The organism is Streptomyces rubiginosohelvolus, assembly GCF_014649875.1.
Taxonomy (GTDB): Bacteria; Actinomycetota; Actinomycetes; order Streptomycetales; family Streptomycetaceae; genus Streptomyces; species Streptomyces rubiginosohelvolus.
In genome coordinates this window covers 1-57,260 of sequence record NZ_BMTW01000014.1, presented here as the reverse complement: position 1 = coordinate 57,260, position 57,260 = coordinate 1, and the positions used below count along the sequence as shown (strand labels likewise).

General features: G+C 71.3%; 51 protein-coding genes (1 of these 51 running past the window's edge). 27 read left to right on the top strand and 24 right to left on the bottom strand.

What is annotated here, in order from left to right; genetic code table 11:
- The 5 genes from trpD to ctaE all read right to left on the bottom strand — a co-directional run.
- Nucleotides 1-603, bottom strand: the 5' portion of a protein-coding gene (trpD, locus tag IE134_RS26190; RefSeq protein ID WP_030718814.1) for an anthranilate phosphoribosyltransferase. Its footprint begins 462 nt before the window's first position; only the first 603 of its 1,065 coding nucleotides appear in the window; its start codon is at nt 601-603; its stop codon lies off the left edge, out of view.
- 123 nt (nt 604-726) lie between these two features.
- The gene (gene qcrB / locus IE134_RS26185; RefSeq protein ID WP_030718811.1) at nt 727-2,376 is read right to left on the bottom strand and encodes a cytochrome bc1 complex cytochrome b subunit; all 1,650 of its coding nucleotides are present in this window, start codon (nt 2,374-2,376) and stop codon (nt 727-729) included.
- Entirely contained in the window at nt 2,373-3,425 is a 1,053-nt protein-coding gene (qcrA, locus tag IE134_RS26180; protein WP_029182027.1) for a cytochrome bc1 complex Rieske iron-sulfur subunit, read from the bottom strand. Before qcrA ends, qcrB begins: the two co-directional genes overlap by 4 nt.
- Nucleotides 3,422-4,231, bottom strand: a complete 810-nt coding sequence (qcrC, locus tag IE134_RS26175; protein ID WP_030718808.1) for a cytochrome bc1 complex diheme cytochrome c subunit — start codon at nt 4,229-4,231, stop codon at nt 3,422-3,424. The genes qcrA and qcrC overlap by 4 nt, the downstream gene beginning before the upstream one ends.
- Before the next feature lie 56 nt (nt 4,232-4,287).
- Entirely contained in the window at nt 4,288-4,908 is a 621-nt protein-coding gene (gene ctaE, locus IE134_RS26170) for an aa3-type cytochrome oxidase subunit III (RefSeq protein WP_003969635.1), read from the bottom strand.
- 199 nt (nt 4,909-5,107) lie between these two features.
- Between ctaE and IE134_RS26165 the strand changes: the two genes are divergently transcribed.
- Nucleotides 5,108-5,509, top strand: coding sequence for a DNA-binding transcriptional response regulator (locus tag IE134_RS26165; protein WP_030718803.1), 402 nt, complete (start codon nt 5,108-5,110; stop codon nt 5,507-5,509).
- An 81-nt stretch (nt 5,510-5,590) separates the two neighbouring features.
- On the opposite strand, the gene IE134_RS26160 is transcribed toward IE134_RS26165, so the two are convergent.
- From IE134_RS26160 to ctaC, 4 genes are all read right to left on the bottom strand, one after another.
- Nucleotides 5,591-6,844: a L,D-transpeptidase gene (locus tag IE134_RS26160; protein ID WP_030718800.1), complete on the bottom strand. Its 1,254-nt coding sequence runs from the start codon at nt 6,842-6,844 to the stop codon at nt 5,591-5,593.
- 141 nt (nt 6,845-6,985) lie between these two features.
- Nucleotides 6,986-7,384, bottom strand: coding sequence for a cytochrome c oxidase subunit 4 (locus tag IE134_RS26155; RefSeq protein ID WP_010057805.1), 399 nt, complete (start codon nt 7,382-7,384; stop codon nt 6,986-6,988).
- Nucleotides 7,381-9,117, bottom strand: coding sequence for an aa3-type cytochrome oxidase subunit I (gene ctaD, locus IE134_RS26150; RefSeq protein WP_032784633.1), 1,737 nt, complete (start codon nt 9,115-9,117; stop codon nt 7,381-7,383). The genes IE134_RS26155 and ctaD overlap by 4 nt, the downstream gene beginning before the upstream one ends.
- The gene (ctaC, locus tag IE134_RS26145) at nt 9,114-10,082 is read right to left on the bottom strand and encodes an aa3-type cytochrome oxidase subunit II (protein ID WP_006123921.1); all 969 of its coding nucleotides are present in this window, start codon (nt 10,080-10,082) and stop codon (nt 9,114-9,116) included. The genes ctaD and ctaC overlap by 4 nt, the downstream gene beginning before the upstream one ends.
- 273 nt (nt 10,083-10,355) lie before the next feature.
- On the opposite strand from ctaC, the gene IE134_RS26140 reads away from it, so the two are divergent.
- Nucleotides 10,356-11,738, top strand: a complete 1,383-nt coding sequence (locus IE134_RS26140) for a cysteine desulfurase/sulfurtransferase TusA family protein (protein WP_032784634.1) — start codon at nt 10,356-10,358, stop codon at nt 11,736-11,738.
- 17 nt (nt 11,739-11,755) lie between these two features.
- Here IE134_RS26140 and IE134_RS26135 read toward each other — a convergent pair whose 3' ends face one another.
- A complete protein-coding gene (locus IE134_RS26135; protein ID WP_189431923.1) occupies nt 11,756-12,730 on the bottom strand; it encodes a carbohydrate kinase family protein in 975 nt (324 codons plus the stop codon).
- Nucleotides 12,731-12,886: 156 nt separating this feature from the next.
- Between IE134_RS26135 and IE134_RS26130 the strand changes: the two genes are divergently transcribed.
- On the top strand, nt 12,887-13,084 hold the full coding sequence (locus IE134_RS26130; RefSeq protein WP_030718795.1) for a hypothetical protein: 198 nt from the start codon (nt 12,887-12,889) through the stop codon (nt 13,082-13,084).
- 208 nt (nt 13,085-13,292) lie between these two features.
- A complete protein-coding gene (locus IE134_RS26125) occupies nt 13,293-14,735 on the top strand; it encodes a hypothetical protein (protein ID WP_189431921.1) in 1,443 nt (480 codons plus the stop codon).
- A gap of 95 nt (nt 14,736-14,830) precedes the next feature.
- Here IE134_RS26125 and IE134_RS26120 read toward each other — a convergent pair whose 3' ends face one another.
- Nucleotides 14,831-15,187 carry a HesB/IscA family protein gene (locus IE134_RS26120; protein ID WP_010057795.1) on the bottom strand — a complete coding sequence of 119 codons (357 nt, stop codon included), beginning with the start codon at nt 15,185-15,187 and terminating at the stop codon, nt 14,831-14,833.
- A gap of 252 nt (nt 15,188-15,439) precedes the next feature.
- On the opposite strand from IE134_RS26120, the gene nadA reads away from it, so the two are divergent.
- Both nadA and IE134_RS26110 read left to right on the top strand, forming a co-directional pair.
- Entirely contained in the window at nt 15,440-16,618 is a 1,179-nt protein-coding gene (nadA, locus tag IE134_RS26115) for a quinolinate synthase NadA (protein ID WP_505513533.1), read from the top strand.
- Between the two features lie 232 nt (nt 16,619-16,850).
- Nucleotides 16,851-19,040 (top strand): tetratricopeptide repeat protein, encoded by a 2,190-nt coding sequence (locus IE134_RS26110; protein ID WP_189431917.1) that lies wholly within the window; start codon nt 16,851-16,853, stop codon nt 19,038-19,040.
- Between the two features lie 87 nt (nt 19,041-19,127).
- Here IE134_RS26110 and IE134_RS26105 read toward each other — a convergent pair whose 3' ends face one another.
- From IE134_RS26105 to IE134_RS26085, 5 genes are all read right to left on the bottom strand, one after another.
- Nucleotides 19,128-22,283, bottom strand: coding sequence for an efflux RND transporter permease subunit (locus IE134_RS26105; RefSeq protein WP_030718787.1), 3,156 nt, complete (start codon nt 22,281-22,283; stop codon nt 19,128-19,130).
- A 186-nt stretch (nt 22,284-22,469) separates the two neighbouring features.
- Nucleotides 22,470-23,198 (bottom strand): response regulator, encoded by a 729-nt coding sequence (locus IE134_RS26100; protein ID WP_030718785.1) that lies wholly within the window; start codon nt 23,196-23,198, stop codon nt 22,470-22,472.
- Nucleotides 23,195-24,499, bottom strand: coding sequence for a sensor histidine kinase (locus IE134_RS26095; RefSeq protein WP_030718778.1), 1,305 nt, complete (start codon nt 24,497-24,499; stop codon nt 23,195-23,197). Before IE134_RS26095 ends, IE134_RS26100 begins: the two co-directional genes overlap by 4 nt.
- Before the next feature lie 136 nt (nt 24,500-24,635).
- Nucleotides 24,636-24,914 (bottom strand): PspA-associated protein PspAA, encoded by a 279-nt coding sequence (pspAA, locus tag IE134_RS26090; protein ID WP_006123934.1) that lies wholly within the window; start codon nt 24,912-24,914, stop codon nt 24,636-24,638.
- 10 nt (nt 24,915-24,924) lie between these two features.
- Complete coding sequence (locus IE134_RS26085) at nt 24,925-25,710, bottom strand: PspA/IM30 family protein (RefSeq protein WP_024263376.1); 786 nt, start codon at nt 25,708-25,710, stop codon at nt 24,925-24,927.
- Between the two features lie 341 nt (nt 25,711-26,051).
- Here IE134_RS26085 and IE134_RS26080 point away from each other — a divergent pair, with 341 nt between their 5' ends.
- From IE134_RS26080 to IE134_RS26070, 3 genes are all read left to right on the top strand, one after another.
- On the top strand, nt 26,052-26,651 hold the full coding sequence (locus IE134_RS26080) for a DUF3043 domain-containing protein (RefSeq protein ID WP_030718770.1): 600 nt from the start codon (nt 26,052-26,054) through the stop codon (nt 26,649-26,651).
- Between the two features lie 128 nt (nt 26,652-26,779).
- Entirely contained in the window at nt 26,780-27,442 is a 663-nt protein-coding gene (locus tag IE134_RS26075; RefSeq protein ID WP_189431914.1) for a class I SAM-dependent methyltransferase, read from the top strand.
- A 70-nt stretch (nt 27,443-27,512) separates the two neighbouring features.
- Nucleotides 27,513-28,601 (top strand): S1C family serine protease, encoded by a 1,089-nt coding sequence (locus IE134_RS26070; protein ID WP_189431911.1) that lies wholly within the window; start codon nt 27,513-27,515, stop codon nt 28,599-28,601.
- A gap of 74 nt (nt 28,602-28,675) precedes the next feature.
- Here IE134_RS26070 and IE134_RS26065 read toward each other — a convergent pair whose 3' ends face one another.
- A complete protein-coding gene (locus tag IE134_RS26065; protein ID WP_010057779.1) occupies nt 28,676-28,885 on the bottom strand; it encodes a hypothetical protein in 210 nt (69 codons plus the stop codon).
- Between the two features lie 78 nt (nt 28,886-28,963).
- Between IE134_RS26065 and IE134_RS26060 the strand changes: the two genes are divergently transcribed.
- The 3 genes from IE134_RS26060 (at nt 28,964) to IE134_RS26050 (ending at nt 32,408) form a co-directional block, all read left to right on the top strand.
- Nucleotides 28,964-30,166 carry a bifunctional adenosylcobinamide kinase/adenosylcobinamide-phosphate guanylyltransferase gene (locus IE134_RS26060; RefSeq protein ID WP_030718759.1) on the top strand — a complete coding sequence of 401 codons (1,203 nt, stop codon included), beginning with the start codon at nt 28,964-28,966 and terminating at the stop codon, nt 30,164-30,166.
- Nucleotides 30,167-30,338: 172 nt separating this feature from the next.
- A complete protein-coding gene (gene cobT / locus IE134_RS26055) occupies nt 30,339-31,466 on the top strand; it encodes a nicotinate-nucleotide--dimethylbenzimidazole phosphoribosyltransferase (RefSeq protein WP_030718756.1) in 1,128 nt (375 codons plus the stop codon).
- Between the two features lie 159 nt (nt 31,467-31,625).
- On the top strand, nt 31,626-32,408 hold the full coding sequence (locus IE134_RS26050; protein ID WP_158634723.1) for a hypothetical protein: 783 nt from the start codon (nt 31,626-31,628) through the stop codon (nt 32,406-32,408).
- Here the strand turns inward: IE134_RS26050 and IE134_RS26045 are convergent.
- On the bottom strand, nt 32,306-33,070 hold the full coding sequence (locus IE134_RS26045) for a hypothetical protein (protein ID WP_030718750.1): 765 nt from the start codon (nt 33,068-33,070) through the stop codon (nt 32,306-32,308). The genes IE134_RS26050 and IE134_RS26045 overlap by 103 nt on opposite strands.
- An 88-nt stretch (nt 33,071-33,158) precedes the next feature.
- On the opposite strand from IE134_RS26045, the gene IE134_RS26040 reads away from it, so the two are divergent.
- The 8 genes from IE134_RS26040 (at nt 33,159) to IE134_RS26005 (ending at nt 44,629) form a co-directional block, all read left to right on the top strand.
- Complete coding sequence (locus tag IE134_RS26040) at nt 33,159-33,941, top strand: adenosylcobinamide-GDP ribazoletransferase (protein ID WP_189431909.1); 783 nt, start codon at nt 33,159-33,161, stop codon at nt 33,939-33,941.
- Nucleotides 33,942-34,146: 205 nt separating this feature from the next.
- The gene (locus tag IE134_RS26035) at nt 34,147-35,694 is read left to right on the top strand and encodes a leucyl aminopeptidase (protein ID WP_030718740.1); all 1,548 of its coding nucleotides are present in this window, start codon (nt 34,147-34,149) and stop codon (nt 35,692-35,694) included.
- A gap of 333 nt (nt 35,695-36,027) precedes the next feature.
- Nucleotides 36,028-37,416: a dihydrolipoyl dehydrogenase gene (lpdA, locus tag IE134_RS26030; protein ID WP_010057769.1), complete on the top strand. Its 1,389-nt coding sequence runs from the start codon at nt 36,028-36,030 to the stop codon at nt 37,414-37,416.
- A gap of 62 nt (nt 37,417-37,478) precedes the next feature.
- Nucleotides 37,479-39,260 carry a 2-oxoglutarate dehydrogenase, E2 component, dihydrolipoamide succinyltransferase gene (gene sucB, locus IE134_RS26025; RefSeq protein ID WP_189431907.1) on the top strand — a complete coding sequence of 594 codons (1,782 nt, stop codon included), beginning with the start codon at nt 37,479-37,481 and terminating at the stop codon, nt 39,258-39,260.
- Between the two features lie 148 nt (nt 39,261-39,408).
- Nucleotides 39,409-40,032 carry a GntR family transcriptional regulator gene (locus IE134_RS26020; RefSeq protein ID WP_006123949.1) on the top strand — a complete coding sequence of 208 codons (624 nt, stop codon included), beginning with the start codon at nt 39,409-39,411 and terminating at the stop codon, nt 40,030-40,032.
- A gap of 257 nt (nt 40,033-40,289) precedes the next feature.
- On the top strand, nt 40,290-42,962 hold the full coding sequence (gene aceE / locus IE134_RS26015) for a pyruvate dehydrogenase (acetyl-transferring), homodimeric type (protein ID WP_030718732.1): 2,673 nt from the start codon (nt 40,290-40,292) through the stop codon (nt 42,960-42,962).
- A gap of 99 nt (nt 42,963-43,061) precedes the next feature.
- Nucleotides 43,062-44,045 (top strand): helix-turn-helix transcriptional regulator, encoded by a 984-nt coding sequence (locus IE134_RS26010; protein ID WP_030718729.1) that lies wholly within the window; start codon nt 43,062-43,064, stop codon nt 44,043-44,045.
- Nucleotides 44,046-44,107: 62 nt separating this feature from the next.
- On the top strand, nt 44,108-44,629 hold the full coding sequence (locus IE134_RS26005) for a DUF4240 domain-containing protein (RefSeq protein WP_030718725.1): 522 nt from the start codon (nt 44,108-44,110) through the stop codon (nt 44,627-44,629).
- Between the two features lie 10 nt (nt 44,630-44,639).
- Here IE134_RS26005 and IE134_RS26000 read toward each other — a convergent pair whose 3' ends face one another.
- A complete protein-coding gene (locus IE134_RS26000) occupies nt 44,640-45,161 on the bottom strand; it encodes a GNAT family N-acetyltransferase (protein ID WP_030718722.1) in 522 nt (173 codons plus the stop codon).
- Between the two features lie 63 nt (nt 45,162-45,224).
- On the opposite strand from IE134_RS26000, the gene IE134_RS25995 reads away from it, so the two are divergent.
- Both IE134_RS25995 and IE134_RS25990 read left to right on the top strand, forming a co-directional pair.
- The gene (locus IE134_RS25995; protein WP_030718719.1) at nt 45,225-46,124 is read left to right on the top strand and encodes a TIGR01777 family oxidoreductase; all 900 of its coding nucleotides are present in this window, start codon (nt 45,225-45,227) and stop codon (nt 46,122-46,124) included.
- 160 nt (nt 46,125-46,284) lie between these two features.
- Nucleotides 46,285-47,727 carry an FAD-dependent oxidoreductase gene (locus IE134_RS25990; protein ID WP_098896070.1) on the top strand — a complete coding sequence of 481 codons (1,443 nt, stop codon included), beginning with the start codon at nt 46,285-46,287 and terminating at the stop codon, nt 47,725-47,727.
- 85 nt (nt 47,728-47,812) lie between these two features.
- Here IE134_RS25990 and IE134_RS25985 read toward each other — a convergent pair whose 3' ends face one another.
- A complete protein-coding gene (locus IE134_RS25985) occupies nt 47,813-49,429 on the bottom strand; it encodes an NsdA family TPR-like regulatory protein (protein WP_030718713.1) in 1,617 nt (538 codons plus the stop codon).
- Nucleotides 49,430-49,742: 313 nt separating this feature from the next.
- Here IE134_RS25985 and lipB point away from each other — a divergent pair, with 313 nt between their 5' ends.
- The 4 genes from lipB (at nt 49,743) to IE134_RS25965 (ending at nt 53,071) form a co-directional block, all read left to right on the top strand.
- The gene (lipB, locus tag IE134_RS25980; RefSeq protein ID WP_030718709.1) at nt 49,743-50,591 is read left to right on the top strand and encodes a lipoyl(octanoyl) transferase LipB; all 849 of its coding nucleotides are present in this window, start codon (nt 49,743-49,745) and stop codon (nt 50,589-50,591) included.
- A gap of 226 nt (nt 50,592-50,817) precedes the next feature.
- A complete protein-coding gene (gene lipA / locus IE134_RS25975) occupies nt 50,818-51,795 on the top strand; it encodes a lipoyl synthase (RefSeq protein ID WP_030718705.1) in 978 nt (325 codons plus the stop codon).
- Nucleotides 51,796-52,064: 269 nt separating this feature from the next.
- Nucleotides 52,065-52,265: an SCO2195 family GlnR-regulated protein gene (locus tag IE134_RS25970; RefSeq protein WP_010057752.1), complete on the top strand. Its 201-nt coding sequence runs from the start codon at nt 52,065-52,067 to the stop codon at nt 52,263-52,265.
- A gap of 98 nt (nt 52,266-52,363) precedes the next feature.
- Nucleotides 52,364-53,071 carry a DUF4191 domain-containing protein gene (locus tag IE134_RS25965; RefSeq protein ID WP_030718702.1) on the top strand — a complete coding sequence of 236 codons (708 nt, stop codon included), beginning with the start codon at nt 52,364-52,366 and terminating at the stop codon, nt 53,069-53,071.
- Nucleotides 53,072-53,202: 131 nt separating this feature from the next.
- Here IE134_RS25965 and IE134_RS25960 read toward each other — a convergent pair whose 3' ends face one another.
- Nucleotides 53,203-53,610 (bottom strand): RDD family protein, encoded by a 408-nt coding sequence (locus IE134_RS25960; RefSeq protein ID WP_030583696.1) that lies wholly within the window; start codon nt 53,608-53,610, stop codon nt 53,203-53,205.
- 297 nt (nt 53,611-53,907) lie between these two features.
- On the opposite strand from IE134_RS25960, the gene glnA reads away from it, so the two are divergent.
- On the top strand, nt 53,908-55,317 hold the full coding sequence (glnA, locus tag IE134_RS25955) for a type I glutamate--ammonia ligase (RefSeq protein ID WP_010057746.1): 1,410 nt from the start codon (nt 53,908-53,910) through the stop codon (nt 55,315-55,317).
- Between the two features lie 103 nt (nt 55,318-55,420).
- Here the strand turns inward: glnA and IE134_RS25950 are convergent, their stop codons facing one another.
- Genes IE134_RS25950 through cpt form a run of 3 tightly spaced genes read right to left on the bottom strand, consistent with a single transcriptional unit; the run spans nt 55,421 to nt 57,000 of the window.
- On the bottom strand, nt 55,421-55,798 hold the full coding sequence (locus IE134_RS25950) for a cupin domain-containing protein (protein WP_098018487.1): 378 nt from the start codon (nt 55,796-55,798) through the stop codon (nt 55,421-55,423).
- 49 nt (nt 55,799-55,847) lie between these two features.
- Nucleotides 55,848-56,414, bottom strand: a complete 567-nt coding sequence (locus IE134_RS25945) for a GNAT family N-acetyltransferase (RefSeq protein WP_030718680.1) — start codon at nt 56,412-56,414, stop codon at nt 55,848-55,850.
- 52 nt (nt 56,415-56,466) lie between these two features.
- A complete protein-coding gene (gene cpt, locus IE134_RS25940; protein ID WP_030718677.1) occupies nt 56,467-57,000 on the bottom strand; it encodes a chloramphenicol phosphotransferase CPT in 534 nt (177 codons plus the stop codon).
- Nucleotides 57,001-57,260: the final 260 nt, after the last annotated feature.

Below are 57,260 nucleotides of genomic sequence, written 5' to 3'. Positions count from 1 at the left end.
CACCTGGGCCGGGTTGGTGAGGGGGCCCAGGATGTTGAACGTGGTCTGCGCGCCGAGCTCCTTGCGGGCCTTGGCGGCGTACCGCAGGGCGGGGTGGAACTTCACGGCGAAGCAGAAGGTGATGCCCGCCTGCTCGGCGACCTCGACCACCCGCCGCGGGGTCAGCTCCAGGTTGACGCCGAGCTTCTCCAGGACGTCGGAGGAGCCGCTCGCCGAGGACGCGGCCCGGTTGCCGTGCTTGACGACCTTGGCTCCGGTGCCGGCGATGACGATCGCGGACATGGTGGAGATGTTGACGGTCTTGGCGAGGTCGCCGCCGGTGCCGACGATGTCGACGGTGCGGCCGGGCACCTCGATGGTGTTGGCGTGGGCGTACATCGCGCGGACCAGGCCGGTGACCTCGTCGACGGTCTCGCCCTTGGCCCGCAGCGCCACGGCGAACCCGGCGATCTGCGCGTCGGTGGCCTCGCCGCTCATGATGCGGTCCATGGCCCAGGCGGTCTCCTCGGAGCTGAGGTTCTCGCCGCGCAGCAGGGGGTTCAGGAGGCCGGGCCAGGAGTGGGCCGCCACGCTGTCGCCGCCGCTCGGGGTCACAACGTTCATGGTCCGCTCCAGGGTCCACAGCCGGTCAGAAGAGTCGGCTCCACCCTATCCAGCCCCGGGGACCGCGAAGAGCCCCGTCCATCGAATGGACGGGGCTCTCGCGGTGGCGATCAGGTCAGGCGATCAGTGGTGGCCGTGGCCCTCGCTGATCTCCTTGTACTCCTCGGCGCTCGCCTTGGGGATCTGGTTCCCGTCGGCGAAGTACCCCTTGCTGAGCTTGGCGCGCAGCTTCTGGACCGGGGAGATCTTGCGCTTGACGCCGTTCTCGTCGACCGCGGGGCCGAGTTCGAGCGGCTTGTACTGCTCGTGCGCCGTGAGCGTGTGCAGCTGCCCCTGGCTGAGCGGCTCGTGGATCTCCACGAACTCACCGTGCGGCAGGCGCTTGATGATGCCGGTCTCGCGGCCGTGCAGCACCTTCTCCTTGTCGCGGCGCTGGAGGCCGAGGCAGATCCGCTTGGTGACGATGAACGCGATGACCGGTCCGGCGAAGAAGAAGATCCGGACGAACCAGGTGATCGAGTTGATCGACAGGTGGAAGTGCGTGGCCCACAGGTCGTTTCCACCGCCGACGAGGCCGACGAAGTACGCCGTGATCCAGGCGACGCCGAACGCGGTCCGGGTCGGGGCGTTGCGCGGGCGGTCCAGGATGTGGTGCTCGCGCTTGTCGCCGGTGATCCAGGACTCGATGAACGGGTAGAGCGCGATGACACCGAGCACCAGGCCGAAGGCGACCAGCGGGATGAACACGCCCAGGACGAGCGTGTGGCCCCACAGGTTGATCTCCCAGCCCGGCATCACTCGGACCAGACCCTCGGCGAAGCCCATGTACCAGTCGGGCTGGGCGCCGGTGGACACCTGGTCGACCCGGTACGGGCCGAGGGCCCAGATCGGGTTGATCGTGGCGATGGCCGAGATGATCGCGATCACGCCGAAGACGAGGAAGAAGAACCCTCCGGCCTTCGCCATGTACACGGGCAGCAGCGGCATGCCGACGACGTTCTTGTTGGTCCGGCCGGGACCCGCGAACTGCGTGTGCTTGTGGTAGAAGACCAGGATCAGGTGGGCCACCAGCAGGCCGAGCATGATGCCCGGCAGCAGCAGGATGTGGATCGAGTAGAACCGGGCCACGAAGTCGTGGCCGGGGAACTCGCCGCCGAACAGGAACATCGAGATGTACGTACCGACGATCGGCACGGACAGGATCGCGCCCTGGGTGAAGCGGACACCCGTACCGGAGAGCAGGTCGTCCGGGAGGGAGTAGCCGGTGAACCCGGTGAACATGCCGAGCACGAACAGCAGGAAGCCGAAGAGCCAGTTGATCTCGCGCGGCTTGCGGAAGGCGCCCGTGAAGAAGACGCGCATCATGTGCACGAACATGCCGGCCAGGAAGATCAGCGCGGCCCAGTGGTGGATCTGCCGGACGAGCAGACCGCCGCGGACCTCGAAGCTGATCTTCAGGGTCGAGGCGTAGGCCTCGGACATCCGGATGCCCTGCATGGGCTCGTACGGACCGTGGTAGACGATCTCGCCCATGCTCGGCTGGAAGAACAGCGTCAGATACACACCCGTGAGGATGATGATGATGAAGCTGTAGAGGCAGACCTCACCGAGCATGAAGGACCAGTGGTCCGGGAAGATCTTGCGCATGTTGGCCTTGGCGAGGCCGTAGATGCCCAGCCGGCCGTCCGCCCAGTCGGCAACCCGCTCGCCGGCCGGAGCCTTGCGCCCGCTCGCCGGTTCGGCGGCGGAGGGGTTCTTTGTCGCAGTACTCATCCGCGCTCCCAGAAGGCAGCACCGACGGGCTCGTCGAAGTCGCCGAGCGCCTCGAGGTTGCCCTCGCTGTTGACACCGATCCGCAGCTGCGGAAGCGGGTGGCCGGCCGGACCGAAGATGACGCGAGCGCCGTCGGAGAGGTCGAAGGTGGACTGGTGGCACGGGCAGAGCACGTGATGCGTCTGCTGCTCGTACAGGCTGATCGGGCAGCCGACGTGGGTGCAGATCTTGGAGAACGCGACGATGCCCTCGTGGGCCCAGTCACGCTGGCGCTTGTCCTTGATGTCGTCCGGCTCGATGCGGACGATCATCAGGGCGGCCTTGCCCATCTGCGTCTGGAAGTCGTGCGACTCCGGGTCGAGCCCCTCGGGCATGGCGAAGGCCAGCGACCCGACGGTGATGTGCTCGGGGCGCAGCGGCTTCATCGTGTTCATGTTGATGAGCTGCTTGCCCTCCGCCCAGAGGGTGTTGCGGAGCTTCTTCTCCGGCAGCGGACCGAGGTCGCGCAGCAGGACCACGCCGGAGAGCGGCACCAGGGCCAGCGCACCGAACATGGTGTTGCGGATCAGCTTGCGGCGGCCGATCGCGGACTCCTCGGCACCGGCCGCGAAGTCGGCCATGACCTGGGCCTTGACCTCGGGCGTCGCCTCGATCGGGTGACGCTCGGCGGCGACCTCGACGTCGGACATCAGGGTGCGCGCCCAGTGGACGGCTCCCGCTCCGATGAAGAAGAGCGCCGCGCCCAGGGTGAGACCCAGGGAGAAGTTGAGCGCGCTCACATGGCCGAACGGCCAGATGTAGACGATCTTGTCCACCGGGAAGATGACGTAGGAGGCGATGAAGCCCACCGTCGCCAGCATCGAGAGGGTGAACATGAGCGCGACGGCCCGCTCGGAGCGGTTCGCGGCGCGTTCGTCCAGGTCCTGGATGCGCGGCTTGTGAGCCGGCAGCCCCGGGTCGGCGAACGGGTCGTCCGTACCCTCGACCGCGCCGTGCGCGGTCTCCTGCACAGCGGGCAGGCTGTCTTCTGGAATCTGTTGGCTACTCATGACTTCTTGGCCTTAGCGGTGTGGGCCGCGACCCAAACGGCGACTGCGACGAGCGCGCCGAGTCCGAAGATCCAGGCGAACAGACCTTCGCTGACCGGACCGAGACCGCCGAGGGCCAGACCGCCGGGGCTCTCCGTCTCGTCACCGTTCACGGACTCGATGTACGCGATGATGTCCTTCTTCTCCTGCTCCGGCATCGTCGTGTCGGGGAAGGAGGGCATGCTCTGCGGGCCGGTCTGCATGGCCTCGTAGATGTGCTTCGGGCTCACACCTTCGAGGTCCGGTGCGTACTTGCCCTCGGTGAGGGCTCCGCCCTTACCGGTGAAGTTGTGGCACTGGGCGCAGTTGGTACGGAACAGCTCGCCGCCGTTGGCGACGTCCGCACCCGCCGGGTCGACCTGCTTGTCGGTCGGGGTGACCGGACCGGCGCCGAGCGACGCGATGTACGCCGCGAGCTGGTCGATCTCAGCCTGGCTGTAGATGGCCTTCTTCTTCGGTACCTGGGCGCCCGGCTGCTGCGCGGGCATCCGGCCCGTAGCGACCTGGAAGTCGACGGCGGCGGAGCCCACGCCCACGAGGGACGGCCCGTCGGTGGTGCCCTGACCGCCGGTTCCGTGGCAGCTGGCGCAGCCTACGGCGTAGAGCTTCTTGCCCTCTTCGATGGCGAGGGACTGGGCGGTTTCATCGGCCTGCGCCTTGCCCGCAGGCGCAAACGCGGCGTACAGCCCCCCGGTAGCCGCCAGCGCGAGGAGTAGTACGACGACCGCCGCCAGCGGATGGCGTCGTCGTGCGGAGAGCTTTTTCACGGATTACCCCGGTGTCAGGATCTTCTGCGTCGATGGTGGGCGGGTGCGAGCCCGGGTTACTTGATCATGTAGATCGTTGCGAACAGGCCGATCCATACGACATCGACGAAGTGCCAGTAGTAGGACACGACGATGGCGGCGGTGGCCTGATCGTGGGTGAACCTCTTGGCCGCGTACGTTCTGCCGAGGACCAGCAGGAAGGCGATGAGACCGCCTGTCACGTGCAGACCGTGGAAGCCGGTGGTCAGGTAGAACACCGAGCCGTAGGGGTCGGACGAGAGGGAGAGCCCCGCGTCCTTGACCAGCTCGGTGTACTCCAGGACCTGGCCGCCGATGAAGATCGCACCCATCACGAACGTGATGATGAACCAGGTGCGGAGCTTCTTCACATCGCCCCGCTCGGCGGCGAAGACGCCGAGCTGGCAGGTGAGTGAGGAGAGCACCAGGATCGTGGTGTTCGTCGCCGAGAACGGGAAGTTCAGATGATCGGACATCTCCTTCCAGTAATCGGGTCCCATCACCGATCGCAGGGTGAAGTACATCGCGAAGAGGGCCGCGAAGAACATCAGCTCGGAACTCAACCAGATGATGGTTCCGACGCTGGTGAGGTTCGGCCGATTGACCGACGGGTGCGCGTGCCCGGTTTCTACTGTCGTTGCTGTCGCCACGACCGACATTATGTCGGTCGCTTATCCCGCCCTCACCCCGGGGGGTGCCGTTCGGTGTGTCCGTACCGTCCGCAGGGGTCCCACCCTGCGCCGAACGGCCCATCGCATCGTCGTCATTACCGGTGCTGACGGCCGGTCGGGCGGAGTACGATCCGCGCATCGGTGCATGCCCCGAGAGCCCCGACGACGTCGATGTCACGGAGGAACAATGCAGGCGACCGCCACGGTCCTGGTCTACAGCGACGACGCCAACATCCGCGAGCAGGTGAGGCTGGCAGCCGGTCGCAGGCCTGCCGCGGACGTCCCACCGGTGGAGTTCCTGGAGTGCGCGACGCTCCCGGCCGTCCTGAAGGCGCTGGAAGGCGGCGGCGTCGACGTCTGTGTGCTGGACGGGGAGACGGCTCCCGTCGGCGGCATGGGCGTCTGCCGCCAGATCAAGGACGAGATCTTCCACTGCCCGCCGGTCCTCCTGCTGATCGGCCGCCCGCAGGACGCGTGGCTGGCCACCTGGAGCCGCGCGGAGTCCGCCGTGACGCTGCCGGTGGACCCGGTGGAGTTTGCCGACGCCCTGGCGGCGCTGCTGCGGCAGCGGCTCGCCGTGGAGGCCTGAGAGCGGCCTGAGGTGCGGAGAAGCCCCCACGGCCCGTAGGAGGGCGGTGGGGGCTTCTCCGCAACGGCGGGGGCCTGGCTGTCAGACGTGGGGCCGCAGCCGGGCGGTCTGGAGCGTCTGCGGGCTGTCCGGCGCTCCTTCGTGCAGCGCGCTGCCCTGCTGCCACTTCTCCCAGGAGAGGTTCCAGTCGCCGAACCCGTTGCCGAACGGGTCCATGTCCTCGCCCTCGCTGCCGACGACCTTGACGATGTCGCCCTCGCGCACGGTGTCGAAGAACCACTCGGCGTTGCTCGTGCTCATGCCGGTGCAGCCGTGGCTGACGTTGGCGTTGCCCTGGGAGCCGGTGGACCAGGGGGCGGCGTGGACGTACTCGCCGCTCCAGGTCACCCGGGTGGCCCAGTAGACCGGCAGGTCGTACGACTCCGAGGAGCCGGCGGCGATGCCGATGGACTCGCCGCGCATGCGGACGAACTGCTCCTTGGCGAGCACCACCTTGACCCCGTTGCGGGTGGAGAAGCCGGGCTTGCCGGTGGTGACCGGAATGGTATTGATCACTTCTCCGTTGCGGAGCACCGTCATGGAGTGGTCCGAGGCGTCGGTGACGGCCTCGATCCGGTCGCCGGTGGTGAGCTTGAGGGGCTTGGCCTCGGCTCCGTAGAGCGCGTTGGTCACCTTGATGCCCGCCAGGTTGGAGCGCACCTCGACGGTGGCGTTCGCCGGCCAGTACTCCTTCGGGCGGTAGTGCAGCTTCTTGTCGTCGACCCAGTACCAGGAGCCGGTGGTGGCCGGGGTGGAGCGGACCTTGAGGGCGCGCTCGACGGTGGCCCTGGACGCCTTGTCGGTGATCGGAGCGCTGAGTTCCGCCGTGATGGGCTGTCCGACGCCGTAGGTGCCCGCCTCCGGGCCGAAGGCGACCTTCAGCAGCTTCTTGGGCGAGGAGGTGTCGAAGGAGAGCGTACGGACGCCTGGGGCGCCGTCGCCGTTCTCGGTGGAGACCCTGACGGTGTATCCGGTGCCGGCCGCGAGCGGGGCGGTGGAGCGCCAGCGCCTGCCGTCGGCGGAGAGTTCGCCGGCGAGGTGACGGCCGCCGGTGTCCACGGCGCTGACGTCGGTGATGCGCCCGTCGTCACCCTTGACGGTGACTTCCAGGGGCTTGTCGGGGTCGGCCTTCTCCTTGTCGGAGGGGCCGTTGAAGGAGACCTGGTCGCCCGCGTCGTAAGGCTTCGTCGAGAGCGGGTGGCCGTCGGGCGAGCCACATGCGGTCGCACCCGCGGCGAGGGTCACGACCAGGAGGGTGCAGCTCACTACGGTGCGGATGCGCGGCGTGTGGTTCATGCGCTCCACGCTAGGAAGGTTCCCCCGTTCCAGCGCGTTCAGTGACTGCAAACGGGCGAAAGGCCCGCGTCGCTTGCGGCGGCGCGGGCCCTTCGTGGTGTAGCGCGTGTCACCGGCGGTGCGGTGTCACTGGGTGCGGTGTCACTGGGTGCGGTTCTCGCCCCGGTAGTACTCGAAGACCCAGCCGAAGAGGCCGATCAGGAGCAGGGGGGCGGAGAAGTAGAGCAGCCACCAGCCGAAGACGACGCCCATGAAGGCGAAGGCTCCGCCGACCGCCAGGGAGAGCGGCTGCCAGCTGTGCGGGGAGAAGAACCCCAGCTCGCCCGCCTCGTCGGCGACATCGGCTTCCTTGTTGTCCTGGGCCATCGCGTCGACCCGGTTGGCCGTGAAGGCCAGGTAGAAGCCGATCATGATGGCCAGGCCGAAGGCCAGGAAGAGGGCCGTGGTGCCGACCGGCTCCTTCGACCACACGCCGTACACGACGGCCATGCCGAGGATGAAGACGCTCAGCCAGATGAACATCTGTCCCTGGATCTTCACTTGCCTGCCTCCTTGCCGCCGGCCAGAGCCTTGTCCGACTCGGAGTCATGGCCGAGTTGCTCCAGCGCGGTGATCTCCGGGTGGTGCAGGTCGAACGCCGGGGATTCGGAACGGATCCGCGGCAGCGTGAGGAAGTTGTGCCGCGGCGGCGGGCAGGAGGTCGCCCACTCCAGCGAACGGCCGTAACCCCACGGGTCGTCGACCTCGATCTTCTTGCCGTACTTCGCGGTCTTCCAGACGTTGTAGAAGAACGGGAGCATCGACAGGCCGAGCAGGAACGAGGAGATCGTCGAGATCGTGTTCAGCGCGGTGAAGCCGTCGGCGTCGAGGTAGTCCGCGTAACGACGCGGCATGCCCTCGGCACCGAGCCAGTGCTGCACCAGGAACGTGCCGTGGAAGCCCACGAACAGCGTCCAGAACGTGATCTTGCCGAGCCGCTCGTCCAGCATCTTGCCGGTGAACTTCGGCCACCAGAAGTGGAATCCGGAGAACATCGCGAAGACCACGGTGCCGAAGATGACGTAGTGGAAGTGCGCGACGACGAAGTACGAGTCGGAGACGTGGAAGTCCATCGGGGGCGAGGCGAGGATGACGCCGGTCAGACCACCGAAGGTGAAGGTGATCAGGAAGCCGACGGCCCAGAGCATCGGTGTCTCGAAGGACAACGACCCCTTCCACATCGTGCCGATCCAGTTGAAGAACTTCACGCCTGTTGGTACGGCGATGAGGAACGTCATGAAGGAGAAGAACGGCAACAGGACACCGCCGGTGACGTACATGTGGTGCGCCCACACCGTCACGGAAAGGCCGGCGATCGCGATCGTCGCGGCGATCAGACCGATGTAACCGAACATCGGCTTGCGGCTGAAGACCGGGATGACCTCGGAAATGATTCCGAAGAATGGCAACGCGATGATGTACACCTCTGGATGTCCGAAGAACCAGAAGAGGTGTTGCCAGAGCAATGCGCCGCCGTTGGCGGAATCGAAGATATGCGCACCGAATTTACGGTCCGCCTCCAGCGCGAAGAGCGCGGCGGCGAGAACCGGGAAGGCCAGCAGGACCAGAACACCGGTCAGCAGGACGTTCCAGGTGAAGATCGGCATGCGGAACATCGTCATGCCGGGGGCGCGCATGCAGATGATCGTGGTGATGAAGTTGACCGAGCCGAGGATCGTGCCGAAGCCGGAGAAGGCCAGACCCATGATCCACATGTCGGCGCCGACGCCCGGCGACCGGACGGCGTCCGAGAGCGGGGAGTAGGCGAACCAGCCGAAGTCGGCCGCACCCTGCGGGGTGAGGAACCCGGCCACCGCGATGAGCGAGCCGAAGAGGTACAGCCAGTACGCGAACATGTTCAGCCGCGGGAACGCCACGTCGGGCGCGCCGATCTGCAGCGGCATGATCCAGTTGGCGAATCCGGCGAACAGCGGCGTCGCGAACATCAGCAGCATGATCGTGCCGTGCATCGTGAACGCCTGGTTGAACTGCTCGTTCGACATGATCTGCGTGCCCGGACGGGCCAGCTCGGCGCGCATGAAGAGCGCCATGAGTCCGCCGATGCAGAAGAACACGAACGAGGTGACCAGGTAGAGCGTACCGATCGTCTTGTGGTCGGTGGTGGTCAGCCACTTCACGACGATGTTTCCCGGCTGCTTGCGCCGCACGGGCAGTTCGTCCTCGTACGAGTCGTCTGCCGGAGCGGCACCCTGAGGTTCGTTGAGGATGCTCACAGTTGGTTCTTCTCCGCATTCCTGGCCGGGTCCGTCTGCGCGATCCCCGCCGGCACGTAGCCCGTCTGGCCCTTCTCAGCCAGCTCCTTGAGGTGCTGCTGGTAACGCTCCGGGGAGACGACCTTGACGTTGAAGAGCATCCGGGAGTGGTCGACGCCGCAGAGCTCGGCGCACTTGCCCATGAAGGTGCCCTCGCGGTTGGGGGTCACCTCGAACACGTTGGTGTGGCCCGGGATGACGTCCTGCTTCATGAGGAACGGCACCACCCAGAAGGAGTGGATGACGTCACGCGAGGTGAGGACGAAGCGGACCTTCTCCCCCTTCGGCAGCCACAGGGTCGGACCCGGGTTGCCGTTCTGCGGGTTGCGGGTCCCGGGGATGCCCACGTCGTAGACGCCGCCGGCGCCCTCGGGGAAGTCCTTCTGGAACTTGTCGGGGATGGCGTTGAGCTCCTTGGGGACCTCGGGGCCCGCTGCGGGCTGGCCATCCACCTTCTCGATGTAGTTGAAGCCCCAGCTCCACTGGAAGCCGACCACGTTGATGGTGTGGGCCGGCTTGTCGGAGAGCTCGAGGAGCTTCGACTCATCACGCGCGGTGAAGTAGAAGAGCACCGAGACGATGATGAGGGGAACCACTGTGTACAACGCCTCGATGGGCATGTTGTACCTGGTCTGCGGAGGTACCTCCACCTTGGTCCGGCTACGCCGGTGGAAGAAGACGCTCCAGAGGATCAGCCCCCAGACAAGGACACCCGTGACGAGCGCTGCCGCCCACGAGCCTTGCCAGAGGGAGAGGATCCGAGGGGCCTCTTCCGTTACCGGGGTGGGCATACCGAGGCGGGGAAAATCCTCCCAGTTGTATGAACAACCGGAGGCCGTCGCCAGGACCAGGCCCGCAGTCAGCACCTGCGGCAGCTTCCGCCGCATCGGGCGCCGCGACGAGCGGTCGGAGCCGTTGGGACTCACGTAGCGCCTTCCCGAGAGTCTCGCCCGCACGGTCGGCGCGCCCGTATGTCTCTGGTCGGTCGCCGGCCCTGACGCGGGCAGGGGTTTGGATGTTTATGCGGACCAAACCCTACTGGACGCTATTTGGGGTCGCGCGGGGAGGGTGCCCAACGCGCCGCCCGACACCCCCTTGGGGTGGAATGCGGGCCTCCGGACCTCATCTGACGCCCACTCGCGCGTCCGGGAGGGGCGGCCCCCGGCCAGGTGGGGCCGGGTGCGGGCTAGCGTGGCGGGGTGCCCTACTTCGATGCCGCCTCCGCCGCCCCCCTGCACCCCGTCGCACGCCAGGCGCTGCTTGCCGCGCTCGACGAGGGCTGGGCCGATCCCGCCCGCCTGTACCGGGAGGGGCGGCGGGCCCGGCTGCTCCTGGACGCGGCCCGGGAGGCGGCCGCGGAGGCCGTCGGGTGCCGCCCGGACGAGCTGGTCTTCACCTCGTCCGGGACGACGGCGGTGCACGCGGGAATTGCCGGGGCTCTTTCGGGGCGTCGGCGTGTCGGCCGCCATCTGGCCCACTCGGCGGTCGAACACTCGTCGGTGCTCCATTCGGCGGCGGCCCACGAGGCGGCGGGCGGTTCGTGCACCGAGGTGCCGGTGGACCGGTTCGGGGCGGTGGACCCGGCGGCGTACGCGGCGGTGCTGCGGGCGGACACCGCGCTGGCCTGCCTCCAGTCGGCCAACCACGAGGTGGGCACCGAGCAGCCGGTGGCCGAGGTCGCCGCGCTCTGCGCCGAGGCCGGGGTGCCGCTGCTGGTGGACGCGGCCCAGTCGCTCGGCTGGGGCCCTGTCCCGGCGGGCTGGTCGTTGCTGACGGCGAGCGCGCACAAATGGGGCGGACCGGCCGGGGTCGGGCTGCTCGCGGTCCGCAAGGGGACCCGCTTCTCACCCCAAGGCCCGGCCGGGGAGCGGGAGTCGGGGCGGGCGCCGGGGTTCGAGAACCTGCCGGCGATCGTGGCGGCGGCGGCCTCGCTGCGCGCGGTACGGGACGGGGCGGCGGCGGAGGCGGTACGGCTGCGGGCCCTGGTGGACCGGATCCGGAGCGTGGTGGCCGAGCGGGTGCCCGATGTGGAGGTGGTGGGCGATCCGGTGCGGCGGCTGCCGCATCTGGTCACCTTCTCCTGTCTCTATGTCGACGGGGAGACCCTGCTGCACGAGCTGGACCGGAGGGAGTTCTCCGTTTCGTCCGGTTCATCCTGTACGAGCAGCACGCTGACGCCGAGCCATGTACTCAAGGCGATGGGGGTGCTCTCGGAGGGGAACGTCCGGGTGTCGCTGCCGCCGGGCACGGCCGGGGCGGACGTGGACCGCTTCCTGGAGGTGCTGCCCGAGGTGGTGGCGGAGGTACGGGAGCGGCTCGGGGCCCCGGTGTCCGCGCCCCCGTCCCCCGCGCCCGCCGCCTCCCTGGTGGTCGACGCGCTGGGCCGCCGCTGCCCGATCCCGGTGATCGAACTCGCAAAGGTGATCGGAGAGGTAGCGGTGGGCGCCACGGTGACGGTGCTCGCCGACGACGAGGCGGCGCGGCTGGACATCCCGGCCTGGTGCGAGATGCGCGGTCAGGAGTACGTGGGCGAGGAGCCGGCGGACCGGGGTTCGGCCTATGTGGTCCGCCGGCTCTCCTGATCAGGCCAGGTGCCGCATCAGGCCAGGCGCTGCTGGACCTCGGCGGCGGCCTCGTGGCCGTACGCCTTGGTGAAGCGGTCCATGAAGTGGGTGCGGCGCAGGGTGTACTCCTGGGTGCCGACCGTCTCGATGACCAGGGTGGCGAGCATGCAGCCGACCTGGGCGGCGCGCTCCAGGCCGACGCCCCAGGCGAGACCGGAGAGGAAGCCCGCGCGGAAGGCGTCGCCGACGCCGGTCGGGTCGGCCTTGGTGTCCTCCTCGGGGCAGCCGACCTCGATGACCGGCTCGCCGGCCCGCTCGATCCGGACACCGCGGGCGCCGAGGGTGGTGACGCGGTGGCCGACCTTGGAGAGGATCTCCTCGTCGCTCCAGCCGGTCTTGGACTCGATGAGCCCCTTCTCGTACTCGTTGGAGAAGAGGTAGGTGGCGCCGTCGAGGAGGATGCGGATCTCCTCGCCGTCCATCCGCGCGATCTGCTGCGAGAAGTCGGCGGCGAACGGGATGTTCCGGGAGCGGCACTCCTCGGTGTGGCGGAGCATCGCCTCGGGGTCGTCGGCGCCGATGGAGACGAGGTCGAGGCCGCCGACGCGGTCGGCGACGTTCTTCAGCTCGATGAGGCGGGCCTCGCTCATCGCGCCGGTGTAGAAGGAGCCGATCTGGTTGTGGTCGGCGTCGGTGGTGCAGACGAAGCGGGCGGTGTGCAGGACCTCGGAGATACGGACCGAACCGGTCTCGACGCCGTGCCGGTCGAGCCAGGCGCGGTACTCGTCGAAGTCGGCCCCGGCGGCGCCGACCAGGATCGGCTTCGTGCCGAGCAGGCCCATCCCGAAGCAGATGTTGGCGGCGACGCCGCCGCGGCGGACGTCGAGGTTGTCGACCAGGAAGGAGAGGGAGACCGTGTGCAGCTGATCCGCGACCAGCTGGTCGGCGAAGCGGCCGGGGAAGGTCATGAGGTGGTCAGTGGCGATCGAGCCGGTGACTGCAATACGCACGGGGAGACTGCTCCTGCGGAAGGCGAAGGGCCGTGAGTGCGCCCTCCGGGACGACGTGACAGTTCACGCTACCGGGTGACCTGACCTCCAGGAAAAGGGAAAACTACCCGATAGTAGGGCTTTCTACCTGAGCTCGACCGTGGTTACGGTGCGGATATGTCGAAGCACACCGCATTGCCCGAGTCGGAATTGAGCCTGGCCGCACTGCGCGGTGACTGCGCGCGGATGGCGCCGCACTGGACGGCGCCGGTGAAGAGCGCCCCGGTCCCGGTGAAGCCGTCCCTGATCAGCGGGGTGACGATCCCGCCCTCGTCGGCGCGGCTGATCGACGCGATGTCCGAGTACGGGGACTGAGGCCCGGAGAGAGACCGGCGGAGGACCGGCCGGGGGGCGTCGCCTTTCGGCCTTTCCGCGCCCGTCCGGCGCGAATCGTGCGGTGCTCGCCTCCGCGGCTCCCCCGGTCGGTGGAACCGTACGCTCCTCGGCTCCGTCCCACGGGTGTCCCCGTCCGGGGGACACGCGGTAGGCGCCGCGACGGCAACGCAGGCGAAGGAGCGATCCGGTGAGCACCGAGCGACCCGACAACGACGTGACCGGCCCCCGGCGGCGGCGTCCGCCGCTCGCGGTGGCCTCGGTGGCCGCGGCCGTGCTGCTGGCCGGAGGCGGCGGGGCGTACTGGGCCTCGACCGCTTCGAGCGAGGGCGACAAGGCCGACAGCGGTACGGCGGCCAGGAAGTCGGCCCCCCTGCTGGCCCTGGACGCCCCGGCGGACGGCCCGGGTGGCACGTCCTCGGCCTCGGACTCCCCGCCCGCCGGTATCGCCCCCGGTGAACCGGACCCGGGCGGCCCGCCCGTGATCTACCGGGCCGCGGGCGAACTCCCCGACGGTCCGGACGACGCCACCGTCCACCAGGCGAAGGGCACGGTGGCGTCGGCCGATGTCGCCCGGCTGGCGAAGGCGCTCGGTATCCCGGGCACTCCCCGTACCGAGGGCACCTCGTGGGTGGTCGGCGACGACGACGGCCCCGGCGCGCTCCTGAAGGTGACCAAGCAGGCCCCGGGCACCTGGACGTTCGCCCGCACCACCCCGTCCAAGCCCTGCGAGCCGGGGAAGATGTGCGCGAACGGCGCCACGGAGACCGGCGGCGACCCGGTGAGCGAGAAGGCGGCGAAGGCGGCCGCGGCCCCGGTGCTCAAGGCGGCCGGCCAGGACGACGCGGCGCTCAACGCGGGCCAGCTCATGGGCGACGTCCGCGTGGTGAACGCCGACCCGAAGATCGACGGGCTTCCGACGTACGGCTGGTCGACCGGGGTCCAGGTGGGCCCGGACGGCAAGGTGACCGGCGGCAGCGGGCATCTGAAGGCGCTGGAGAAGGGCGCCACCTACCCGGCGGTCGGCGCGGACGAGGCGCTGAAGCAGCTGAACGAGGCGAGCAGGGGCAAGGGCGACGGCGGCCGGGACATCGGCGGCTGCGCCACTCCCGTACCGCTGGAGGGCGAGCCGAAGCCTCCCGCCGATCCGCAGTGCGTGCCGTCGAACGGCAAGCAGGCGCCGGTGACGCAGACGGTCGAGGACGCGGTGTTCGGTCTCACGCTGAACTACGTGGACGGCCGGCAGACGCTGGTGCCGTCCTGGCTCTTCACGGTCCGCCAGGCGCCGGGCGGTCCCGAGAACACGGTCACGCAGGTGGCGGTGGACCCGAAGTTCATCGAGAAGCCGGAAGCGCCGACGACGCCCTCCGGGGACCGGAAGGTGACCTCGTACGGTGCGGACGGGCGGACCCTTGAGGTGACCTTCTGGGGCGGGGTGTGCAGCACGTACACGGCGAGCGCGAAGGAGAGCGCGGGCCAGGTGCGGATCACGGTGACGGAGAAGCCGCAGGAGGGCAAGAAGGCCTGCATCATGATCGCCAAGGAGCTGACCCGGACGGTGACGCTGGAGAAGCCGCTGGGCGACCGCGCGGTGATCGACGCGGCCTCGGGCGGCGCGGTGCCGCGCGGCTGACGCGGACGCACGCGCGGCACAGGGCATACGGAGGCGGCCCCGGGAGTGATTCCCGGGGCCGCCTCCGTATGCCCTGTGTATCCCGCTCGCAGCGCTTAGCTGAAGGAGTCGCCGCAGGCACAGGAGCCGGTGGCGTTCGGGTTGTCGATCGTGAAGCCCTGCTTCTCGATGGTGTCGACGAAGTCGATGGAGGCGCCGCCCAGGTACGGGGCGCTCATCCGGTCGGTGACGACCTTGACACCGTCGAAGTCCTTCACCACGTCGCCGTCGAGCGAGCGCTCGTCGAAGAAGAGCTGGTAGCGCAGGCCCGAGCAGCCGCCGGGCTGGACGGCGACGCGCAGCGCCAGGTCTTCGCGGCCTTCCTGCTCGAGCAGGGCCTTGACCTTGCCTGCGGCGGCGTCGGACAGGAGGATGCCGTCGCTCACGGTGGTGGTCTCGTCCGATACGGACATCTGCTTCTCTCCCGGGTTGTACGGACTGCTTGCCGACGGTTCAACCGTCTCAGCGCCGGAATCATTCCGGGCCAAGCGCGTGTCTGTTCCTTTTCATGCTCGCACACCCGCTCGCCCGGGGGATGCGTCACATCGACGCTATCGGCATCGTCAAAGTGACACGAAGCGGCTATGATAGATAGCGTCAAATAGACGAAAAGGCGCGTTCGCCGAAGCCGCAGAGCAGAACGCAGAGAAGAAAGGGTGCGTGACGTGACCACGGCCCAGCCCCTGGACGTAACTCCCACACCCCTCGCGCTGCTGCTGCTCGGCCGCGAGGCCGACCCGAGGAGCGAGCGCGGCGTCGAATGCCCCGGCGACCTCCCCTCCCCGTCCGACCCGGACCTGGTGGAGCGGGCCCGTGCCGCGAAGGAGAAGCTCGGGGACAAGGTGTTCGTCCTCGGCCACCACTACCAGCGCGACGAGGTCATCCAGTTCGCGGACGTCACCGGTGACTCGTTCAAGCTGGCCCGCGACGCGGCCGCGCGCCCGGAGGCGGAGTACATCGTCTTCTGCGGTGTGCACTTCATGGCCGAGTCCGCGGACATCCTGACCACCGACGCCCAGGCGGTCGTGCTGCCCGACCTGGCGGCCGGCTGCTCGATGGCCGACATGGCCACCGCCGAGCAGGTCGCCGAGTGCTGGGACGTGCTGACGGAGGCCGGGGTCGCCGACCAGGTGGTGCCCGTCTCGTACATGAACTCCTCCGCCGACATCAAGGCCTTCACCGGCAAGCACGGCGGCACGATCTGCACGTCCTCGAACGCGAAACGCGCCCTGGAGTGGGCCTTCGAGCAGGGAGAGAAGATCCTCTTCCTCCCCGACCAGCACCTGGGCCGCAACACGGCCGTGCGGGACATGGGGATGAGCCTGGACGACTGCGTCCTCTACAACCCGCACAAGCCGAACGGCGGCCTCACCGCCGAGCAGCTGCGGGACGCGAAGATGATCCTGTGGCGCGGCCACTGCTCGGTCCACGGCCGCTTCTCGGTCGAGTCGGTCGAGGACGTCCGGGCCCGGATGCCCGGGGTCAACGTGCTGGTGCACCCCGAGTGCAAGCACGAGGTCGTCGCCGCCGCGGACTACGTGGGCTCGACGGAGTACATCATCAAGGCCCTGGAGGCGGCCCCGCGCGGCTCGAAGTGGGCCATCGGTACGGAGCTGAATCTGGTACGCCGCCTGGCGAACCGTTTCGCCGATGAGGACAAGGAGATCGTCTTCCTCGACAAGACGGTCTGCTTCTGCTCGACGATGAACCGCATCGACCTGCCGCACCTGGTCTGGACCCTGGAGTCGCTGGCCGACAACAAGCTGGTCAACCGGATCGAGGTCGACCCGGAGACGGAGAAGTACGCCAAGCTCGCCCTGGAGCGGATGCTGGCGCTGCCGTAACGCGCATCCGTTCCGGGACGCCCTGTGCGTTCCGGGACGCCCTGGAGCCCCGGTATGCCGCTGGTCGGCGTACCGGGGCTTTCGCGTGCCCCGGGGGCCGTGGCCGGGATGCGCCCCCCCGGTCCGGCCGGTTCCGCCATACCGCAGCCGGTGACACCACTGCGTAACTACGCTGCTACTCACCGCAGCGAATGCTCGCGCGGGTGGGAACGACGAGGACGGTGGGGCGGGCATGAACCACGAGGACCGTGGGACGGGTGCGGGTGAGGAGGCGGGGTCGGGGGCGGAGGAATCGTCTGCCGAGGCGTTGGCGCGGGCTGAGCGCGACGTACGGGAGCGGCGGGGCGAGGCCGAGCGGGGTGCCGCCACCGGGCTGCCCGCGCTCGCCGGGGCCCTGCACCGGCTCTCCGGCCTGCGCGCCGCCGCCGGGGACCGCACCGGCGCCCTGGCCGCAGCGAAGGAGGCCGCGCGGATCTACGCCGAGCTCGGTGTGCAGCACCCCGGGAACTACCAGGCGGAACTGGCCCTGGCCATGGGTGCCCTGGGCGATCGCGTCGCCGACACCGGGGACCCGGCGGCCGCCCTGCCGTTCGCGCAGCAGGCCGTACGGCTCCAGCGCGAGCTGGTCGAGGAGGAGCAGCCGGGCGCGTCCGTCCCGGCGCTCGCGGCGTACCTCCTGAACCACGCCGCGCGGCTCGCGGACACCGGGCAGGCCGTGGCCGCCGTGCCCAGTGCGGAGGAGGCGGTCGGTCTCCTGCGCGGGCTCGCCGAGGAGGAGCCGGACGCCTTCCTTCCCCGGCTCGCCGCCGCTCTCCACGCCCTCGGCCACCATCGCGCGGCCGTGAGCGACACCTTCGGAGCGATCGAAGCGGCCCAGGAGGCGCGCAGCCACTTCCGCGTACTCGCCGCCCGGCGGCCCGAGTTCCGTCCCGAGCTGGCCGCGGCCCTGGACGGCTTCGCCGGTCACCTCACCAGGGCCGGCGACCCGACAGGCCGCCGGATCGCGGAGGGCGCCGTCGCCCTGTACCGGGAGCTGGCCGCGGAGTGCCCCGAAGCCTTCGGCGCCGGCCTCGCCGCGGCGCTGGGCACCCTCGCCGGGAGCCCGCCCGTCACCGGTGGCCCGGAGGAGGCCCTGCCCCCGGCACGGGAGGCCGTCGAGCTGCTGCGCGACCAGGGAGACGTCTTTCTGCCCGAGCTGGCCCGCGCCCTCCAGGCGCTCGGTGCGCACCTGGAGCGGAACGGGGACGCCGAGGGGGCGGTGGAGGCGTTCCGGGAGGCGGTGGCCCTCCACCGGTCCCTGGCGCTGGAGACGCCCGGCAGTCCCCCGGGCGCTCCCCCGGTCTCCGCTCTCGTCTCCGCCCTGGACGACCTGGCCCGGGCCCTCGCCCGTACCGGCGAACACGCGGCGGCGATCGAGGAGTTCGACGAGAGCGTCGAGGAGTTCACCGAGGCCGGTCCTGCGGTCGCCCGGCGGCTGGCCGTGGAGCGGAGCGCCTTCCTGCTGCGCTGCCCCGGCCCCTGGCCCGCGACCGGGGTGGGCGAGCTGGTGAACCGGCTCGACGAGGAAGCGGAGCGGACCGGCGGGCCGGACGCCGTGACCGTACGGGCCCGGCAGGCGCTGCGCGGCCACGGCGACACCGCGGCGGTGCACACGGCGTGGGAGGAGGAGACGTTCACGCCCGTGCCGGACTGGCTCGCACTGCCCCGGGAGACCCTGGACCTCGTGAGCGCCTGGATGTTCGCGCCGAACTGGCCCGGCTCCCGTGATTTCTGGTCGCGGAACGCCGAGGTCCTCGGTGGCGCGCAGGCGGCGGTGGCGTTGGAGGAGCTGTCCCTTCTGCATCCGCGCGGTGCGCGGCGGCACGCGCTGCTCCGCGAGGCCGTCCTCGTCCACGGGGTGACCGCCGCCTACGATCCGCTGATCCTCCAGGAGCAGTTGGCCCAGTGGCTGGAGTGCGCGGACTGGAAGGAGTCGCGGGCCCATCTGGAGGAGCACCCGCGTCTTCTGACCGTTCAGCCGCCCGAGGACACCCCGCTGGCCCATGTCGCGATGCTCGACATCGGCCGCATCGAGGGGCTGGACGCCGCCTACCGTCTCGTCGAGGACCGTGCGGCCCTCCAGGCTTACGTGGACCGGGCGTTGGAGGCCGGGGACGGCGTCGCGCTGATGCACGGCGGGGGTATCGAGGGGCAGGTCTTCGGCGACCGGCTCTCCTCGCTCACCCACGCCCAGGTGGCGCTGGTGCTCGCGGGGGCCACCGAGGGCTTCGAACCGGACGACCTCGCCGCGCTCCTGCACAAGGCCCCGGAGGAGACCCGGGCCCGGCTGGTGCGGGAGACCATCTCCGTGAGCACCCGGCTCCCCGAGCAGCGCAAGGAGATGGGGCACCGGATCGTCCGGGCGCTGGGCGGGGACGTCTGAGAGCTCCTGGGACCTCCCGTACGCGGCAGGAGCCCGGCCCACGCGGGTGCGTGGACCGGGCCCCTGTCTTCAGGTTCCGCCTTCGGGTCAGGCCTGCGCGGGCTCGGCCTCGCGGGCCTCCTCCGGCTTCGGCTGGTCCGGGACGCCGGCCTTGGCCGCGCGCTTGGCGGCCTTCTTCTTGGCCCGGCGCTCCTTGCGCAGCTCGACCATCGCGTACAGCGTCGGCACGAGCAGCAGGGTCAGCAGCGTGGAGCTGATCAGACCGCCGATCACCACGACGCCCAGCGGCTGCGAGATGAAGCCGCCCTCGCCGGTGACGCCGAGCGCCATCGGGAGCAGGGCGAAGATGGTCGCGAGCGCCGTCATGATGATCGGGCGGAAGCGGTGGCGGCCGCCCTCGATGACCGCCTCCATGATCCCGAGCCCCTGGGCCCGGTACTGGTTGATCAGGTCGATCAGCACGATCGCGTTGGTGACCACGATGCCGATGAGCATCAGCATGCCGATCATCGCGGGGACGCCCAGCGGGGTGCCCGTGATGAGCAGGAGGGCCAGCGCGCCGGTCGCCGCGAACGGCACGGAGACCAGCAGGATCAGCGGCTGGACGAGCGACCGGAAGGTGGCCACCAGCAGCATGAAGACGATCGCGATGGCCGCCAGCATGGCGAGGCCGAGCTGCATGAACGCTTCGTTCTGGTCCTCGGTGACGCCGCCGATGGTCGCGGTGGCACCCTCCGGCAGGTCCAGGGCGTCGATCTTCGTGGCGAGGTCGGTGCTGACCGCGCCGGTGTTGTCGCCGACGGGCTTGGCGGTGACCGTCGCGGAGCGCTGTCCGTCGATCCGGGTCATCGAGACCGGGCCGGGGACGACCTTCACGTCGGCGATGTCGCCGAGCTTGACCGGGCCGAGCGGCAGGGCCTTCAGCTCGGCCACGGTGGCGGCGGGCTTGGAGGACCGGATGACGATGTCGCGCTCGGTGTCGTCCAGCGTCGCGGAGCCGGCGGGCGTACCGCGGACGGCTCCGGCGACGATCCCGCCCAGGGCGGCGGAGTCGAATCCTGCGGCGGCCGCCTTGTCGTTGGCGGTGACCGAGATGCGCGGGACGCTCTGCGCCAGGTCGCTCTGGACGTCGGTGACGTCCTTGATGGTGGCGACCTCGGCGCGGACCGCCTCGGACGCCTTCTTCAGGACGTCGGCGTCGGCGGCCTTGACCACGACGCTCAGGTCCTGGGAGCCGAAGCCGTCGCCCGCGGCGATGGTGGTGTCGCCGATGCCGTCGAGCTTGCCGAGGGCCTCGTCGATGCGGTCCTGGGCGTTCTCGTAGTCCGCGGCGTCCTTCAGGGTGACCTGGTAGGAGGCCTGGTTGGAGCCGGTTCCGCCGCCGAAGGCGGCCATGAAGCCGGAGGAGCCGACGGTGACCTGGTAGTCCTTGACTCCCTTGTCGTCGGTCAGGACCTTCTCGACCTTGCGGGCGGCCTCGTCGGCGGCTTCCAGGCTGGTGCCGGGGGCGAGTTCCTGCTTGACGGTCAGGACCTCCTGCTCGCCGGCGTCGAAGAAGTTCGTCTTCAGGAGCGGGACCATGCCGAAGGTGCCCAGCAGCACGGCGACGGCGATGACCAGGCTGGTGATCCGGCGGCGGGTCGCGAAGCGCAGGACCGGGACGTAGATCCGCTGGAGCCTGCTGGCCGCTTCCTTCTCCTCGGCCAGGCGCCGGGCCTCCGCCGCGTCCTCGGGGGTGCCCTTGGGTGCGCGCAGGAACCAGTACGACAGGACCGGCACCACGGTGAGCGAGACCAGCAGGGAGGCCAGCAGCGCCGCGGTGATGGTCAGCGAGAACGAGCCGAAGAGCTGGCCGACCATGCCGCCGACCAGACCGATGGGCAGGAAGACCGCGACGGTGGTGAGGGTCGCGGAGGTGACCGCTCCGGCGACCTCCTTGACCGCGTTGATGATCGCCGCGTGCCGCTCCTCGCCGTAGCCGAGGTGACGCTTGATGTTCTCCAGGACCACGATCGAGTCGTCGACGACCCGGCCGATGGCGATGGTGAGCGCGCCGAGGGTGAGCATGTTGAGCGACAGGTCGCGGGTCCAGAGCACGATCAGCGCGAGGACGATCGAGAGCGGGATGGAGACCGCGGTGACCAGTGTCGAGCGGATCGAGGCGAGGAAGACCAGGATCACGATGACCGCGAAGACCAGGCCGAGCGCGCCCTCCGTGGTCAGACCCGAGATCGACTTGGAGACCGCGGGGCCCTGGTCGGAGACGACGGTGAGATCGGAGCCGGCGCCGAGGTCCTTGCGGAGGTCGGGAAGCTTGTCCTTGACGGCGTCCGAGATGGCGACGGCGCTGCCGTCCTTGTCCATCGTCGCCATCACGGCGAGGCTCGGCTTGCCGTTGGTGCGGGTGATGGAGACCGCCGTGGACGGCTCCTGCTTCACCTCGGCCACGTCACCGAGGCGCACCGGCTTGCCCGGCTCTTCCGCTGCGCCCGCCGGGTCCTTGGCGACGACCTGGAGGTCCTCGATCTGCTTCAGGGAGGTGTAGGAGCCGCCGACCTGGATGGTGCGGCTCTTGCCGGACTCGGAGAAGGAACCGGCCGGGACGGTGGCGCCGCCCGACTGGAGGGCCTGGGCGAGCGTGCCCGCGTTCAGACCGGCCGCGGCGAGCTTCCTGTCGTCGGGGACGACGGAGACCTGGAGGTCCTGGACGCCGTCCACGGTGACCTGGCCGACGCCCTCGATGTCCTGGAGGGCCGGGACGACCGTGCGGTCGAGCCGGGCGGCCAGCGTCTGCTGGTCCTCGTCGGAGGTGACGGCGAGGACCACGGTCGGGATGTCGTCCGTGGAACCGGCGATGACCTGCGGGTCGACATCGGCGGGCAGCTGGGCGCGGGCCCGGTTCACCGCCTGCTGGATGTCCGCGACGAGCTGCTTGGTGCCCTCGTCGCCGAAGTCGAAGGTCGCCATGATGAGGGCGTTGCCCTCGCTGGCGGTGGAGGTGATGGACTCGACGCCGTCGACGGCCTTGAGGGAGTTCTCCAGCGGTTCGACGACCTGCTTCTCGACCACATCGGGAGACGCACCCTGGTAGGGCGCCAGCACCGAGACCATCGGCAGTTCGATGGTCGGCAGCAGCTGCTGCTTGAGCTGCGGGATCGCTATCGCGCCGAAGACCAGCGCGACGATCGAGATCAGCCCGATCAGGGCCCTTTGCGCGAGGCTGAATCTGGACAGCCAGGACATGGGTGGGTCTCTCTTCTGTGGCGTATGCGGCAGAGGGCGGGGAGGGGAGCACATCGGGGACCACCCCTCCAGCCCAGTCCTACGATCTCCGCTCCGCGCAGCCGAAACGTCGCCCGCCGGGCTGCTTTCTTATGCCGCGCATACCGCAGGTGGAGTACACCGCCGTACACCCGTGCCGCCTCCGGGTCAGTCCGCGCGGGGGCGCACCAGGCCCGATTCGTAGGCGATGACCACCAATTGCGCCCGGTCGCGGGCGCCCAGTTTCGCCATCGCCCGGTTCACATGGGTCTTGACGGTGAGCGGGCTGACCTCCAGCCGCTCGGCGATCCGGTCGTTGGAGTGGCCGCCCGCGACCTGCACCAGCACCTCGCGTTCGCGGCCGGTGAGCGCCGCCAGCCGCTCCGCGTACTCCGCGCTGTCCGGCCCTTCCTGCGAACTGCCGCCCTGGGCCAGGAACGTGGCGATGAGCCCCTTGGTCGCCGCCGGGGAGAGCAGCGCCTCGCCGGCGGCGGCGATCCGGATGGCGTTGAGGAGTTCGTCGGGCTCCGCGCCCTTGCCGAGGAAGCCGGAGGCTCCGGCGCGCAGCGACTGGACCACGTACTCGTCGACCTCGAAGGTGGTGAGCATGACCACCCGCACCGCGGACAGCTCCGGGTCGGCGCTGATCATGCGGGTGGCGGCGAGCCCGTCGGTGCCCGGCATCCGGATGTCCATGAGCACCACGTCGGCGCCCGTGGCGCGGGCCAGCTCGACGGCCTGGGCCCCGTCGGCGGCCTCGCCGACCACCTCCATGTCCGGCTCGGAGTCCACCAGCACCCGGAACGCGCTGCGCAGCAGCGCCTGGTCGTCGGCGAGCAGCACCCTGATCGGTGCCTCCCGCGCGTCGGGCGTCGTTGCCGGCGTCGGCTGGGTCATCGGCGGAGCCCCGTCCCGCCCGCTGTGCCCGGCCGCTCCGGTTCACCCGTGCGGGCCTCGACCGGAAGGATCGCATGGACCCGGAAGCCGCCGCCGTAGCGAGGGCCCGCGGTGAGGGCCCCGCCGAGGGCGGTGACGCGTTCCCGCATGCCGACCAGGCCGTGGCCGCCGCTGTCCAGGCCGTCGCCGTCCGCCGGAGGGCCGTCGGCCGGTCCGGTGCCGGGGCCCCGGCCGGCGCTCCCCCGGCCGTTGTCGAGCACGGTGACCTCGGCGGTGGCGCCCACCCGTACGACGCTCACCTCGGCCTTGGCCCCGGCGCCCGCGTGCTTGCGGACGTTGGTCAGGGCCTCCTGGATGACCCGGTAGGCGGCGAGGTCGACGGCGGCGGGCAGCCGGTCGCGGTCGGCGCAGGCCACCTCGACGGGGAGCCCGGCGTTGCGGAAGGTGGTGACCAGTTCGCCGAGGACGGCGAGCCCGGGGGCCGGTTCGGTGGGCGCCTCGGGGTCGCCCTGCTGGCGCAGGAGGCCGACGGTCACCCGGAGCTCGTTGAGGGCGGAGCGGCTGGCGTCGCGGACGTGGGCGAGCGCCTCCTTGGCCTGGTCCGGGCGCTTGTCCATGACGTGGGCGGCGACCCCGGCCTGGACGTTGACCAGGGCGATGTGGTGGGCGACGACGTCGTGGAGGTCCCGGGCGATCCGCAGCCGCTCCTCGGCGACCCGGCGGCGGGCCTCCTCCTCCCGGGTGCGCTCGGCCCGCTCGGCCCGCTCCCGGATGGCGTCGACGAACGCGCGCCTGCTGCGTACGGCGTCCCCGGCGGCGGAGGCGAGACCGGTCCAGGCGAAGACGCCGAAGTTCTCCTGGCTGTACCAGGGGGTCGAGCCGAAGACCATCGCGGCGGCGGTGAGCCCTCCCATGGTCAGCAGTCCGACCCGCCAGGTCGTGGGGCGGTCGGTGCGCGAGGCGACGGTGTAGAGGGCGATGACGGTGCTCATGACCACCGGGGCGGGCGGGTCCATCAGGACGTACTCGACGGCCGCGAGCGCCGCGGTGACCGCGAGGACCTGCATCGGGCGGCGGCGCCGCAGGACGAGGGCCGCGGCGGTGAGGGTCATCAGGAGGACGCTGAACAGCTCGGGGGTACGGGCCCCGAAGGCGGGCGGCCCGTGGCCGTCGCCCGGGTCGGTGAACGAGCTGCAGATCATCGCGACGAGGGTGCAGAACGCCAGGGTCGCGTCGAACGCGAGCGGATGTTCCCGGAGCCAGCGGCGGGCGCGCGCGAAGCCGGACGAGAGGGTGGTCACGTCGAGCAACGGTACGCGGCCGGTCCTCGGCGGCGTGAGCCTTCCCCGACGGGAGCCGCCGGAAGCACCGCTGCCCCGCGGCCGGCGGACCGGACGCGGGGCAGGGGGTGCTGGGTGCTGAGGGGCGGACTGTGGGTCAGTTGGGGATGAGCCCGTCGTCGCTGAGCATGGCGCGTACGTCTTCGAGGGTGGCGTCGGGCGCCGGCAGGATCAGCTCGGACGGCTCCAGGGAGTCGTCCGGCAGCGGAGTGCCGAGCTCGCGCACCTTGTCCAGGAGTGCGTGGAGGGTGGTGCGAAAGCCGGGGCCGTCGCCGCTCTCCATCTCCTTGAGCAGGACGTCGTCGAGTTCGTTCAGCTCGACGAAGTGACTGTCGGCCAGCTTGACCTGGCCCTCCCCCATGATCCGTACGATCATGACGCTGCCCTTACTGCTTGTCGAACTTGTGCGGGGACGACTGCTGCGACTGCTGGGAACCGTCCTGGGCGCCACCCTCGATGGCCTGCTGCGAGGACGAGGAGCCGCCGGCCAGCTCAGCCTTCATGCGCTGCAGCTCCAGCTCCACGTCGCTGCCGCCGGAGATCCGGTCCAGCTCGGCGGCGATGTCGTCCTTCGCCGTGCCGGTCGGGTCGTCCAGGGCGCCGGAGGCGAGCAGCTCGTCGATGGCGCCGGCCCGCGCCTGGAGCTGCTGCGTCTTGTCCTCGGCCCGCTGGATCGCGAGGCCGACGTCGCCCATCTCCTCGGAGATGCCGGAGAAGGCCTCGCCGATCCGGGTCTGGGCCTGGGCCGCCGTGTAGGTGGCCTTGATGGTCTCCTTCTTCGTGCGGAAGGCGTCGACCTTGGCCTGCAGACGCTGCGCCGCGAGGGTGAGCTTCTCCTCCTCACCCTGCAGCGTGGTGTGCTGCGTCTCCAGGTCGGTGACCTGCTGCTGGAGGGCGGCGCGCCGTGAGAGCGCCTCGCGCGCCAGGTCCTCGCGGCCCAGCGCCAGCGCCTTGCGGCCCTGGTCCTCCAGCTTGGACGACTGGCCCTGCAGCTGGTTCAGCTGCAGCTCCAGGCGCTTGCGGGACGTCGCCACGTCGGCGACGCCGCGCCGCACCTTCTGAAGCAGCTCCAGCTGCTTCTGGTACGAGTAGTCGAGGGTCTCGCGCGGATCCTCGGCCCGGTCAAGGGCCTTGTTTGCCTTCGCGCGGAAGATCATTCCCATACGCTTCATGACACCGCTCATGGGCTTCGCGCGCCCCCTTCTGACGGACTGAGCTCCAGCACTCCCGATAGGACCCAGAGTACGGGCCCTGTCTCTATTACCGCACTGTTCGGACGCCGATGTGCTCCTCCCCAAGGACGACTGCACCCGGTGAACGCTCCCGCCCAGGGTGTAGGTGAGGCCCCGGGGTCGTCCCCGACGGACTTCGGGACCGTCCCGTGACGGACTTCGGAACAGCCGGTAAACGCCCGTATCGGCCGGTCGGGGCCCTTGTGGGCACCCCGTCCGTTGCCGGATCGTGCCCGCCCGGGTCGCCGGGCCCGCGCGCCGACCCCGTACCCTTGGGTTTTGTGTTCCGTAGCCGTGCCAAGACAGAGAAGGCCCCCACCGACAAGGTGACGGCGGACCTCTCCCAGCAGCCCCGCGACCCGCAGGCTCCCAAGGGTCGCCCCACCCCCAAGCGCAGCGAGGCCCAGACGCAGCGGCGTCGTGCCGCGTCCGCGGCGCCCGCCGACCGCAAGGCGGCCATGAAGCGCCAGCGCGAAGCGCGCCGCGCCGACCTGGCCCGCCAGCGTGAGGCGCTCGCGTCGGGCGACGAGCGGTATCTCCCGGTCCGCGACAAGGGCCCGGTCCGGCGCTTCGTCCGCGACTACGTGGACTCGCGCTTCTGCATCGCCGAGTGGTTCCTGCCGCTCGCCGTGATCATCCTGATCCTCAGCGTGATCCAGGTGCAGAACATCCAGAGCATCTCGCTGCTGCTGTGGCTCGGTGTGATCATCCTGATCGTGATCGACTCGATCGGTCTGTCGATGCGCCTGAAGAAGCAGCTCCGCGAGCGCTTCCCGGACACCCCGAAGCGCGGAGCCGTGGCGTACGGCCTGATGCGCACGCTCCAGATGCGCCGACTGCGGCTGCCGAAGCCGCAGGTCAAGCGCGGAGAGCGGCCCTGAGCACGGATGCCTCCGGCTTCACCGGGGTCTCCTCGGCGTGGCTGGCGGGTCTCGGCGGCGTACGCAACACGGTCCGCCAGGAGCTGGTCGCCCGGCAGCTGGACGAGCAGATAGCCGGACGGTTCCCGGTGGGCCGTCGGCTGCGCGTTCTGGACGTCGGCACGGGCCAGGGCACCCAGGCTCTGCGCCTCGCGCGGGCCGGTCACTCGGTGACCGGTCTGGAGTCGGACGCGGAGATGCTGGCCTCGGCCCGGGCGGCCCTGGCGAGCGAGCCGGAGGGCATCCGGGAGCGGGTCCGGCTCATCGAGGGCGACGGCCGGGACACCGGTGTGCACTTCCTGCCCGGCAGCTTCGACGTGGTGCTGTGCCACGGCGTCCTGATGTACGTCGAGGAGCCGGACCCGATGCTGGCCGGGCTCGCCCGGATGCTGGCACCGGGCGGTCTGCTCTCCCTGCTCGTACGGAACGCGGACGCGCTCGCGATGCGCCCGGGGCTCGCCGGTGACTTCGGCGCGGCCCTGACCGCCTTCGACACCGCCGCGTACACCAACCGCCTCGGCCTCACCGTGCGTGCCGACCGGCTCGACGCCCTGCGGGCCACGCTCGCCGGGATCGCCGCGCCGCTGCACGCCTGGTACGGGGTGCGGGTCTTCACGGACAACGTCGGCAACGACGTGGAGCTGCCGGCCGAGGAGCTGGAGCGGGTCCTGACCCTGGAGGACCGGGCCGGGCGGACCGACCCGTACCGGGGTGTGGCGGCGCTGCTGCATCTGTGCGGGGTGCGCGGCTAGCCGGTGGCCGGCGGGCCCGTTCGGCCCATCAGTACGGGCACCCGAACGGGCCCGGCACGAGACTCCGGATATGGACTCTCACCCCTCCCGCAGCCGGGCGCGCAGGCTGCTGCTCCCCCTATCCGCGGCCGTCTGTGCCATCGCCCTGGCGGGCGGCTGTTCCGGTGCGAGTCCGGCGGCCCCGGCCCCCGAGGCCGCTGCGTCGGGTACGGCGCAGGGTGCGGTGAAGCGTGCCCCCGACGATCTGGAGAACGCCTACCAGGACGTCATCAACGACGTGCTGCCTTCGGTGGTGCAGATCGACGCCTCGGAGGGGCTCGGCTCCGGGATCGTGTACGACGACAAGGGGCACATCGTCACCAATGCCCATGTGGTCGGTGACGAGAAGACGTTCAAGGTCAGCGTCGCCACCGGGGAGGCGGTGCTGAACGCCTCGCTGGTCTCCTCCTACCCGGAGCAGGACCTGGCGGTGATCAAGCTCGACGAGGTGCCGGACGGGCTGCGGGCCGCGAAGTTCGGCGACGCGGAGAAGGTCGAGGTCGGGCAGATCGTCCTGGCGATGGGCTCGCCGCTGGGCCTGTCCAGCAGTGTCACCCAGGGCATCGTGTCCGCGCTCGGCCGGACGGTGAGCGAGAGCCGGTCGGGCGGTGGCACGGGCGCGACGATCGCCAACATGGTGCAGACGTCCGCGGCGATCAACCCGGGCAACAGCGGCGGTGCGCTCGTGAACCTCGACAGCCAGGTGATCGGCATTCCGACCCTGGCCGCGACCGACCCGCAGATGGGCGACAGCGCGGCGCCGGGCATCGGCTTCGCGATCCCCGTCTCGATGGTGCGGACGGTCGCCGACCAGATCATCAAGGACGGCAAGGTCACCGACTCGGGCCGGGCGGCGCTGAACATCACCGGCCGCACGGTCGTCGATGACAACTACCGCCCCGCCGGGGTGGCGCTGGTCAGTGTGGATCGGGGCGGCGCGGCGGCCGACGCGGGGCTGCGGCCCGGGGACACCATCACGAAGATCGGGGACACCGAGGTCACGACGATCACCTCGCTCTCCGAGGCGCTGGCGGGCGAGAAGCCGGGCGGGAAGGTGACCGTGACGTACACACGGGACGGCGACAGCCGGACGGCGGAGGTCACGCTCGGGGAGATCTGATCCCCCGGAACCGGGCCGGAGCCGGGAAGGGGCGGTACGGGTCTCCCGTACCGCCCCTTCCCGGGTGCCGGGCGTCAGGCGCCGTCGGCCTGCAGGCTCATCGGGCCGTAGATCTTGGTGGTGTCCTCGAAGAGCGTCACCTGTGCGGCACCGCCCTCCAGGAGCTCTTTCCAGTACTCACCGATCCAGGACTCCGCGTCGCCCTGGGTGGTGAACTCCTCCGGCTGCAGCGCCGGCTCCGTCTCCGTACCGTCGGACTTCTCGAACCGCCACGTCCACGCCATGTCCGCCTCCTGGGTCACGTTGCTGCCCGAAGCCTAGCCGGGCGGGCGGCCTGAGCGGGGACACGGGAGGATCAAGGTGTGGAACTGACACTGCTCGGCACCGGAGCCCCCGACGGGCTGCCGCGCCCCTCCTGCCCCTGTGCGGTCTGCGCCTCCGCCCGCGGCCCGTGGGCGCGGGCCGCGACGGCGTTGCTGGTCGACGACGCGCTGCTGCTGGACCTCACCCCCGGCGCGATGTTCGCCGCCGCCCGGGCGGGGCGTTCGCTGGGCGCGGTCCGCCAGGTGCTGCTGACCCACCCGCACGACGGGCCCGCCGTCGAACTGCCCGCCCTGCTGCCGCCCGCCGGGCGGGTCCCGGACGGTCAGGTCCTGACGCTGATCAGCGGGCACCGGGTGCGGGCGGTGGCGATGGACGCCCCGGGGACCGGGTACGAGGTGACCGCCCCGGACGGCGAGCGGCTGCTGTACCTGCCGCCGGGGGCCGCCCCCTCCGGGCTGCCCGAGCGGGTGGAGGCGCCGTACGAGATGGTCGTCCTCGATGTGATCGGGCGCCCCGACGCGGTGGCCCGGCTGCGGGCGGCCGACGCGGTGGGCCCGACGACCGAGGTGATCGCGGTCCACCTGGACCACGACGCCCCACCGGGCCCGGCGCTGGAGCGGCGGCTCGCGGCGGCCGGGGCGCGGGCGGTACCGGACGGGACGACGCTGGTGGTGGGCGAGTACCACGCGGTGCCGGACGTGCCGCGCCGGGTGCTGGTGACGGGGGGCGCGCGGTCGGGGAAGTCGCTGGAGGCGGAGCAGCGTCTGGAGACGTTCCCGGAGGTGGTGTACGTGGCGACCGGCGGCCGCCGCGACGGGGACCCGGAGTGGGCGGCCCGGATCGGACTGCACCGGGAGCGCAGGCCGGGCGCCTGGCGGACCGAGGAGACCTGCGAGCTCACGGAGCTGCTGGGGGCGGACGGGCCGCCGCTGCTGATCGACTGCCTCTCGCTGTGGCTGACCGACGCGATGGACCGGGTGGGGGCCTGGGAGGACGAGCGGTGGCACGACGGTGGCGAGGCGGCGCTGCGGGAGCGGGTCGCGGAGCTGGTCGCCGCGGTGCGCGGGACCCTGCGGCCGGTGGTGCTGGTGACCAACGAGGTGGGGTCGGGGGTGGTCCCGGCGACGGCGGCGGGGCGGCGGTTCCGGGACGAGCTGGGGCGGCTGAACGCGGCGGTGGCGGCCGAGTGCGAGCAGGTGCTGCTGGTGGTGGCGGGGCAGGTGCTGGTGCTGCGGGGGTGAGGGAGGCGGCACCCAGCACTTGGGCCTCGGCTACCGGGGGTGAGGGGGGTGTGCCGGTTCCGCCGCTCGCGGCCCGTCCCCTCTCCGGGGCCGACCGGTACTGTTCCCGCTGGGGCCCGCCGCTGGGTCCCCCGACCCGGATCCGACCTGACGACCCGCGAGGCAGACCTCCGTGAACCTGGACGACTTCTCCGACCTGATCCAACGCCCCGACGGGGGTGTGCGGCGCGATGCCGAGGAGCGGCGCGAGCGGCTGACCGTCCCCCCGGGGGCGCTCGGGCGCCTGGACGAACTGGGCGAGTGGCTCAGCGCCGCGCAGCAGTCCGTGCCGGTCAGGGCCGTCGAGCAGCCGCGCCTGGTGCTCTTCGCCGGCGACCACGGGGTGGCGGAGCTGGGCGTCTCGGGCCGGCCTGCGGGCGGCGCGTACGAGCTGGTGCGGGCGGTCCTGGACGGGTCGAGCCCGGTCGCGGTGCTGGCCCGGCGGTTCTCGGTGCCGACGCGGATCGTGGACGTCTCCCTGGACTGCGGTCCGGAGCTGCTGCCCGAGTCCGTGGTGCGGCACCGGGTGCGGCGGGGTTCGGGGCGGATCGACGTCGAGGACGCGATGACCGCGGAGGAGGCCGAGCAGGCGATCCGCCTCGGCATGGCGATCGCCGACGAGGAGGCGGACTCCGGCACCGATCTGGTGGTGCTCGGCGACCTCAGCGTGGGCGGCACAACGGCCGCGGCCACCCTGGTCGCCGCGCTCTGCGGAACGGACGCCTCCGTGGTGACCGGGCGCGGCGGTGCGGGCATCGACGACCTGGCGTGGATGCGCAAGTGCGCGGCGATCAGGGACGCGTTGCGCCGGGCACGGCCGGTGCTGGGCGACCAGGTGGAGCTGCTGGCCACCTCGGGCGGGGCGGACCTGGCGGCGATGACGGGGTTCCTGCTGCAGAGTGCGGTGCGCCGGATGCCGGTGATCCTGGACGGGGTCGTCTCGGCGGCCTGCGCGCTGGTGGCGCAGCGGGCGGCGTTCCGGGCGCCGGACTGGTGGCTGGCCGGTCAGGTCAGCGGGGAGCCCGCACAGTCGAAGGCGCTGGACCGGATGGCGCTGACCCCGCTGCTGGACCACGGGGTGACGGTGGGCGAGGGCAGCGGTGCGCTGCTGGCCCTGCCGCTGGTGCAGGCCGCGGCGGCGCTGGCCGCCGAACTCCCGGAGCGTGAGCCGGAGAAGGCCGAGGACGAGGACGAGGGGGCCGAGGCCGAGGCAGAGGAGGCGTCGGAGGACGAGGACGCGGCGGCCGTCGACCGGGCCTGAGCGCCGCTCCCCCACCGCGCGGACGAGAGCGGCGTCACTCCGTCGCCGCTCAACTTCACGCTGCCCCGGTCCGTCTTCGGTAGGGATCCGCCCTCAGGGGGGACCCGACCGACCGACTGACCGACCGGGGGCCCGTTCCATGCTGTTCGTGACGAGCGGATGAGCCTTTCCCCGGCGCTGCACCGGGCGGCGGTACGGGAGTGGGGACCGCTGTTCACCGCCGTACGGCAGCGGCTCGCGGAACACGGGGTGCGGGCGCTCGCGCTGACGCTGACCGCGGTGGCGCTGACGGCCGCGATCCAGGTGACGCAGAACCAGGCGTGGGGCTACGGGCCGGTGCGGAGCCTCGGAGCCGTACGGGCCGAGGACCCGCTCCCGCTCGCCCTCCTGCGGACCCCGCTGTCGCTGTTCGTGCCCGCGCTCGATCTGCCGGTGTGGGGCGCGCTGGCCCAGATCCTGCTGGTGTTCGGGGTGGCGGAGGTGTGCCTGGGGCGGTGGCGCACGCTTGCGGTGGCGTACGGGGCGACGCTGGCGGGGACGCTGTACGCCCGGATCGGCGTCGCCCTCGGGCCGGGGACGTTCCTGGGGCTGCCCGCCGCGGACGCGCAGGTGGTGGACACCGGCCCGTCGGCGGCGGTCGTCGGGCTCGCGGTGTACGTCTGCCACCAGCGGCGCGCCTGGTTCACCGGGGCGCTGGTGGTCCTCGCGATGGTGGTGGAGGTCCTGGTCAAGGACAACCTGGCGGGCCGTGAGCATCTGGCCGCGATCACCGCCGTCCTGGTGGTGTGCGGCGTACGGGAGTGGCGCGGGCGGCGGCGCGGTGGGCAGGACTGCGGCGGTCAGGACTTGGGGCCGGGCGGCAGCGGGACCCGGTCCGGGGCGCCGCCGATGAGGTCCTGGAACTTCCGGCGGGGCCCGGCCCAGCGCACGTCGTGGTGGTAGGCCCGCAGCATCGCCCGGGAGCGGGCCCGGTGGCGGTGGGGGTAGAAGCGCCGGGCCCAGAGCGAGGTGGGGCGGGCCAGCCGGATCGCGCCGACCAGCGCGACGAACGGGACGAGGGTGCCGAGCACCGCCATCCGGAGCTTCCCCTTGAACAGGCAGATCAGGACGAAGCAGAAGTTGATCACGTACGTCGCGATGAGGCCGAGCCTGCCCTGCTGTTCCTCGTCGGTGACGTCGTCGACACCGAGCGGGGAGAAGCCGGCCAGGACCAGCAGCACCAGCGAGGCGGTCAGCACCACCACCTCCACGCTCTGGCGGCCCTCCTCGGTCCAGTACACGTCGTCCAGATGCAGGATCAGGGCGAACTCGTCGAGCACCAGACCGGCCCCCACCCCGAAGATCACCGCGAACACCCCGGCGGCCACCCCGTGCCGCCCGCTGGCCACCGCCCCGAACCCGCCGACGACGGAGAGGACGACCCCGGGCACCACGTGGTGGATGTGCACCCCGCCGGGGGTGATGTTGCGGAACGGGCCCTTCCCGGCGCGGATCATGCGGGTGATGGTGCGCGTGATCGCGAAGGTGAGGACGAAGGCGGCCAGCGCGAGGAGCAGCGGCAGCTTGCCCGGCTCCGCGATGTTCTCGTGCCACCAGTGACCCATGCCACCCACTCCCGATACGTCAGGTTTCGCGGCGTTCGGCGCGTTTCGCCCAATCTATCGGTGCGGCCCAGCGACTAGCCTGCGCGCGGTGACCTCCCTGAACAGCCACGGCATACGTTTCGCCTTCGGCACCCTGACCGTGCTCCCGGTCCGGGTGACCCGCTGGGACCGCGCGACCGCCCGCTCCGGCATGCTCTGCGCCCCGCTCGCCGGGCTGGTCGTGGGGGTGCTCGCCGCCGCCCTCGGTTCGCTGTCGCTGCTGGCCGGCTCGGGGCCGCTGCTCGCGGCGGTGGCCTCCGTCGCGGTGCCGGCCGCCCTCACCCGGGGGCTGCACCTGGACGGTCTCGCGGACACGGCGGACGGCCTCGGCAGCGGGAAACCGGCCGAGGACGCACTGCGGATCATGAAGCAGTCCGACATTGGGCCGTTCGGTGTCATCACGCTGCTCCTGGTGCTGCTGGCGCAGGTCGCGGTCCTCTTCGAGCTGTACGGAGAGGGCTGGGCGCACGGGGCCCTCGGGACCGTCGTCGCGGCCGTCGCCGCCCGCCTGGCGCTCACCCTGGCGTCCCGTCAGGGCGTCCCGGCGGCCCGGCCGGAGGGGCTCGGGGCGACGGTGGCGGGCACGGTTCCGGCCGGGCGGGCGCTGCTCGCGGCGGTGGTGACGGTCGCCTTGTGCGCGGCGGCGGGCGCCCTGTTCGGGCCGTCCGGGGCGCTGCACCACGGGCTCGCGGTGCTCGGCGCCCTCGCCGCCGCCGAACTGCTGCTGCGGCACTGCGTACGGCGGTTCGGCGGGGTCACCGGGGATGTCTTCGGAGGCGTCGAGGAGACCGCGGCGACAGCGGCCCTGGTGGTGCTGGCGCTCGGGGGCTGACGGGGCGGCACTCCCCGCAGGACGGCCGTTTCCCGACCGCCTTACCGGTCAGAAGGACCGTCGGGAAGGCCGCCGCCGTCACGGAGCAGGAACTGCGCGCGTAGGCTCATTCCCGGCACATCGTCGGGGCGTCTACGATGCGCCGGGCACGGTCGGCCCACCCCTCGGCCGCACACGAACTCAACGGAAGCGAGATTTCACCACCGTGACTGCTCTCACTCTCAGCACTGCCGGTGCGGCGACGCTGCGCGCCGACGCACTCGTCGTCGGCGTCGCCAAGGGCGTCAAGGGACCGGTCCTGGCACCCGGCTCCGAGGCCGTGGACAAGGCGTTCGACGGCAAGCTCGCCGCCGTCCTCGCGACCCTGGGTGCCACCGGTGCCGAGGGCGAACTGACCAAGCTGCCCGCCGCGTCCGGCCTCAAGACCCCCCTCGTCGTCGCGGTCGGCCTCGGTCCGGTCCCGGACAAGGAGGACGCCTACGACGCCGAGGCGCTGCGCCGCGCGGCGGGCACCGCGGCCCGTGCGCTGTCCGGCTCGAAGAAGGCGGGCTTCGCGCTGCCCGCCGGCTCCGTCGAGGACGCCGCCGCCGTCGCCGAGGGCGCGCTCCTCGGCTCGTACGCCTTCACCGCCTACCAGGGCGGCGAGAACAAGCTGGCCCCCAAGGACGCCAAGTCCAAGGACAGCGGCCCGAAGCAGCCGCTCGCCGAGGTGACCCTGCTCGGCGGCAAGCCGCGCGACAAGGGCTACAAGGCGGCCGTCGAGCGCGCCCTGGCCCTGGTCGAGGAGATCAACCGGGCCCGCGACCTCATCAACACCCCGCCGAACGACCTGTACCCCGAGTCCTTCGCCGCCGTGGCCACCGCCGCGGGCAAGGAGCACGGCGTCAAGGTCCAGGTCCTCGACGAGAAGGCCCTCGTCAAGGGCGGCTACGGCGGCATCCTCGGTGTCGGCCAGGGCTCCGCGAACGGCCCGCGCCTGGTGAAGCTCGCCTACACCCACCCGAAGGCGGAGAAGACCCTGGCCTTCGTCGGCAAGGGCATCACCTACGACTCGGGCGGCATCTCGCTCAAGCCGGCCGGTCACAACGAGACGATGAAGTGCGACATGAGCGGCGCGGCCGCCGTGTTCGCCGCCGTCGTCACGGCCGCCCGCCTCGGCCTGAAGGTCAACGTCACCGGCTGGCTGGCGCTGGCCGAGAACATGCCGTCCGGCAACGCCACCCGCCCCGGTGACGTGCTGCGCATGTACAGCGGCAAGACCGTCGAGGTCCTCAACACCGACGCCGAGGGCCGGCTCGTCCTGGGCGACGCGCTCACCCGCGCCTCGGAGGAGAAGCCCGACGCGATCGTCGACGTGGCGACCCTGACCGGCGCGATGGTGCTGGCGCTCGGCAACCGCACCTTCGGCATCATGGCCAACGACGACGCCTTCCGTACGTCGATCCACGAGATCGCCGACGAGGTCGGCGAGGCCTCCTGGCCGATGCCGCTCCCCGCCGACCTGCGCAAGGGCATGGACTCCCCCACCGCCGACATCGCCAACATGGGCGAGCGGATGGGCGGCGGCCTGGTCGCCGGTCTGTTCCTGAAGGAGTTCGTGGGCGAGGGCATCGCCTGGGCGCACCTGGACATCGCGGGCCCGGCCTTCCACGAGGGCGCCCCGTACGGCTACACGCCGAAGGGCGGTACCGGCTCCGCGGTCCGCACCCTGGTGCGGCTCGCCGAGCGCACCGCCGACGGCGACCTGGGCTGAGCGATCAGCCGTGTACGGCCCCGGGCATAGGTCCGGGGCCGTACGTGTTGTCCGGGCGGAACCGGTGAGAAGGAGACAGGGTTTCGCTCTCGACGAACAGCAGCGGAATCCGTAGGTATCTACGCAGCAGTAACCCTCCGGAACGGACGATCATCCGTCCCGGACCCGGGCCCCGCGTCCCGCCCACCGTCGACAAGTGCGAAGATGGGTTCTCGGCAGGACAGGGCCCCCACCACAGGGCCGAAGACAAAAGCGGCCGCACACCAGCCGACCGGCCGGTCACACCCCAGCGACGGGGCCCGGCGTACGGCGCACATGCATGGAGGACGTGACGTGGCGAACGACGCCAGCACCGTTTTCGACCTAGTGATCCTCGGCGGCGGCAGTGGCGGTTACGCCGCGGCCCTGCGCGGAGCGCAGCTGGGCCTGGACGTCGCCCTGATCGAGAAGGGCAAGGTCGGCGGTACCTGCCTGCACAACGGCTGCATCCCCACGAAGGCCCTGCTGCACGCGGGCGAGATCGCGGACCAGGCCCGTGAGTCGGCCCAGTTCGGCGTGAAGGCCACCTTCGAGGGCATCGACATGGAGGCCGTCAACAAGTACAAGGACGACGTGATCTCGGGCCTGTACAAGGGTCTGCAGGGTCTCATCGCCTCGCGCAAGGTCCACTACATCGAGGGTGAGGGCAAGCTCTCCTCGCCCACCTCGGTGGACGTGAACGGCCAGCGCATCCAGGGCCGCCACGTGCTGCTGGCGACCGGCTCCGTGCCGAAGTCGCTGCCCGGCCTGGAGATCGACGGCAACCGGATCATCTCCTCGGACCACGCGCTGAAGATGGACCGCGTCCCGAAGTCGGCCATCGTGCTCGGCGGCGGCGTCATCGGCGTCGAGTTCGCCTCGGCGTGGAAGTCGTTCGGCACCGAGGTCACGATCGTCGAGGGCCTCAAGCACCTCGTCCCGGTCGAGGACGAGAACAGCTCCAAGCTTCTTGAGCGCGCGTTCCGCAAGCGCGGCATCAAGTTCAACCTCGGCACCTTCTTCGACAAGGCCGAGTACACGCAGGACGGCGTCCGTGTGACGCTGGCCGACGGCAAGACCTTCGAGGCGGAGATCCTCCTCGTCGCGATCGGCCGCGGCCCGGTATCGCAGGGCCTCGGTTACGAGGAGCAGGGCGTCGCGATGGACCGCGGCTATGTCCTGGTCGACGAGTACATGCAGACCAACGTCCCGACGATCTCGGCCGTGGGCGACCTCGTCCCCACCCTCCAGCTCGCCCACGTCGGCTTCGCCGAGGGCATCCTGGTGGCGGAGCGTCTGGCCGGTCTCAAGACCGTCCCGGTCGACTACGACGGCGTGCCCAAGGTGACGTACTGCCACCCCGAGGTCGCCTCCGTCGGCATCACCGAGGCGAAGGCCAAGGAGATCTACGGCGCGGACAAGGTCGTCGCCCTCAAGTACAACCTCGCGGGCAACGGCAAGAGCAAGATCCTGAAGACCGCGGGCGAGATCAAGCTCGTCCAGGTCAAGGACGGTGCCGTGGTCGGCGTCCACATGGTGGGCGACCGCATGGGCGAGCAGGTCGGCGAAGCCCAGCTGATCTACAACTGGGAGGCGCTGCCCGCCGAGGTCGCCCAGCTCATCCACGCACACCCGACGCAGAACGAGGCGATGGGCGAGGCTCACCTGGCGCTGGCCGGCAAGCCCCTCCACGCCCACGACTGATCCCCCGGTCCCGGGCGCGACGACCGACCACTTCCGCATTTTCGTAAGGAGCAACTGAAACCATGTCGGTTTCCGTAACCCTTCCGGCGCTCGGCGAGAGCGTCACCGAGGGCACTGTCACCCGTTGGCTGAAGGCCGAGGGCGAGCGCGTCGAGGCCGACGAGCCGTTGCTCGAGGTCTCGACCGACAAGGTCGACACCGAGATCCCGGCCCCCGCGTCCGGCGTTCTGTCGTCCATCAAGGTCGCCGAGGACGAGACCGTCGAGGTCGGCGCCGAGCTGGCCGTCATCGACGACGGCTCCGGCGCTCCGGCCGAGGCCGCGGCTCCGGCCGCCGAGGAGGCCCCGGCCGCCGAGGCTCCGGCCCCCGCCGCCGAGGAGCCCGCCGCACCGGCCCAGGAGGCACCCCAGGCCGAGGCCCCGGCCGCCTCCGGCGGTTCCGCCGAGGGCACCGACGTCACCCTCCCCGCGCTCGGCGAGAGCGTCACCGAGGGCACCGTCACCCGCTGGCTCAAGGAGGTCGGCGAGGAGGTGGCCGAGGACGAGCCGCTGCTCGAGGTCTCCACGGACAAGGTCGACACCGAGATCCCCGCCCCGGTCGCCGGTGTGCTGCTGGAGATCGTGGTCGGCGAGGACGAGACCGCCGAGGTCGGCGCCAAGCTCGCCGTCATCGGCGCCCCGGGCGCGGCTCCGGCCGCCGCTCCGGCGCAGCCCGCCGCCCCGGCCCAGGAGGCCCCGAAGGCCGAGGCCCCGAAGCAGGAAGAGGCTCCGAAGCAGGAGGCTCCGAAGGCCGAGGCGCCCAAGCAGGAGGCCCCGGCTCCGGTCCAGGCCCCGTCGGCTCCGGCCGCCCCGGCCCCGGCGCAGCCCGCCCCCGCCGCCCCGGCCCCGGCCGCCCAGGCCGCGCCCTCCGGTGACGACGGCGCGTACGTCACGCCGCTGGTCCGCAAGCTCGCGTCCGAGAACAACGTGGACCTGAGCTCGGTCAAGGGCACCGGCGTCGGTGGCCGTATCCGCAAGCAGGACGTCGTCGCCGCCGCGGAGGCCGCCAAGGCCGCCGCCGCAGCCCCGGCGCCCGCCGCTGCTCCGGCCGCCGCCAAGGCGCCGAAGCTGGAGGCCTCCCCGCTGCGCGGTCAGACCGTCAAGATGACCCGGATGCGCAAGGTCATCGGCGACAACATGATGAAGGCCCTGCACTCGCAGGCCCAGCTGACCTCGGTCCTCGAGGTCGACATCACCAAGCTGATGAAGCTGCGCAACCAGGCCAAGGCCGCGTTCGCCGCCCGTGAGGGCGTCAAGCTGTCCCCGATGCCGTTCTTCGTGAAGGCGGCGGCCCAGGCGCTGAAGGCCCACCCGGTCATCAACGCCCGGATCAACGAGGACGAGGGCACCATCACGTACTTCGACTCGGAGAACATCGGCATCGCCGTGGACGCCGAGAAGGGTCTGATGACCCCGGTCATCAAGGGTGCGGGCGACCTGAACATCGCCGGTATCGCCAAGAAGACCGCGGAGCTCGCGGGCAAGGCGCGCGGTGGCGGCCTGACGCCGGACGACATGTCCGGCGCCACCTTCACCATCAGCAACACCGGTTCGCGCGGCGCCCTGTTCGACACCGTCATCGTCCCGCCGAACCAGGCCGCCATCCTGGGCATCGGCGCGACGGTCCGCCGTCCCGTGGTCATCGACCACCCGGACCTCGGCGAGACCATCGCGGTGCGCGACATGACGTACCTCTCGCTCTCCTACGACCACCGTCTGGTGGACGGCGCGGACGCCGCCCGCTACCTGACGTCGGTCAAGGCGATCCTGGAGGCGGGTGAGTTCGAGGTCGAGCTCGGCCTCTGAACGCCCCGGCTGTAACCAGCCTCACCAGCGGCGCCCCCGCCCGGAACCCTTCCGGGCGGGGGCGCCGCCGTATTGTCTAAACACCACGGGCGACCTGCCGCGCCCGTGATGATGTAGGCAGCACCGGTCTGCCCTGAAGGAGCCCTCCATGACCCCGCCCGTCGTCCACTCGCTGCGCGAACAGATCCGCGAGCACATCGTGGAGGGGATCGTCAGCGGGCGCTGGAAGCCGGGTGAGCGGATCGTGGAGCGCCGCATCGCCACCGAGCTGGAGGTCAGCCAGACCCCGGTGCGCGAGGCGCTGCGGGAGCTGGAGACGCTCCGGCTGATCGAGTCGGCCCCCAACAAGGGCGTCCGGGTCCGCAATCTGACCGCCGCCGACCTGGAGGAGAGCTACCCGGTCCGGGCCGGCCTGGAGCAGATCGCGGCCGAGCTGGCCGCCCCACGGCTCGGCCAGGACTGCTCGGCGCTGGAGCCGCACGTGGCCGCGCTGTACGAGGCGGACCGGCTGGCCGACGGCGAGGCCCAGGTGCGGCACACGGTCGGCTTCCACCGGGAGATGGTGCGGGCCGCCGGGAACGCGGTGCTGCTGCACACCTGGGAGGGGCTGGGCATCGAGGTGTTCACGGCGCTGTCGATCCGCTGGCTGGGCACGGTGCAGAAGTCGTACGCGGAGGAGCACCAGGCGCTCATCGACGCGTTCCTCGCCGAGGACCCGCAGATCGGGGCCCTGGTGAAGGCGCACGTGCTGGGCTGCGCGCCCCGCGCCTGAACCACCGGATCATTTGGCGTGCGGCCTGCTCTTCCGTGCAGGTCAGCGCCCTTTTTGCGCACTATTTCGCGTCACTCCGTGCCCTGTTTCGAGGCACCCCATGCCACTTTTCTTCGTATCGAGAAGTTTTGCCTTCAATCCTTTGATCGATCATCGATCAGCGTCTTACAGTTCATTTCGCGGGCCCACCGGCCCCATCGCTCTGTCCTGCCAGATAGAGCCTTCTCCACCCCCCTCCTCTCCGGAAGGCGGCGATCATGACCGACCCCGTAGGAAAGCTTCCGAGCGAGCTCGACCAGCTCCCGGACCGTGACCCCGAGGAGACCGCCGAATGGGCGGCCTCCCTCGACGCCGTCACCAAGGCTGCCGGCCCGCACCGCGCCGCGTACCTGATGCGCCGCTCGCTGCAGCACGCCGAGGGCGCCGGTCTCGCGCTGCCCAAGCTGCTGGAGACCGATTACGTCAACACCATCCCGACCGCCGCCGAGCCCGCGTTCGACGGCGACCTGGAGATGGAGTCGAAGATCACCGCGTGGAACCGCTGGAACGCGGCCGCGATGGTGACCCGGGGCGCCCGGTACGGGGTCGGCGGCCACATCGCCACCTTCGCCTCGGCGGCCTGGCTCTACGAGACCGGCTTCAACCACTTCTTCCGCGGCAAGGAGGGGGACGGCTCCGGCGACCAGCTCTACATCCAGGGCCACGCCTCCCCCGGCATCTACGCCCGCGCCTTCCTCGACGGGCGGCTGAGCGAGCAGCAGCTCGACCACTTCCGCCAGGAGTCCGGTGGCGAGGGCCTGCCCTCCTACCCGCACCCGCGGCGGCTGCCCTGGCTGTGGGAGTTCCCCACCGTGTCGATGGGCCTCGGCCCGCTCTCGGCCATCTACCAGGCGCGCTTCAACCGCTATCTGGCCAACCGCTCCATCAAGGACACCGCCAACTCGCACGTCTGGGCGTTCCTGGGCGACGGCGAGATGGACGAGCCCGAGTCGACCGCCGCCCTGGCCCTCGCGGCCCGTGAGCAGCTCGACAACCTGACCTTCGTCATCAACTGCAACCTGCAGCGCCTCGACGGCCCGGTCCGCGCCAACTTCCGCGTGGTCCAGGAGCTGGAGGCGCAGTTCCGCGGAGCCGGCTGGAACGTCGTCAAGACGCTCTGGGGCAACGCCTGGGACGAGCTGTTCCAGCTGGACACCCAGGGTGCGCTGCTGCGCCGCCTGCGCGAGGTCCCGGACGCGCAGTTCCAGACGTACGCCACCCGCGACGTCGCCTACATCCGCGAGCACTTCTTCGGCACCGAGCCCGCCCTCGTCGAGCTGGCGAAACTGCTCACCGACGCGAAGATCGCCGAGTGTTTCTACACCTCGCGCGGCGGCCACGAGGCCCGCAAGGTCTACGCGGCGTACAAGGCGGCGGTCGAGCACAAGGGCGCGCCGACCGTGATCCTGGCCCAGACGGTCAAGGGCTACACGCTCGGCAAGGGCTTCGAGTCCAAGAACGCCAACCACCAGATGAAGAAGCTGTCGATCGACGAGTTCAAGGGCATGCGCGAGCTGCTCGGCCTCCCGATCCCCGACAGCGCCTTCCAGGACGGTCTGGTCCCCTACGGCCACCCCGGCGCCGACTCCCCCGAGGTCCGCTACCTCCAGGAGCGCCGCGCCGCGCTCGGCGGCCCCGCCCCGGCCCGCCGGCTGCACGCCTCGGCGCCGCTGCCGCAGCCCGAGGAGCGCGCGTTCAAGGCCCTGTACAAGGGGTCCGGCAAGCAGGAGATGGCCACCACCATGGCGTTCGTCCGCCTGGTGAAGGACCTGATGCGGGACAAGGAGACCGGCAAGCGCTGGGTGCCGATCGTCCCGGACGAGGCCCGTACCTTCGGTATGGAGTCGCTGTTCCCGTCGGCCGGTATCTACTCGCCGCTGGGCCAGACGTACGACCCGGTCGACCGCGACCAGCTGATGTACTACAAGGAGGCCAAGGACGGCCAGATCCTCAACGAGGGGATCACCGAGGCCGGCGCCATGGCCGACTTCATCGCCGCCGCCACGTCGTACGCGACGCACGGCGAGACGATGATCCCGTTCTACATCTTCTACTCGATGTTCGGCTGGCAGCGGACCGGCGACCAGATGTGGCAGCTCGCCGACCAGCTCGGCAAGGGCTTCATCGTCGGCGCCACGGCGGGCCGGACGACCCTGACGGGTGAGGGCCTCCAGCACGCGGACGGCCACTCGCACCTGATCGCGGCCACCAACCCGGCCTCGCTCAACTACGACCCGGCGTTCGCGTACGAGGTGGCGGTGATCGTCAAGGACGGTCTGCGCCGGATGTACGGCCCCGACGCCGAGGACGTCTTCTACTACCTGACGGTCTACAACGAGCCGAAACCCCAGCCCGCGATGCCCGAGGGCGTCGAGGAGGGCATCGTCAAGGGCCTGTACCGCTTCAAGGAGGGCACGCCCGCGACGGCGGACGCGCCGCGTCTCCAGCTGCTGGCCTCCGGTACGGCGATCCACTGGGCCCTGGAGGCCCAGGAGTTGCTGGCCGCCGACTGGGGTGTCACGGCCGACGTCTGGTCCGCCACCTCGTGGGGCGAGCTGCGCCGCGACGCGCTGGAGGCCGACGAGGCGCTGCTCCGCGGTGAGGTGCAGGTCCCGTACGTGACGCAGGCGCTCTCCGGCGCGCCGGGCCCGGTGCTCGCGGTCAGCGACTGGATGCGCCAGGTCCCGGACCAGATCAGCCAGTGGGTGGAGCAGGACTGGTCCTCGCTCGGCACGGACGGTTTCGGCCTCTCCGACACCCGCGACGCGGCCCGCCGCCACTTCGGCGTCGACGCGCAGTCGATCGTGGTGGCCTCGCTGGCCCAGCTCGCCAAGCGCGGCGAGGTCCCGGCCTCGGCGGTCAAGGAGGCCCGGGAGCGCTACGGCCTCTGAGCCGTCGGCGTGACCTGACCCCCGGTCGCCGGGGCGGAAGTGCCCGACAGCGCTTCCGCCCCGGCGGCCGGGGGTTTTCGCCGCCGTCACAATGGGCTCATGCGCGCTGCCCGGCTGATCAAGATGGTGCTGCTCCTGCAGGCCCGCCCCGCGATGACCGCCGCCGAGCTGGCGGCCGAGCTGGAGGTGTCGGAGCGTACGGTCACCCGGGACGCGCAGGCCCTGTCCGACGCGGGCGTCCCGGTGTACGCGGAGCGCGGCCGGGCCGGCGGATACCGGCTCGTCGGCGGCTACCGCACCCGGCTGACCGGTCTCGCCCGGGACGAGGCGGAGGCACTGTTCCTCTCCGGGCTGCCCGCGGCGCTGCGCGAGATGGGCCTGGAGGACGCGGCGTCGGCCGCCCGTCTCAAGGTGTCGGCGGCGCTCATGCCCTCCCTGCGCGACGCCTCGTCCTCCGCCGCCCGCCGCTTCCACCTGGACGCGCCCTCCTGGTACCACGAGCCGGAGACCCCGGAACTGCTGCCCGCGATCGCCGACGCGGTCTGGGACGACCGGCTGCTGCGGGTCCGCTACCGCCGGGGCGGGGGCCGCGACCACGCCGGTACGGAGGTGGCGCGGGAGCTCGCTCCGTACGGTCTCGTCCTCAAGGCAGGTGTCTGGTATCTCTGCGCCCGGGCGGGCGAGGACTTCCGGGTCTACCGGATCGACCGCTTCACCGCCGTGGAGGCGGCCGACGAGCGCTTCGAGCGGGACGAGAGCTTCGACCTGCCCGGGTTCTGGGCGGAGCGGGCCGCCGGTTTCGCCCGGTCCCTGCTGCGTACCGAGGTGACCGTACGGGTGTCCGAGCGCGGCGGGCGGATGCTCGCGTACGCCGGTGACCGGGCGGCGGCCGCGGCGGCGCTCGCACAGGCCTCGGAGCCGGGCCCGGACGGGTGGCGGACGCTTACGCTGCCGGTGGAATCCCTGGATGTGGCGTACGGCCAGCTGCTGGCGCTGGGACCCGAGTTGGAGGTGGTGGCGCCCGAGGAGCTGCGGGCGCGGTTCACCGAAGCGGCCGAACGCCTGCGCGAGTTGTATCGCTGAAAGGCTTCAATTCGGTGTCTGCGCGTGCGGGAGCCCCCGGCAGGCTGGATGCTGGACCCGTGATGGACGAAACGGAATTCTGGGAGATCATCGACAGCACTCGCGAGGCCGCCGACGGCGACCCCGAGGACCACGCCGACCTGCTGGTGGAACGGCTGACGCAGCTCGATCCCGATTCCGTGCTGGACTTCGCCCGGCACTTCGAGGCCCGCTACAACCGCGCCTACGCCTGGGACCTGTGGGGGGCCGCGGCGGTGCTCCTGGGCGGGGCGAGCGACGACGCGTTCGACTACTTCCGCTGCTGGCTGATCGGCCAGGGCCGGGAGGTCTTCGAGGGGGCGCTGCACGATCCGGACGCCCTGGCGGAGCTGCTGGACGACTTCGACGAGGAGATCGACGGGGACGGCGAGGACCTGGGCTACGCGGCCGACGAGGCGTACGAGCAGCTCACCGGGGTGGTCGCGCCGGACCTGGGGCTTCCGCCGCAGCCCGCCGAGCCGCTGGGCTCGCCCGTCGACTTCGAGGACGAGGAGGCGCTCGCCGCCCGCTTCCCCGAGCTGTGGGACCGCTTCGGGCCGCGGTGACGACCGGCGCTCAGGCGGGGCCGAGCGAGCGGCCCATGCAGACGTCGTCGACGTAACGCCCGTTCAGGAAGAACTCCCCGGGCAGCACCCCTTCGACGGCGAAGCCCTCGGCGGCGTACAGCGCGCGGGCGGGCGTGTTGTGGCCGAGCACCCGCAGCGTGATCCGGTTGGCGCCCTGGCGGCGGGCCTCGGCGAACGCGGCCCGCAGCAGGGTCCGCCCGACCCCGGCCCCGCGCGCCCAGGTCGCCACGGCGAGCCCCTTTATCTGGCGGACGTGGGCGTTGGAGGCGAGCGGGGTGGGCGGGACGAGCCGGATGTACCCGGCGATGCCCACCTGACCGTCCGGCGTCTGTGCCTCCACCACGAGGAAGTCCTCCGGCCCGTGCCCCTCGTCGAAGAAGGGCTCGTACGGAGGCACCGGCCTCGGCAGGACCGCGTGCAGCGTCGACCAGGTGGACCGGTCGAGCTCGGCGAGCGCGTCGTCGTCGGCGGGTACGGCGGGGCGGACGGGGCGGAGTGCGAGTGCGGCCATGGGGGTCACTGTGTCATGGGGTGTTCCCGGTGTTCGAGGCGTTTGATGGGGCAGGATGGGCCCATGCCGAGCTCCCGTATCGCCGTCAGCGGATCGTCCGGACTCATCGGAGCGGCGCTGGTGCGCTCGCTGCGCGCCGACGGGCACGAGGTGGCCCGCCTGGTGCGCCGGCCCGCCAGAACCGGCGACGAGGTCGAGTGGGACCCCCAGCGGGGTTACGTGGACGTGGCCGGCCTCGTGGGCTGCGACGCGGTCGTGCATCTGGCGGGGGCAGGCGTGGGCGACCACCGCTGGACCGAGGAGTACAAGCGGGAGATCCGGGACAGCCGGGTCCTGGGAACCGCCGCCGTCGCCGAGGCCGTCGCCTCGCTCGACACCCCGCCCCGGGTCCTGCTCTCCGGGTCCGCCATCGGCTTCTACGGCGACACGGGGAGCTCCCCGGTGGACGAGGGCGCGCCGCCCGGGGACGGGTTCCTGCCGTCGGTCTGCGAGGAGTGGGAGGCGGCCACCGCCGCCGCCGAGGAGGCGGGGGTACGCACCGTGCACGCCCGGACCGGACTGGTCGTCGGCCGCGAGGGCGGTGCCTGGGGGCGGCTCTTCCCGCTGTTCAAGGCGGGGCTCGGCGGGAAGCTGGGCAGCGGCCGCCAGTACTGGAGCTTCATCGCCCTGCACGACCATGTCGCGGCGCTGCGCCACATCCTGGACACGGAGTCGCTGACCGGGCCGGTGAACCTGACCGGGCCGAGGCCGGTAACCAATGCCGAGGTGACCGCAGCGATGGGCCGGGTACTGCGCCGTCCCACGCTGTTCCCCGCGCCGGCGCCCGCGCTGAAGCTGGTGCTCGGGGAGTTCGCGGAGGACGTGCTGGGCAGTCAGCGGGTGATCCCGGCGAAGCTGCTGGACTCCGGCTTCTCGTTCGCCTTCCCCGACATCGACGGGGCGATCCGCGCCGCACTGCGGTGAGCGGGGCGGGGCGCGTGTGCGACCCCGTGCCCCGGTGCTCCCCGGCGCGCGTCTGACCCAGTATCAGCCATCCTCCTAGCCTCGATGCGAACTCCGGCTTTCCGGGGACCTGTTGGGGGCAAGAACCCCCCACCAGTCGCACCGACTCGGGGAGGGGCACGTGCGCAGCACGGCACATCACGCAGACGTGATCATCATCGGGGCCGGAATAGCCGGCCTGTCAGCGGCCCATCTGCTGACCGGGGCGGGGCTCGGCGTCAGTGTTCTGGAGGCCGCGCCCCGGGTGGGCGGCCGGCTCGCCACCGACGCGGTGGACGGCTTCCGGCTCGACCGCCTCGGCCCGCTGCTCTGCACCTCCTGGCCCGAGCTGACCGGCACCCCGGGGCTCGGCGCCCCGGAGCTGCGGGAGTTCGCACCGGGGGTCCTGGTCCACAGCGAGGGGCGTCGCCATCTCACCGGCGACATACGGAGCGCGAGGGGCGCACTCAAGGCGGCACGCACCCGATCGAGCGCCCCCTGGGCCCACCGCGCCCCGCGCACGCCCCGCGTAGTCCGGGGTTCCGCGGCTGCCGGGGCTCCTGCGGCCTCCGGCGCCGCCGGTTCGGCGCAGGGCGTGTACGGGCACGAGATCGGCACTCCGGCGCGCGGTGGCGGCCGGGGCGGCGTGGTGACCGGCGCGATCGACCGGGCCCGGCTGGGCGCGGCGCTCCACCGGCTGGCTCTGATTCCGGAGGCCCGGCTGCTGGCCCGCCCGGAGCGAACGGCCGCCGACGCCCTGGCCGGGGTGGGGCTGCCCGGCCGCACGGTGGACGGCATCCTGCGCCCGCTGCTGGCCGCGCTGCTCAGCGACCCCGCCCTGACCACGTCGAGCCGGTCCGCCGATCTGGCGCTGCGGGACTACGCGCGCGGCGGCCTGTGCGTACCCGCGGGCGGATCGGCGGCGCTGCCGGAGCTGCTGGCGGCCGCGCTGCCACCGGGCACGGTCCGGACCGGGGTGCATGTGACGGCCGCCGACATCACCTCCGTACGCACCAAGGAGCACGGCGAACTGGGGTGCCGCTCCCTGCTGCTGGCGACCGGAGCGGGGGCCGCGGCGGAGCTGCTGCCCGGGCTGCGGGTGCCGTCCTTCCGCCCGGTGACGGTCCTTCACCACACCGCGCCCGCCCCGCCGCCCACGGGCAGGTCGCTGGTGCTGGACGGCGACCGGTCGGGCCCGGTGGCGTACACCTCGGTGATGAGCGAGGTCGACCCCTCGCGCGCGCCGGAGGGCCGGACGCTGATCACCTCCACGGTGCTCGGGACCCCGCCGCCGGACCTGGACCGGTCGGTGCGGACGCATCTGGCGGCGCTGTACGGCGTACCGACGGACGGCTGGGAGCTGCTGGCGGCCCATCACGACCCGGAGGCGGTGCCCGCGATGGAGGCCCCGCACGATCCGCGCCGCCCGGTGCGGGTGCTGGCCGGGCTGTACGTCTGCGGCGACCACCGCGACACGAGCACGGTCCAGGGCGCGCTGCACTCGGGCCGCCGGGCGGCCGGGGCGATCCTCACGGACCTGGGCGTCCGGGGCGCGTACGAGGGTGGCCTGCCCCGGGCCGCATGAGGCCGGGGCTGCCGGAGGCGGCGTGACGCGGTCGCCGTACGGGCCCCGGGGCCCGTGTCGCTCGTCCCGCCCGGCCTCTGCGGGCTCAGCCGAGGGCCGCGACCCGGTCGCGGTAGCCGCGTACGGCGACCGCGTCCCGGTACGGCTCCAGGCTGCGCTCGAAGGCGCGGACGTACTCCGTGGCGCGCACCGAGCGCATCTCGGCCGCCTGCTGGGCCGCCTCCGCACCGAGCTGGCAGGCCTGCTCCAGCTCGCCGAGCCCGAGACGGGCCGAGGCGAGGACCACCCGGCAGAACAGCCTGCTGCGGGCGTACGCCGGGGCGCGCAGCGCGAGCGACCGCTCGGCGTGCTGGGCGGCGGCCCGGTACTGCTGGAGGTCGCGGTGGCAGTGGCCCAGCTCGTCGGCGAGCTGCGCCTCGTCGAAGGTGCGGGCCCAGTGCGGCGCCTCGTCGCCGGGGCGCGCGGTCTCCAGGGCGTGTTCGGCGCGGGTCAGCGCGGCGGTGCAGGAGCGGGCCTCGCCGAGCACCGCGTGGCCGCGCGCCTCGACGGCGTGCAGCAGTGCCTGGACGAGGGGCGGGGCGGCCGAGCCGATGCCCTGCTGGGCGACGCGGGCGAGCTGGACGGCTTCCCTGCCGTGCCCGAGGTAGACCGCCTGGCGGCTCATCGTGAGCAGCACGTAGGCGCCGTAACCGCGGTCCCCGGCGGCCTGGGCGAGCCGGAGCGCCTGGACGAAATACCGCTGGGCGAGGCCGTGGGCGGCGATGTCGTACGAGGTCCAGCCGGCCAGCCGGGTCAGGTCGGCGACCGCGGCGAACAGCCGCCGCCCGGTCGTCTCGCCGTACGTGCCCCGGAGCATCGGCTCGGCCTCGTGCTCCAGATACCGGACGAGGGCCTGCCGGGCGTGCCCGCCGCCGTAGGCGTGGTCCAGGGTGCGGAAGAGCTCGCCGACCGAGCGCAGCGCGGCGACGTCCCCCGTGCCGACCCGCTGGCCGGGGCCGCGGTCCGTCTGGCGCTGGCGCGGGACCACGGGCAGCGCACCGGCCCCGGGGTGCGCCCCGGCGGCGGGCGGGTGCGTGGCGGGCGGGTGCGTGGCGGCGGGCCCCGACGGGGTGGGCCGGTGCGGTCCGGCGGGAGGTCGTGCCAGGGTGCGGGCCTCTGTGCGCGATGCCCCGTCCGTACGTCCCGGGTCCATGCGCCCCGCGGCGACGCCCCCGGCCTCTCCCCCGGCGCGGCGGGCGGCCCCGCCGTCCCGGGCCACCCATTCGTCGGCCCGGCCGATCAGCCAGTCGCGGCTGGGGACGACGAGTCCGGCGGGCGTGAAGGCGATCTTTCGCAGCTCCGTGTGCGTACCGGAGTCCTTGCGCCACAGGCCGCTGACGATGTCGACGGCCTCAGCGGGGGTGGCCGCGAACTCCAGTCCCGCGTAGACGGGGGCGCAGGCGTCGAGCCCGAGGTCCTGCGCGGAGAGCCGTCGGCCGAGCCGCCGGGTGAACACCTCGGCGATCAGCGCGGGGGTGGTGCCGCGCGGCTGCTGTCCCCGCAGCCAGCGGGTGACCGAGGTCTTGTCGTACCGCAGGTCGAGGCCGTGTTCGAGGCCGAGCTGGTCGACCCGGCGGGCGAGGCCCGCGTGGGAGAACCCGGCTTCCGCGATGAGTGAGGCGAGTCGGCGGTTGGGCGTGCGCTGCGAGGGTCGTTCCGACATCAGCTGTACGGTCTCCTGCCTTCGGGGCCGGACGGGCAGCCCTCATGGGAACGGCGCGAATTTAGCGGCCACCGGGGCGGTCACTGCCACCCTTTGCTCCACGTTCATCCGATCGTGTGAGGATTCCGGACAGAGCTGACGGAAACGCCCGACACATGAGTGCGCGACCGGCGTGCGCGCGGAACAGCCTTTCCACCTGCCGGAGGGCTGTTCGGGCGACGGTCGTACAGTGGATGGGGGCGCGATCAGTGCAGGGCACCGTCATCCCGGGGACACCCCTCCGGGCCTGCGGGGCCCACAGAGGGAGGCATCGGTGAGCGAGCTGCGGTTCGTCCGTCTGGGCTTCGGCGAACAGGCCGTCGAATACACGGAGGCCTGGCAGAAGCAGCGCGAGGTGCACGCGGACCGGTTCGAGGACCGGGTGCCGGACACCTGTCTGCTCCTGGAACACCCGCCCGTCTACACCGCGGGGCGTCGTACGGCCGACAGCGAGCGTCCGCTCGACGGCACCCCCGTCATCGACGTGGACCGGGGCGGGAAGATCACCTGGCACGGCCCGGGCCAGCTCGTCGGCTACCCGATCCAGAAGCTGCCGCGTCCGGTCGACGTCGTCGCGCATGTGCGCCGGCTGGAGGACGCGCTGATCCGCACGGCCGCCGACTTCGGCGTGGAGACCTCCCGGGTCGAGGGCCGCAGCGGGGTCTGGGTGCTCGGCGACCCGGTCGAGCAGCGCCAGGCGCTGGGCGGGCTCTCGCTGGACTTCGACCCGAGGCTCCAGGACGAGGAGTTCGACCCCCGGCTGAACGGCCCGGAGTACGCCCCGTCCAACGCGGGCCAGCGGCGCGAGGACCGCAAGCTGGCCGCGATCGGCATCCGGGTCGCCAAGGGCGTCACGATGCACGGCTTCGCGCTCAACGTGAACCCGGACAACACCTGGTTCGACCGGATCGTCCCGTGCGGCATCCGGGACGCCGGGGTCACGTCCCTCTCGGGCGAACTGGGCCGGGAGATCACGATCGAGGAGGTGCTGCCGGTCGTCGAGAAGCATCTGCGGGACATCCTGGAGAACGCGCACCTCGCACCGCGCGAGATCGAGCGGCCCGAGGCTTCGGTCCCGGCGCCACAGGCTTCGGTCCCGGCGGTCCCGGCGGTCCCGGCGTGAGGAGCCGCGGCCGCGCCGGCCGGGGAACCACGGGCCCTACCGACCAGTAGGCCGTCCGGGGAATAGGCCCCGTCGGCCGCAGGTTGGCCAGACGTAGGGCCGTTCGATGTAGGCGCGTACCCTGGTGTTCGCCGAAGAATCCAAAGTGAATCCCTCGCGCATCGCTCGCGCATCCCACGCGAACCCGACGCGAATCCAACGCAGCAGAGAGCAAAGGGGAGCCGGAGTGTCCGCTGTCGCACCCGACGGGCGCAAGATGCTGCGCCTGGAGGTCCGGAACAGCCAGACCCCCATCGAGCGCAAGCCCGAGTGGATCAAAACGCGGGCGAAGATGGGCCCCGAGTACAAGCAGCTGCAGCAGCTGGTGAAGGGTGAGGGCCTGCACACGGTCTGCCAGGAGGCGGGCTGTCCCAACATCTTCGAGTGCTGGGAGGACCGCGAGGCCACCTTCCTCATCGGCGGCGACCAGTGCACCCGGCGCTGCGACTTCTGCCAGATCGACACCGGCAAGCCGCAGGCGCTGGACCGTGACGAGCCCCGCCGCGTCGGCGAGTCCGTCGTCACGATGGACCTGAACTACGCCACCATCACCGGCGTCGCCCGCGACGACCTGGAGGACGGCGGGGCGTGGCTGTACGCGGAGACCGTCCGCCAGATCCACACGCTCACCGCGGAGCGGGAGGCCGGCGCGACCAAGGTCGAGCTGCTGATCCCCGACTTCAACGCGGAGCCCGAGCAGCTCGCCGAGGTCTTCTCCTCGCGCCCCGAGGTGCTCGCGCACAACGTGGAGACGGTGCCGCGGATCTTCAAGCGGATCCGCCCCGGCTTCCGTTACGAGCGTTCCCTGGAGGTCATCACCCGGGCCCGCGAGGCCGGTCTGGTGACCAAGTCGAACCTGATCCTCGGCATGGGCGAGACCCGCGAGGAAGTCAGCGAGGCGCTCCAGGACCTGTACGACGCGGGTTGCGAGCTCATCACGATCACGCAGTACCTGCGCCCCTCCGTACGGCACCACCCGGTCGAGCGCTGGGTGAAGCCGATGGAGTTCGTCGAGCTGAAGGACGAGGCCGACGCGATCGGCTACTCCGGCGTGATGTCGGGTCCGCTGGTGCGGTCCTCGTACCGCGCGGGGCGGCTCTTCCAGCAGGCGATGGACGCGCGCGGTGCCGCCACCGGGACCGTCCAGGCCGCCCAGGCCGTGTGAATCCGCTCACGAGCGGCCACCACGCCCGCGCCGCATGACCGAAGCGGTCCGGACGCTCCCCGCAGGTGAGGGACGCGTACGGACCGCTTCGGCGTGCGCGGCACCGGAATCAAGGCTTCATTGGTGTTTGACCGCCCGGTCACGCGCTGGTAACACCGAGCAGTGACCCTAGGTACACGTGCGGCAGCGACTCCAGCAGCCGCCGCCGTCACTGCTTCCCGCACTCATCCGCGCCACCGGGCGCATCCATTCCGAGGGGGAACACCACGATGCAGGCCGCACCGGTCCGCGCCCACGCCCTTCCGTCCGTCACCACCGCCCTGCGCGCCGTCGAGTCGCTGCTGCTGAGCAGCGGCCAGCGCACCGCCCGCCGCAACGCCTGGACGGCCGTCCTGGAGGACCGCCGCCGCGCCAAGGACCGGGTGGAGGCCCAGCACGTGCTGGACGCGGTGGCCGGCCACCGCTCCTAGGCGGCTCCTCCCGTCCTGGGGCCGTCCCGGGTCGCTCGCGCGTACCCGGACCGCTCCCACGTTCCTGGGTCGCTCCCTCGCCACGTAAACTTCAGTACATGGCGAGGAAGGCAAAAACTGAAGGCGCGGACAGCGCCGAGAACGCGGGGCGACTCAAGCAGATCGCCCTGACCTACAAGATGACCAGGCGGACCGACAGCAAGATCGGTCTTGTCGTCGCAGGTGTCGGAATCGTCACGTTCGGTGTCCTCCTCGGCATCGGCTTCGCGATCGGCCACCCGGTCTATCTGGGCATCCTGGGCTTCGTCCTGGCCGTCCTCGCGATGGCGATCGTCTTCGGCCGACGCGCCGAGCGGGCGGCCTTCGGTCAGATGGAGGGCCAGCCCGGAGCGGCGGCCGCCGTCCTGGACCGGATCGGACGCGGCTGGACGACCACCCCCGCGGTGGCGATGAACCGCAGCCAGGACGTCGTCCACCGGGCGGTCGGCAAGGCCGGCATCGTCCTGGTCGCCGAGGGCAACCCGAACCGGGTGAAGGGCCTGCTGGCGGCCGAGAAGAAGAAGATGGCCCGCATCGTGGTGGACGTGCCGGTGCACGACATCATCGTCGGCAACGGCGAGGGCCAGGTGCCCCTGAAGAAGGTCCGCACCAAGATGCTGAAGCTCCCCCGCGTCCTGACCGGTCCGCAGGTGACCTCCACCAACGACCGGCTGCGCGCGATGGGTGACCTGATGAGCAACATGCCGCTGCCGAAGGGCCCGATGCCGAAGGGCATGCGGATGCCGCGCGGCGGAAAGATGCGCTGACCGCGACCTACGGAAACGGGGCGGCCCCAGGACCTTCGCAGGTCCGGGGCCGCCCGTTTCGCATGGGCGCACGTCTCAGGGGTGCACGGGAGGATTCACATCCGGACCTGGATTCACATCCGGATCCGGACTCACATCCGGATCTGGACGGAGCGCGACAGCCGGTCGTGCAGACCGCGCCCGTCGCGGTCCCAGACCAGCGCGGGGATGACGAGCAGGAGCAGGACGGTCCGTACGGCCACGCGCACGAACCCGAGCCGCCCGCCGTCGTCGGCGACCACGCGCACGCCCAGCAGCCGCTTCCCGGGCGTGCAGCCGACGGTGCCGACGGTCAGCAGGCTCATCACGAGGAAGATCCCCAGGGCCCAGTTGCCCGCCGCCTGCTGGTCACCGCGAGCGAACAGCCCGTATGCGATCAGCATGCAGAGGGTCCAGTCGATGAAGATGGCTCCGAAGCGCCGGCCGAGCGGCGCGATCGAGCCGGGCCCCTCCTCGGGCAGCCCGAGGCCCTTGCCCCGGTAGCCGAAGTCGGCGCCCATCTCCTCGGCGGCCGCGCGGGGCCCCGAGAGCCACGATCCGATTGCTTGCCTGTTGTCCACCCGTCCACGGTACTGCGCCCGGGTTTGGGCCCGGCCGGGCGGGGCACGGAAACAGCCGCACGGAGAGCGCCGCTGAGATGCCGCCCACCACCGCCCCGGTTAACTTGGGCGAAACAAATGGGTCACGCTTGAGAAATCGAGCCTGCCTATGGTCGGGTCCAGCGTGCGCCACCGCACTGGCCGCACCACGAGTTACACAACCCCCGCCCCTCCCGGGTCGGGAGGAGGAGGAGTTGGATGTTCCAGAACGCCGACGAAGTGCAGAAGTACGTAGCGGACAACGACGTCAAGTTCATCGATGTCCGGTTCTGCGACCTGCCCGGGGTGATGCAGCACTTCACGATCCCGGCAGCGTCCTTCGACCCGGCCGAGGAACTGGCCTTCGACGGTTCGTCGATCCGCGGCTTCCAGGCCATCCACGAGTCCGACATGGCGCTGCGCGCGGACCTGTCGACGGCTCGGGTGGACCCCTTCCGCCGCGACAAGACCGTCAACATCAACTTCTTCATCCACGACCCGATCACGGGCGAGCAGTACAGCCGTGACCCGCGCAACATCGCCAAGAAGGCCGAGGCGTACCTCGCCTCGACCGGCATCGCGGACACCGCGTACTTCGGCCCGGAGGCCGAGTTCTACGTCTTCGACAACGTCCGCTTCCAGACGTCGGCGAACGAGAGCTTCTACCACATCGACTCCGAGGCCGGCGCCTGGAACACCGGTGCGGTCGAGAACAACCGCGGTTACAAGGTCCGCTACAAGGGCGGCTACTTCCCGGCCCCGCCGGTGGACCACTTCGCCGACCTGCGGGCCGAGATCTCCCTGGAGCTGGACAAGAACGGCCTCCAGGTCGAGCGCCAGCACCACGAGGTCGGCACCGCCGGCCAGGCGGAGATCAACTACAAGTTCAACACGCTGCTCGCCGCGGCCGACGACCTGATGCTCTTCAAGTACATCGTGAAGAACGTCGCCTGGCGCAACGGCAAGACCGCGACCTTCATGCCGAAGCCGATCTTCGGCGACAACGGCTCGGGCATGCACGTGCACCAGTCGCTGTGGCAGGGCGGCTCGCCGCTCTTCTACGACGAGCAGGGTTACGCCGGCCTGTCGGACATGGCGCGCTACTACATCGGCGGCATCCTGAAGCACGCCCCGTCGCTGCTGGCCTTCACCAACCCGACGGTGAACTCCTACCACCGCCTGGTCCCCGGCTTCGAAGCCCCGGTCAACATGGTGTACTCGCAGCGCAACCGCTCCGCCGCGATGCGCATCCCGATCACCGGCTCGAACCCGAAGGCCAAGCGCGTCGAGTTCCGCGCCCCGGACCCGTCCTCCAACCCGTACCTCGCGTTCTCCGCGCTGCTGATGGCGGGCCTGGACGGCGTCAAGAACAAGATCGAACCGGCCGAGCCGATCGACAAGGACCTCTACGAGCTGGCTCCCGAGGAGCACGCCAACGTCCAGCAGGTCCCGACGTCCCTCCCGGCCGTGCTCGACGCCTTGGAGGCGGACAACGAGTACCTCCAGGCGGGCGGCGTCTTCACGTCCGACCTGATCGAGACCTGGATCGACTACAAGCGCACGAACGAGATCGCCCCGATCCAGCTGCGGCCGCACCCGCACGAGTTCGAGCTGTACTTCGACATCTAGGAAGACCTTCCGGGGCCTCCGCGCTCCGAATCACCGTGGGCCCGCCACCTCCAGCTGGAGGTGGCGGGCCCACGGCCGTACGGTCTCCGGGCGGGCTGCCGAGTTACGCCCGATCCCTCTCCGGCACCGCATAGCCCGGCACGGACGGCCAGCGCACCGTCAGGACCACCGATTCCTCCTCCGCGAACCATGAGTGATCGACACCGTGCCCCCACACGACGTAGTCGCCCTGCTCCTTCAGCAGCACGTCACGGCCCGGCAGTTCGACGCGGAAGCGGCCACTGATGAGGACCAGGAGAGCCGTGCGTGCCTCGCCCCTCACCCACTGCGCTCGCCTGTCGGCACGAGGGTGGACGCCCCATTTGATCTCCACGGCCTCGCTGTGGCGTGGGTCGCCGACGTCCTTGAAGTGCCCGAGGAGCCATCCTCGGTCCAGTGCCGCGTCCTTGCCCGCGTTGCCCACGTACACGCTGTCGTTCACGTGGGGGACGCTAGCAGTGGCGGTTCCTCACAGCGGGGCATGGACGTCCTCACCGCAGCAGCGGCCGCGCCCGTCCCGCCCAGTACTCGTCCGCCGTGATGCCCAGCAGGACCACGTCGTGGTACGCGCCCGCGAAGTACTCGTGCTGGCGCAGACGGCCCTCCTCCACGAAGCCGAGTTTGCGGTAGAGGGCCAGGGAGGCGTCGTTGAAGGCGTAGACCTCGACCTCGCACTTGTGGCAGCGCTGTTCGGCGAACATGTAGGTGAGGACCAGTTCGGTGGCCTCGGCGGCGTAGCCCTGGCGGCGGTGTTCGCGGGTGACCTCGATGCCCGTGCGGAAGCGGCCCGCCCGGGTGTCCGTCTCGCCCACCGACACCGCGCCGACGAAGGCGTGCTCGAAGCGGGTCTCGATGACCAGTTGGTACGAGGCCGGGTTCGGGGTGCGGCCGGCGCGTTCGGCGGCCCAGGCGCGGAAGCTCTCGTCCGAGCGCGGGGGTTCGACGACGTCGGCGTTGCGGGCGTCCACGGTGTGCAGGGCCAGGGCCCGGAAGCCCTCCCAGTCCTGGGGTTCGATGCCTCGCAGGCGTACTCGCTCGCCGGTCCACAGGTCGGTCATCTCGCTCCAGCCAGGGGTGAGGGGGGTAGGGGCAGGTCGGGCAGTCGGTCGGTCAGGCTACGTGGAGGGCGATCGTCCTCGCGCAGGCCAGGGACTCCGTGTGTGTCGTGTCCACTTCCAGGTCGTACGACACCCCTCGGTGCACCTTCTCCGCCTGTGCTGCGGCCATGCCCCTCGGGCGGTCTCCCCGGGCGATCTCGCGGGCCTCGGCGACCGCCCCCTCGCAGTGGACGCCCACCCACAGGACGTTCAGGCCCGTCAGCGCCTTCCGCCACGGTTCCTGGGAGGCGGGGCCGCCGAGGAACACGTCGTCGATGATGACCTTTGCGCCCGCCCGGGCCGTCGCGGCCACGCCCTCGCGCCAGGCCGCCTCCAGTCTCCGGAACTCCTCGCCAATGGCCACGCCGCCGTCCGCCGCGAACTCGATGCCTTCACCTGCCGACTTCAGGGACGCGGGCAGGGAGTCCACGAAGGTGTCGATCGCGGCGGCGAGCCACGGGGTCGGTAGCTCCGCCTGGAGGCAGCGGACGATGCCGGACTTGCCGGAGCTGGAGCCGCCGTTCAGCACGATCACCTGGGTTGTCACCCGGACACGGTAGAGGCAATCCGGGCCGTGTTCGAGGCGTTTTCGGGGGCGTCCGCCGCTTGCGGCCAGGGCGTGTCCGAGAACGGGGATCGGGCCGGGTCATGGCTCTCGCATGCGTACGGAGTTATGGCTAGGCTCAAACGCATGCTCAAGCGGCTTCCGTTCGACGAAGCGTTGCGCTCCACCGTGGGCGTCCCCGAGCGGAGCAAGCTTCTGGACAGCAGTCCGCGGTCACGGGTGTGGCGGGTCCGGCTGGCCGA

Coding starts and splice junctions, on each gene's coding strand:
- qcrB (WP_030718811.1), bottom strand. CDS start 2,376: ATGAGTACTGCGACAAAGAACCCCTCCGCCGCCGAACCGGCGAGCGGG.
- qcrA (WP_029182027.1), bottom strand. CDS start 3,425: ATGAGTAGCCAACAGATTCCAGAAGACAGCCTGCCCGCTGTGCAGGAG.
- ctaE (WP_003969635.1), bottom strand. CDS start 4,908: ATGTCGGTCGTGGCGACAGCAACGACAGTAGAAACCGGGCACGCGCAC.
- IE134_RS26165 (WP_030718803.1), top strand. CDS start 5,108: ATGCAGGCGACCGCCACGGTCCTGGTCTACAGCGACGACGCCAACATC.
- IE134_RS26160 (WP_030718800.1), bottom strand. CDS start 6,844: ATGAACCACACGCCGCGCATCCGCACCGTAGTGAGCTGCACCCTCCTG.
- IE134_RS26130 (WP_030718795.1), top strand. CDS start 12,887: ATGTCGAAGCACACCGCATTGCCCGAGTCGGAATTGAGCCTGGCCGCA.
- IE134_RS26120 (WP_010057795.1), bottom strand. CDS start 15,187: ATGTCCGTATCGGACGAGACCACCACCGTGAGCGACGGCATCCTCCTG.
- IE134_RS26110 (WP_189431917.1), top strand. CDS start 16,851: ATGAACCACGAGGACCGTGGGACGGGTGCGGGTGAGGAGGCGGGGTCG.
- IE134_RS26105 (WP_030718787.1), bottom strand. CDS start 22,283: ATGTCCTGGCTGTCCAGATTCAGCCTCGCGCAAAGGGCCCTGATCGGG.
- IE134_RS26100 (WP_030718785.1), bottom strand. CDS start 23,198: ATGACCCAGCCGACGCCGGCAACGACGCCCGACGCGCGGGAGGCACCG.
- pspAA (WP_006123934.1), bottom strand. CDS start 24,914: ATGATCGTACGGATCATGGGGGAGGGCCAGGTCAAGCTGGCCGACAGT.
- IE134_RS26085 (WP_024263376.1), bottom strand. CDS start 25,710: ATGAAGCGTATGGGAATGATCTTCCGCGCGAAGGCAAACAAGGCCCTT.
- IE134_RS26070 (WP_189431911.1), top strand. CDS start 27,513: ATGGACTCTCACCCCTCCCGCAGCCGGGCGCGCAGGCTGCTGCTCCCC.
- IE134_RS26065 (WP_010057779.1), bottom strand. CDS start 28,885: ATGGCGTGGACGTGGCGGTTCGAGAAGTCCGACGGTACGGAGACGGAG.
- IE134_RS26050 (WP_158634723.1), top strand. CDS start 31,626: ATGAGCCTTTCCCCGGCGCTGCACCGGGCGGCGGTACGGGAGTGGGGA.
- IE134_RS26045 (WP_030718750.1), bottom strand. CDS start 33,070: ATGGGTCACTGGTGGCACGAGAACATCGCGGAGCCGGGCAAGCTGCCG.
- sucB (WP_189431907.1), top strand. CDS start 37,479: ATGTCGGTTTCCGTAACCCTTCCGGCGCTCGGCGAGAGCGTCACCGAG.
- IE134_RS26020 (WP_006123949.1), top strand. CDS start 39,409: ATGACCCCGCCCGTCGTCCACTCGCTGCGCGAACAGATCCGCGAGCAC.
- aceE (WP_030718732.1), top strand. CDS start 40,290: ATGACCGACCCCGTAGGAAAGCTTCCGAGCGAGCTCGACCAGCTCCCG.
- IE134_RS26010 (WP_030718729.1), top strand. CDS start 43,062: ATGCGCGCTGCCCGGCTGATCAAGATGGTGCTGCTCCTGCAGGCCCGC.
- IE134_RS26005 (WP_030718725.1), top strand. CDS start 44,108: ATGGACGAAACGGAATTCTGGGAGATCATCGACAGCACTCGCGAGGCC.
- IE134_RS26000 (WP_030718722.1), bottom strand. CDS start 45,161: ATGGCCGCACTCGCACTCCGCCCCGTCCGCCCCGCCGTACCCGCCGAC.
- IE134_RS25995 (WP_030718719.1), top strand. CDS start 45,225: ATGCCGAGCTCCCGTATCGCCGTCAGCGGATCGTCCGGACTCATCGGA.
- IE134_RS25985 (WP_030718713.1), bottom strand. CDS start 49,429: ATGTCGGAACGACCCTCGCAGCGCACGCCCAACCGCCGACTCGCCTCA.
- IE134_RS25970 (WP_010057752.1), top strand. CDS start 52,065: ATGCAGGCCGCACCGGTCCGCGCCCACGCCCTTCCGTCCGTCACCACC.
- IE134_RS25965 (WP_030718702.1), top strand. CDS start 52,364: ATGGCGAGGAAGGCAAAAACTGAAGGCGCGGACAGCGCCGAGAACGCG.
- IE134_RS25960 (WP_030583696.1), bottom strand. CDS start 53,610: ATGGGCGCCGACTTCGGCTACCGGGGCAAGGGCCTCGGGCTGCCCGAG.
- glnA (WP_010057746.1), top strand. CDS start 53,908: ATGTTCCAGAACGCCGACGAAGTGCAGAAGTACGTAGCGGACAACGAC.
- IE134_RS25945 (WP_030718680.1), bottom strand. CDS start 56,414: ATGACCGACCTGTGGACCGGCGAGCGAGTACGCCTGCGAGGCATCGAA.